Raw genomic sequence first — 57,671 nt, forward strand, 5'->3', positions numbered from 1 at the left:
CAGCTCTGGTCAATCCTAAAAGTTCCTTTTCTGTCATTGAGAAATACACATACATATTCTTGATTTCTGAGACAGTTGTCAACGGTTCAGCAACAGAAGGACTAACCAAACTACCTACACGGTAAGGGAAAGTACCGATAACGCCATCAGAAGGACTAGTTACAGTACAAAAATCCAGATTCTGCTTAGCACTTGTCAAAGCGGCCTTTGCCTGAGCCAAGTTTGCTTCTGCAGATAATAAGTTATTCACTGCTGTCTGATATTCAAAATCACTAATGATTTTCTTCTCATGCAGCATTTTCTTGTTCTGCTCTGTCAAACTTAACGTATTTACATTAGCTTCTGCTGTCTTAACAGAGGCTTTTGCCTGACGATAAGCTGCAGCATACTGCGTTTCGTCAATCTTAAACAAAGCTTGACCTTTACGAACTGTAGCACCCTCATCTACACACAACTTCACAATAAAACCTGAAACCTGAGGACGGATTTCAATATCCTGCGTACCTTTTATTGTTGCCGGATAAGAAGTCGTTTGATTACTTGATGTTGATAAAACCGGCATAACCGCAAATTCATCATCACCTAACTTCATTCCACTTTGTCCACCTCCACATGCGGTTAGTAATGATACACTCACTGCACATAAGGCTCCTCGCCTCAATTGGGCAATCGCAAATTTCAATATTTGTTTATCCATATATAAAAAATTAATATATTCAACCTTTGTCTTTTTTCTTTATGCCTATTTCAAAAACGCTTGTCTGTTTTCCTGCGACAAACGAAAACATATATTATATTACCTATTTCTAATCACTAGTTAAATTAAATCTCTGCTGCAAAGCAAAACATATGTTTAACGCCTGATTGGGTATAAATACTAAAATGTTATGCAAAATTACAACATTAAGCATTGATGTATCTTTATTTCAATTTATTTTTAACCTTAATTGAGAAGATTCATTTAAATACACCCTTTTTATAATCAAATCATAACAGAACATTAGTCAAAATCTCTAATATTTTCGACGATTTTAAACCTGAAAAAAACTATTAAAAACTGTGTAATCAAGCATATCATTTATATTTTTCCTAACTTTGCATATCATGAATTCTAAAATAACAAAAACAGCAAGCATTTATATTTTCATTTCGGCAAGCTTGGCTTTAATGTTACAAGCTTGTATGCCTTCTCATATCAAAAATGATAACGAGAATCAAAAATTCGTCACTCCTAATGCCGAATTTCCGAAATCAAATATTCCTCTGCCCAGCATTTCTGATTTGACTACTTTTATTCCTGAAAGTTTACTGGACACTATACAATCTCCAAGAAAAAGCATAAGTGAATCTTTTTCTGCACGCGACATTAACCATGTTTCTGTTAAAGACCCACAAAGATTTGCGGATGGCAATACTGAAATAATTGATCTTTCAGCCATTCAACCTGGAGATTATGCATTTCCTCTCCCAGGAGCAAAAACGATATCACCATACGGAGGAAGAAGAAGACATCACTCAGGTTATGACATTAAAACAAAAGCTAACGACACAATTGTTGCGGCTTTCGACGGAATTGTCAGAATGTCCAAGCCTTATTCTGCTTATGGAAATGTTATCGTCATCAGACATTATAACGGATTGGAAACTGTTTATAGTCATAACTCGAAAAATATGGTTAAACCTGGAGACAAAGTAAAAGCTGGCGAGCCAATAGCTTTGACAGGAAGAACAGGAAGAGCAACCACAGAACACCTACATTTTGAGGTAAGATTCAATGGAATTCATTTTAATCCTAATTATGTATTCAATTTCAGGACACATAAACTAAGACATAATTATCTAATATGTAAACAAAAAGGAAGCCACATTTCAGTAAGTCCTATAAAAGTAAAAAATGCCTTACTGTCTCCTGATGTAGCAAAGGAAGTTTCAAATAAGCACAAATAACATTACTATTACAAAAAGAATTCACCAATAAAATAGTCAATATCCACAATATTATAAATTATATTTTCTGTCTATATACATTATTATATATACAAAAAAATAAGATGGCATGTTTAAATTGATAACTCAATCATTTATACATGCCATCTTATTTTTTAAGAAACTTTCTTTTAACAGAATGTTTCCAGTTTTATTTTATAAGTAAATCTTTCGATTAAAACTGATTCGAATAAATTATTCAGCTTTAGGAGTTTCTTCAGTTGTTGTTGCAGGAGCAGCTTCAGAATTTTCAGCTGGTGCTGCAGACTGCTGAGCTGTACCAAAATCAGGAGCAACAGCGTTAGGATCAATAGTAACAGCTTCATTTACCTGTTTTCTGATTTCAGATTGATTTCCATTTTCTTCGCGAGGAATAAATGCAGTAATTACAATACTTAATACAATAACTGAACCAGCCAAAGTCCATGTTGCTTTTTCCAAAAAGTCTGTAGTTTTACGCACACCCATAATCTGGTTTGAAGAAGAAAAACCGGAAGCCAATCCTCCTCCTTTTGAATTCTGAATCAACACGATCAATATCAAAAGAATTGATGCAATCAGAATTAAGATAGAAATAAATACGTACATTTTTGCTTTATTTTTTAGTGTTAATAATCAATTTTTCCAAAAACCTAATTTGGTCTGCAAAGTAAACATTTTTTTCCGGATATTTCAAGCTTAAGTTTTTAATAATTTGCAAAGCTTTATCATATCTTTTCTGTTTAACATAAATTCTTGCCAATGTTTCTGTAAAATATGAGTTCTCCGGCTGTTTTGGCAAAGGTAATTCTGTATTATCTGTTTTTTCCTCAGATTTGTTATTCTTGAGCGATTTAGGAGCAATCAGTCTGCGCTCTCCTCCTTCAATAAAGGAATCAATAAGATTCTGATGCTTTAACTGCACATTCTGTTCCGGCTGTACAGAATCTGATTCTTCTGGTTTCTCTGTTTCTGAAGAAGAAGACGATGACCAGTTAAAATAATCACTTGACGCAACAGAAGAGCCTATCAAAGTATTAACCAAAGAACTTTCACTTTCTTCCTGAATACCGGAATTCTGAAGAAAAGCATCTATCAATGTAAAAGAGTTGTTATCATCAGCAGTAGTTTCATCTCCTTCAGATATTGATAATTCACTGACTAAATCCTCAATCAGGACAAACAGCTTTTTCCTGTCAGGCAACACGGAAGATAATTGCTGTAGTTTACTCAGGAAATCCGGAGATTTATCTATCGACAACTTTTTCAGAAGCAGAATATTTGCCGCATGAAAATACGGATATTTATCCACCACGTCAGATATTTCCTCTAATGAAGCATCTGCAAGACGTGAAGGCTCCTGTATATATCGGTAGAAATCATCACTCAACATAATTACCAATTTGCTACTGTTGCATTATAAATCTGATCCGCAATTTCCTTAATCATCTCAGCACATAGAGCATCCTGCACATCCTGCAACATCTGTGTGTTAGAAAATTCACGATATGCCGAAAATGTCTGCTCAAAATCTTCATCCGGATTAGTTCTGTTGGAATATCTTACCTTAACAGTGATTGTTAGTTTTGACTGCGAAGCAAAAGCGTTCTCCTTGACTGCGAGCTGAGTCAAGTCATAACCTGTGATTTCTCCTTCCAAATCCAAATCTCCGTTATCACGGACCATATTCAACCTCGTCTGTCTGATATAAATATCTTTCAGTCCTTCAGTGAATTGCTGTGACAATGGAGGATAAACAAGAGGAGCCTGATTTGGAAAATCCTTTATAGATATAGTCTTTACCTTGGTATAGTCAATAGATGCACCATTAAATTTATAAGATATGGTACAAGCAGACAGAATAAATGCAATAAGCAAATATGGATATATTCTTTTCAAACTCATTCTTATTCCAAATTGTATTCTTTAATTTTACGATATAAAGTCCTTTCGGAAATCTTCAAGTCAGCAGCTGCATTCTTTCTGCGTCCATTATGACGTTCAAGAGCTTTTTTTATCATATCCTTTTCTACATCCTCAAGAGACATTGTATCATTTTCTTCGACAGTCTCAGCTTCCTGTATCTGAGTTTCTGCAACAGCAGACATTGGAGAAACATTTGTTACTGTCTGTATAGGATGAGCAGGATACGGATGAGAATCTGTATTAACCGGTTGCATCTGAATATTTCCACTCATTATATCATGAACCAGCTTCTTCAAATCATTGACATCCTTTTTCATGTCAAACAAAACCTGATATAATATTTCACGCTCGGAATTGAACACTTTCTGCTCATTGTCCTTATTGCTGACAACAACAGGGAATTTGTCAATTCCTGCACCAGGAATATATTGCTCCAAAATAGCAGCTGTTATATTACGGCTTTCTTCAATCACAGAAAGTCGCTCTGTAATATTTTTCAATTCACGCACATTTCCAGGCCAACGATAAGACAACAACATCTGTCGAGCGTCATCTTCCAGATGAATTGCCGGCATATGATATTTTTCTGCGCAATCAGCCGCAAATTTTCTGAATAGCAGGATAATATCTTCGTTTCTGTCTCGCAATGGAGGAACTTTCACTGGAACAGTATTCAATCTGTAATAAAGGTCCTCTCTGAATTTACCTTCAGAAACAGCCTTTTCCAAATTTACATTTGTAGCAGCGACAATTCTTACATTTGTTTTCTGAACTTTTGAAGAACCTACTTTTATAAACTCACCTGTTTCAAGAACACGCAAAAGACGAGCCTGGGTTGGCAGAGGCAACTCTCCTGCTTCGTCCAAGAATATTGTTCCGCCGTCGGCAACTTCAAAATAGCCTTTTCTATCAGCAAGCGCACCGGTAAAAGAACCCTTTTCGTGTCCGAACAGTTCTGAATCTATTGTTCCTTCAGGAATAGCACCACAGTTCACAGCAATATATTGACCATGCTTTCTGGCACTGTTCTGATGTATTATCTGAGGAAATATTTCTTTACCCACTCCGCTCTCACCGGTAATCAAGACTGACAAATCAGTCGAAGCAACCTGCAGAGCAATATCAATTGCCCTGTTCAAGGCGGGGCAATTGCCAATCACGCCAAAGCGTTGTTTAACCTGTTGTATATCAGTTCTCATTGGATAATATCAAATTAATAAGTTACTTAAACTTGAAATGTTTTAAATAAAACCACATACATCACTTGTTTGATGAATATGTTCTATTATACAAGAAGTCAGCCAATTTCTCATCATCTGGAATATTCTTTATATCTTCAGGCGAAACCGGCTTACCAATATATACATCCACTGTTCGGCCTCTTTTGTTAAAAGCCTCAGCAGGAACCCTCAATGTTCTTATTTTCCAACTTAAGACACCCAGAATGTAAAAGAAATTTGAATTGCGAAAATCAAAATAAACCGGATAGACCGGAACATTAGCTTTCCTTATCAATCTAATCACACTGCGCGCCCAAGTCAAATCACGAATTTTCTTCGCTTTAAAGTTGTAAAAGGACATGGCTCCGGCAGGGAAAAATCCCATCGGATGTCCTTCTTTCAAGCGCTGCAACGACAAACGGACACCATTGATATTAGCCGGATTACCATTTGCACCATCCCTTTTGGTATCTGGTCTTACAGCAATGAAATTATCCTCCATTGCTCCAATCTTATTCAAGATTCCATTAACCATAACCTTGAAATCAGGACGGCGCGAAGCCATAATATCTATTAATATTATTCCGTCCAACGAACCGATAGGATGATTCGACACAGTGATAAAAGCTCCTTCAGGAAGACTATTAAGTACTTCCTCGTTATGAATCTTATATTTCACATCAATCAATTCATCCTTCAGCAATGCAGTCGTAAAGTCTGCCCCTCGTAAATGACAACTATTCTTATGAGCTTTATTTACTTTATCTATAGACAGCCATTTAATCAGATATTTACCCAAAAATGTTCCTATTTTACTTCTGAAAAAAGGAAGCATTTCCTGCAAATCTTGAATATCTATAACTGTTTCTTTCATATATATTTATTGCTTAATAAATGAAGCACAAATCTGTTCGTGTTTTTTCATACAGAAAAACAGAACTGCATTCAACACCAATATCTCATACAAATAATACAGGTAAACTTCTCCGCTCAGGACAATTACAAACATTATTATAGTACGACCGTTGAATGTCATCAAATCAATATACTTCATCAAAGCCTTGCTTTTCTTTCTAAATTCTATCCTGATATTTTCAGGTATGTCATCACCATACAATGAATGCATCTGTTTCAACATATTCTGTAATGTAGGTGTTACTTTTACCTGCAACAAAGAATACCAGCGATACAAAAAGTAGAAGAATTTAGCCACCCCATATTTAAGCTGCTTATGCTGGGCCTCAATTTGCTCTATTGACTGAAACTCTGCGCCTTTGTCCTTGCTAATGAAATAAAGGTGTAATGTTTTGTAATAATCTGTAATATTTGCCTGAAACAAATGAGACATTCCCGACATAACAGCCAAAGCAAAGAACCAATAACAGCCAGTCTGTTCTGAAAGTCGCAAAGCAAAACCTATGTAAATGCTGGCAAACCAAATATCACCAGCAAAACCATCGAGTATTCTTCCTATCTTTGATTTTATACCTGTCAAACGAGCCAACTGACCATCTACACAGTCCAGAATATTAGCCATAATCAGGAATAAAATACCTATTATATTATATACAATATCAGTCTTGTAAAAGAAAAATCCGGCCGCCGCTCCTACAAAAATAGAAATAACAGTAATCATATTCGGAGTAACTCCGGTATTTCGCAAAGCCTTCGCTATACGGAAACCTATTGGACGATAAAAAATTCTATCAACAAAATTTTCAGTTTCTATGGACTTCAGCGAAGCCTCATATTCTTTATTCAGCTCTCCCATTTTTATTATTTATAAGAATACCCTCCATCTATTACAACAATTTCCCCGTTGAAATAGTTGTTTTCAATCAACATTTTATACACTTCTGCTACTTCCGCCGGTTCACAGAATCTTTCCAGCGAAACTTTTCGCTCAATATTACGGCGAATTTCTGCCGGTTTTGTCTTTTGCCATTCAGTATCAACAAATCCCGGAGCAACAGCGTTTACTCTCAAACTATATGGAGCAAGGAACTTAACCAAGTTTTTCACAAGAGAATGCACAGCACTCTTTGTCACTCCATAAGCCAATGAAACAGAATGCGGTTCTATTCCCATCAACGAACCAGTGAAAACAACAGAACCACCTTTAGAAATTCTGTTAACTATGCGCTGAAGCAAAAATACAGGGAAATGCACATTTGCATAGAACACTTTGTTCCACGACTCAAAAGATATAGATTCAAAAGAGTCACGGCAAGTCAACCCTGCATTAAACACTATTGAATCCAGGATAATAGATTCTTTTTCCAGATATCCGTCTATGAGGTCGATAGTTTTATCGTCTGTGATATCAGCTTGCAATAATCTGACATTAGAATCAGAACCAGCTTCAATTTCCTTTTTACTGGACTCTGCAGCAGAATAATCCGAAGCATAAGTCAGGATAAGGTCATAACCAGCCTTTGCCAAACATAAAGCAACAGCCTTGCCTATACCCTTTGTACCTCCGGTAATTAACACCAACTTTTTCATCTCTATTTTTTATCTTTCGCCAAAGCCCTTCACTGAATCCGGCTTTGATTGTCTTTGAGACTGTAAATTCTTTTCATATGAATCATGTATGGTTTTCTTCAGATTTGAAGAAGAGACTCCGGTTCCATAAGGGAAATAGAAAACCTGAACTCCCAAATCCTTAAGATAATCGTATTTTCCATACCAGTCATCACCTACGACAAATGCATCAATATTTAGTTTCTTGACTATTTCTGAATGGTCCAATGTGTGCTGAGGGATAACGATATCCGGTGTCTTCAATGCCTCAATAATTTGCAAACGTTCGTTGAAAGGTATTATTGGTTTAGGCTTATATGAAGATACCAATTCATCTGTACTTACACCCACAATAAGTATATCAGCCAAACTTCTGGCATAGTTTATCATTCGTAAATGATTGTAATGGAACATATCAAATGTTCCTGACGTATAAACGATTGTTTTATTCTTAAACATAGCTTTATTTGTCTGTTTTCAAAAATGCAAACTTACACAAACTTTTCCGTACTAAAAAATTTCACTTCCATAATTCATTTGAGATATAACTTTTAGCACAATTATTCATAAATTCTGACCATTCAATCTAACAATAATGTGGCGCCGGTTTTATACTAGATATAACCTCAAAGGCAACGAAGCAAATTCAAAAATATCTGATATAAGTTCAAAACTAAGCCTTAGTTTTTATAATCTCAGTCTTAGTTTTTACAAACTGAAGCTTAGTTTCTGAAAACTAAGTCTTAGTTGCAAGAAAATATGTTTCCCTATCAGAATAAAATTCTTTTTATTTGAAAAAGGCAAAACCTGTTTAGAGAATCAACAATAGCTAAAAAACAACTAACATGTTTATGTTTGGAGCATACATATTATATATAAAACAGACGTAGTTTTTAGATGGAATTTCTTAAATTTGCCATCACAAAAATTGAAAAAACAGAGATGCTGATAAAAAAATCGAAAAAGAAGATTTGCCTGTTTGCACTTATAGGCACAGTTTCCATGTGTTTACTACTGCCATCGTGCAAGGAAAAACGTGGAGAATTGAAGAAAATATGGTATAACGGAAGTTACAACAGAGACTTCAATGACTTGAACGATGTGCAGCTTAAGGCAGCAAAAGAACTGGGAATTGAGCCAGTGTCCAACAGAGAAGAAGCACTACATGCTTCAAAAGATATGGTTGAAATCAAGACAAACGACTACTATGAAGTTGAAGAACTGACACATTCCATACCTTTTCTTGTTCCGGAAGCTGCGGATTTGCTGGAAGATATAGGAAAGAATTTCCAAGATACTTTAATTAACAGAAACGCTTCACTTTACAAAATCAAAGTTACAAGCGTAACACGCACTGTTGATGATGTCAAGAAACTAAGGAAAAGAAATTCAAACTCGTCCAAAAACTCCACACACCAATATGGAACTACGTTAGACATCTCGTGGGTAAGATATACAAAAGTGGATGAAAAAGACACATTGAACATAGATAAAGACAGGCTGAAGATGGTGTTGGCAATGGTTTTGCGAGATTTGAAGCGTGATGAGCGCTGCTATGTAAAACACGAACGACGACAAGGCTGCTTCCATATCACTGTAAGAAAATAAATTACAGACTCAAATTCCAAAGTCACGGATTTCAGCAGGAAATAAAAACTTACTCTTATAAAGTCAAGTTGGATGTTTTAAAATAAATCTGTGTAACTTTGCAGTTAACGAGTTAACAAGAAAACAGGTTGACAAGAATCCTCAGATAATCAAATGCTACTTGACAGGTATTCAACCTTGTCAACTTGTCTCTGAAGCCTCGTCAACTTTTAATACGAGCAACTTTCGGAACTTAACTAAATTAAATTATGGCGAAGAAATCAGTAAGCGCTAAGCGCGATGAAAATAAGGTTAGTAAAATAGGATTGTTGAAATCTTTTTTCACCGGGGAAAGAACGAATTTTATTGTAGGACTGCTCTTGTGCATATTTTCGTTGTATGTGGGGCTTAGCCTTATATCTTTTCTTTTTACGGGAGGAGCCGACCAGAGTAAGATAGAGAATGTTCCGTTCTGGCCAGATTTGGCTCTCAACAAAGGTGCTGTTGAGAACTGGACAGGTTCGCTCGGAGCGTATATTTCAGATATTCTGATGAACCGTTGGTTTGGAATATCAACTTTATTTATGGTATATTTTGTCGCGTCGGTCGGTGCTAGACTGATGAGACTGCGCCGTATACCTTTGCTGAAGCGTTTCCTTTTCTGTGCTTCTTCAATGATTTGCGGTTCTATTCTTCTTGCCTTTCTATTCGTAAAAGGATATGAAGATACATTCCTTTATTTGGGAGGACGACATGGTTATGTGATTTCCGAATTTATGATTACAAATCTTGGAGTTCCAGGAACATTACTGATATTATTAGGTATTGTTGCTATCATAGCTGTTTGCTCAAGCAAAAGAGTTATACCTGCTTTGCAGAATCTTTTGTCATTCGGATGGTTGCCTAAATTCAGAAAGAAAAAAGCAGAGTCAGTTCCTGCTGCAGAAAATAATGACGAATCACAGAATATTTTTGACACTCAGAAAGAAATAGAAGAAGCTGAAGAAATAAGCAAGAAGAAAACAGAAACTGAAGAGTTGCAGAATGATTCTAAACCTGTCATCCAAACAGTTTCTGAGGAACCTGTATCAGAAGACATTATCCCTGAAGAAACATATAACAAAGAGGATACAGAAGAGAATATTCCTGAAGAGAATATAGAAAGTGTTGAAGCTGATACAGAACAAAAGGAAGAAAATACAGAAAAACAGGCATCAATTATTGATGACCCGACTTTCAATGTCGAGATAATGAAGGAAGAAGAAACAGACTACGAAGGAAAAGAATTGGGTGATTATGACCCACGTCTGGACTTATCAAGATATGTATTTCCGACAATCGATTTATTGCGAGACTACGATACTTCAAACTGCCAGGTCAGCCAGGAGGATTTGTATGCAAACCAGCAACTTATCAAGCAGGCTTTGGAAGATTTCAGTATCAGTATTGCTTCTATCAAGACTAGCGTAGGACCAACTATAACACTTTATGAAATTGTTCCCGCAGCAGGTGTTCGTATCTCAAAAATCAAGACATTGGAAGATGACATTGCCTTGAGTTTGTCTGCTCTTCAAATTCGAATCATTGCCCCTATGCCGGGTAAAGGAACAATCGGTATTGAAGTGCCTAACAGAAATCCTCAGACGGTTTCCATGCAGTCTGTAATTGCTTCACGCAAATTCCAGGAATGCAAATACGACCTTCCTGTTGCAATTGGTAAAACTATTACTAATGAGGTGTTTATGTTTGACCTTTGCAAGACTCCTCACCTGCTTGTTGCCGGTGCTACCGGTCAGGGTAAATCTGTTGGTTTGAATGCGATAATCACTTCGTTGTTATACAAGAAGCATCCTGCAGAACTTAAGTTCGTGATGGTGGATCCTAAGATGGTTGAGTTCAGCATTTATTCTAAGATTGAGCGCCATTATCTTGCCAAACTTCCTAATTCGGACAATCCGATTGTTACGGAGCCGGCAGATGCTGTCGCAACTTTGAACTCTCTTGTTGTCGAGATGGAAAACCGTTACAAACTTCTTGTAAGTGCCAACTCAAGAAATATCAAGGAATATAACGCTAAATTCATTAGCCGTAATCTGAATCCGGAAAAGGGACACCGTTTCTTGCCTTACATAGTTGCTATCGTGGACGAGTTCGCCGACTTGATTGTTACGGCAGGACGAGAAATAGAAATTCCTATTTCGAGAATTGCGGCAAAAGCCAGAGCCGTCGGTATTCACATGATTCTTGCCACTCAACGCCCTGATGCAAAAGTTATTACTGGTACGATTAAGAGTAACTTCCCGAGCCGAATAGCCTTCAAGGTTGCGTCAATGATCGACTCTCGAACAATTCTTGATGCTCCTGGTGCAAACAGACTTATCGGACGCGGTGATATGCTTATTGTCGTTGCCGGAAGTGACACAGTACGTGTTCAGTGTGCGTTTGTTGATACTCCTGAAGTTGAGACTTTGGTTGATTATATCGGTGGTCAGGTTGGTTTCCCAACTGCATATCTTCTACCGGAATATGTTGCAGAAAATGACGGAGCGAAAGCTGTTGGAGGAGCAGTTGATTTATCAGACCGCGACGTGTTGTTTGACGATGCTGCCCGTTTGATTGTTATTCAGCAGCAAGGTTCAACATCTCTTATCCAGCGTAAATTCTCCATTGGATACAGCCGTGCCGGCAGACTTATGGACCAGCTTGAGGCAGCAGGTATTGTAGGTCCTTTTGAAGGAAGCAAGGCTCGTCAGGTGCTTGTACCGGATGAATATACGTTAGATCAGATATTGGAAGGTCTGAAGAGAAACTAAGGGAGATTTCCCCTAAATATTTATTTGTAGAATAAAAAACAAGAACAAATGAATTTATTCAAATTGTCATCACAGTTGCGTCTGGCATTTTCAGTGCTTTTATGCTTTGTCAGTATTCAAGCATTTTCACAAGATGCAACTTCAATTCTGAAAAAGTCCGCCGAAGCATATGAGGCTTCAAATGGAGTGAAAATAAATTTTACGCTGAGAGCATATTCAGAAAAATCTAAATCCGGCGAAAGTTTTGATGGTGTAATAGATATGAAGAACGAAAAATTCAAATCTCAAACACCTGACATGATAACTTGGTATGACGGAAAGACTCAGTGGACTTATATGGACAGAACGGAAGAAGTGAACGTAACTGAACCGGACGGAGCAGAACTTCAGTTCACTAATCCTATTGTTTTCATAAATTCATACGAAAAAGGATTCAAGGCTAGTCTGAAGGGAACTAGCACAACAAGACAAGGAAAAAGCGCTTACGATATTGAGCTTACACCGAAGAAAAAAGGTGATATAACTAAGGTAACAATTCAGATTGAAAAGAATACCGGTAATCTTGCCTCAATTGATATTGAAGCAAAAAACGGACTACGCAATACAATTGTTATTTCTAAATGGCAAACAAACATGAACCAGCCGGATAATTTCTTTGTTTTTAATGAAGAAGATTATCCTGACGCTGAAGTTGTGGATTTAAGATAATTTCGAAAAGTAATTTCTTTGAACAAAATAAAATACGATAACATTTTTAATCAGTCAAATAATATGAGCGAAACAGCAAACGAAAAGGTAAGATGCCTGATTATAGGTTCAGGACCTGCAGGCTTTACAGCAGCAATATATGCGTCAAGAGCAAACTTGTCTCCGGTTTTATATGAAGGTATTCAACCAGGCGGACAGCTTACAACAACTACTGAAGTAGAGAATTTCCCTGGCTATCCGGAAGGAGTTACAGGTGTTGAGCTGATGGAAGACTTGAAGAAACAAGCACAGAGATTTGGAGCAGATATACGTTCAGGTATAGCAACTGCAACTGATTTGTCTGCTGCTCCATATAAAGTTACAATTGATGGCGAAAAAGTTATTGAAGCTGATTCAATCATCATTTCAACAGGTGCAACTGCAAAATATCTTGGTTTGGAGGATGAAGTGAAATATGCAGGTATGGGAGTTTCAGCTTGTGCTACTTGCGACGGATTCTTCTATCGTAAAAAGACAGTTGCTGTTGTCGGTGGCGGCGACACAGCTTGTGAAGAGGCTTTATATTTGTCAGGATTGGCAAAGCAGGTTTATCTGATTGTCCGCAAGAATTATTTAAGAGCATCAAAAGTTATGCAGGAAAGAGTGTTCAACACTCCAAATATCACAGTTTTGTTTGAACATAACACTGTTGGTTTGTTTGGTGAAAACGGTGTTGAAGGCGCTCACCTTGTGAAACGCAAAGGCGAAGCTGACGAAGAAATGGTTGATATTGCAATTGACGGTTTCTTCCTTGCAATCGGACACAAGCCAAACTCTGACATTTTCAAACCATGGATTGAAACTGATGAAGTTGGATATATCAAAACAATTGACGGAACTCCAAAGACTAAAGTTCCGGGAGTTTTTGCGGCAGGTGATGTTGCTGATCCACATTATCGTCAGGCTATCACAGCTGCAGCAAGCGGATGTAAAGCTGCAATTGAAGCTGAAAGATATTTATCCAATTTATAAACAACTGATTTTTACCAATTGCTCAACTTTTAAGTTGACAAGGTTTCAGAGACAAGTTGACAAGATAAATAAAACTCCTTGTCAACTTGTTTTCTGAATAAATAACCATATTTTCTCCGTATTATTATGAATAAGAATAATTTATTAAAAGTGAACAAATGTCTGATGGCATTTGTCCTTATATTATTCAGTCTGGCAACAGTCAAGGCACAGAATAAAACAGAAGTTATCGCACACAGAGGATATTGGCAGACAGAAGGTTCATCACAAAACTCTCTGACCTCATTCAGGAAAGCAGCTGAAGCAGGCGTTTATGGTTCAGAATTTGATGTACATCTTACTGCAGACAATGTTCTTGTTGTTTATCACGACAACAAAATTGATGGACGAGAAATTCAGAAATGTAACTATAAGGATTTAACTAAGATACGATTATTCAACGGAGAGAAACTTCCAACTTTGGAAAAATATCTGAAGAAAGCAAAAAAACAGGATAATATAGAACTGATATTCGAATTAAAATCACACGAATCAGCAAAACGTGATGATGAAGCTGCAAAACTCTCAGTCGAAATGGTTGAGAAAATGGGACTTGCAGACAGAACAACATATATTGCTTTCAGCAAATATGCAGCAGAATCTTTAAGAAAATATGCCCCGAATGCAGAAGTATATTATCTTAACGGAGACTTGAACCCAGAACAACTTAAAGAAATGAAAATGTCCGGATTTGACTATCACTATAAAGTTGTCCAAAAAAATCCAGAATGGATTAAGGAAGCACATAATTTAGGAATGAAAGTCAATGTATGGACTGTCAATGACTCTGACACTATGAAAGAAATGGTGAATCTTGGTGTTGATTATATCACAACAGATCATCCTGAAACAGCTGTCAAAGTTATTAATTCATATTCCAAATGATTTATAACATATTAAATGAAAAGATTTTATTGGCTGTTAACAGCTCTATTGTTTTTGTCTAATTCATTTTTATATTCAGCAAAAATTCCAAAACATGAAATAAGGGCAGTTTGGCTAACTACGGTTTATGGGCTGGACTGGCCTCATTTCTATGCGACTAATGATAAATCAATAAAGGCTCAGAAAGATTCTTTATGCAGAATATTGGATAAATTACAGGATGCCAACTTCAATACTGTGTTCTTTCAAACCAGATTGAGAGGAGATGTAATTTACCGTTCGGCAATAGAGCCTTCGGCGAAAATACTTACAGGAAAATATGGCCGTTCGCTACCTTATGATCCGCTTTCATTTGCAATAGAAGAATGTCATAAACGTGGTATGGAATGTCATGCATGGTTTGTAACATTTCCTGTAGGAACAGACAAAACTGTTGCTGAACAAGGAAAACAGTCTGTAGTGAAACGCCATCCAAAACTTTGCAAAAAACATAAAGGAGAATGGTATCTTGACCCTGGTGTTCCGGGAACATCAGACTATATTTTGTCTCTAGTAAGAGAAATCGTAGATAATTATGATATCGATGGTATTCATTTCGACTATATAAGATATCCTGAAGAAGCTAAGAAATTTCCGGACCAGACATTGTATAAAAAGAATGGTAAAAAACAAACTCTTGCTGATTGGCGAAGAAATAATATCAACAAAATAATGGAACGGATTTATTGTTATGTTAAATCCGTAAAACCATGGGTGCAAGTTAGCAGTGCTCCCTTGGGAAAATATAGCCGCATTCCTAAAGTACCAAATGCTGTATGGACTGCTTATGAAAGCGTTTATCAGGATCCAAAATACTGGATGGGGAAAGGCATACATGATATGGTTGTCCCAATGATGTATTATAAATTTGACAATTTCTTTCCTTTCCTGGATAATTGGGTAGAGAATTCAAACGGCAGATTGATAGTTCCAGGACTGGGTGCATACAGAACAGAAGTTTCTGAAGGTAATTGGGAATTGAATGATATAACTGACCAAATAGATTATTCAAGATATTATGGAGGTGCCGGTTGTGCATTCTTCAGATGCGAAAATATACTGGACAATAAAAAAGGTATATATGACATATTGAAGAACGAATATTTCCGCTATCCTGCAATGTTGCCACCTTTGAACTGGCTGGACAGTGTAAAGCCCAATGCTCCTGAAAATTTATTAGTTGAACGCATTGGTAATGAGCTAAAGCTATCATGGTCAAAACCTAAAGAAGGAAAACAGGACTTAAGTTATACAATATACTGTTCCACTTCTGATTCGATTGATTATGAATCTCCCGCATCAATCATATCAACAGGATTGAGAGATACTGTTGTTTATTTACCTGTTGACACGGCAAAAGAAAGAATTTTCAACTTTTCTGTTTCAGCTTCGAGCAGATATCATCAGGAAAGTATACATTCGGAAGAGGCTTTTTATTATCTATCTAAATATTTGAAATAATAAATGATGCAAGGTGTTATGTAAAGCAGAATCAAAAACAGGTTTTTATTTTGCTCTGCGCTTGCCTTTTTATATATTTGTGCGTTTTTTTTAATAATCGGTGCAGCATTTTTATGAAATATTTCATCATATATATGTAGTAAATATGTGTAGATGATCATAAGAGTGTAGCTAAGTAATACGCTGATGGAGGAACAACAGCTAATAAATGAGTGTAAAAAAGGAAATCGTCTTGCTCAAAAAGAACTTTATGACAAATACTCCCGTAAAATGATGGGTGTTTGCCTTCGTTATATCAACGAAAAGGAAACTGCCCGCGATATATTACAGGATGGCTTTGTAAAAGTTTTTACAAGCTTAGATTCATTTTCCGGAATCGGCTCATTCGAAGGCTGGTTGCGAAGAATATTCGTAAATTGTGCATTGGAATTCCTAAGAAAATCAGATGTATTGCGTGAAGCTACTGATTGGGATAACATAACGGAACCTATGCCATCCGAAAGTTCAGTCATATCAGAGCTTTCTGCTTCTGATTTAATGAAACTGGTTCAGGAATTGCCAACAGGTTTCAGAATGGTCTTCAACTTATTTGCTATTGAAGGTTATTCGCATAAAGAGATTGGAGATATGCTTAATATAACAGAAAGCACATCCCGTTCTCAATATACACGAGCCCGACAATTATTACAAAAAAGAGTAAAAGAATTATTTGGATAGACCATGAACGATAAGGAAAGAGACCAAATAGATGATTTGTTTCGTGACAGTTTATACAACTTTGAAGCTGAAACTGATCCGGCAGACTGGATGGCTATTGAAAGCCGTTTGCCGGAACAGGGAAAGGTTGTGTCTTTCCATAATATGATAAAATATTGGAGTGCAGCCGCAGCAATTCTGCTTATTGCTGTTTCAACAGGTGTATTTTTGTTAAGAAATGATGTACCTGACAAAGAAATCCAAGTTCAAACTATAATAAATACAACAGAAACTCAATCTCCATCAGAAAGTAATATTCCAAATCAGAACAATATTGCTTCAGTTTCTGAAGTTAGTTCAAATAATGCTGTTGTAAAAAAGGAAAGTCAAAAGCCAAAACTTGCACTTATGGCTTATTTGGTTGATATTCCTGAGGATGAAGATTATAGTTCAGACCTTTCTCCTGTCGAATATTCTGTTTCTGACAATAAAGCAAACGATAAAAAGACTGTAGCAAGAAGTGCTATGGTTATGAATAATACCGAAGAGAATCAAAATAACAATACTAGAGAGACAGCAACTATTGAACAGAACCAGAAAACCAAATCTCGCAAATGGGGATTCGGTATGGGCGGTGGAAGTATTACTGCCGGTTCAAACAACACATTGCAATCATCCGTTCTGAAAAATACTCTGGTTGACGATACTGATTTCGACAGATTGAATGCAGCATCAAATAATTCTCTTTCAACCAATGTTCCGAGCACAAATGTAAGTCATAAGATGCCAATATCTTTTGGATTAGGTGTCAGCTATTACTTGAACGACAGATGGGCTCTTCAAAGTGGTCTGAATTATTCAATGCTTATTTCTGACTGGGCTAGCTCCGGTATTTATCATGGAGAAACACGCCAGAAATTACATTTCATAGGTTTGCCTCTATCCGTGTCTTATAAAATTGCCGAATGGAATAAATTCCGTTGGTATGCATCTGCCGGAGGCATGGCTGAGATAAATGTGGCGGGAAAAACTAAAACAACTCTTTATTCTGGTACAGAAAAAATGGGAACGCTTACTGAACGTACCAGAATGAAAGAAGTATATTGGTCGCTTAATGCAAACACAGGTATAAGTTATCCTATAATAAAATTTGTAAGTGCTTTTGCTGAAGTCGGAGCAAGTTATTATTTTGATAACGGAACTGAAATAGAGACAATACATTCAGACAAACCTTTTAATGTTAATTTGAGTATTGGCCTCAGACTTGGTTTTTAAAGAAATATAATTAATAACAAATACTTAATTTAGAATGAAAAAAAGAGGAATTTTGGCAACAGCTATTTGTTCTGCATTAGTGCTGTTGACTTCTTGTTTGGGTGAGACAACAAACTCACAGCGTTTATCAGGCATGCCTGGAGTTGTTTACACAGGTGATGCCCTGAGTGGTTATAAGACATTAGTAGATATAGGTAGTTTTCCTATTTATTCAGCAACACTTGACAAAGGTGATTTATTACCAGGAGATTGTGTTGTTACAAGTTTCGAAGTAGATTACAGTTCTCCAGAAAATGCAACAGCTAATACTCAAGGATATTACAATGTAAGCTTCTCTGCATGCGAAAAGATTGACAAAGATAATTTCCGCTCATTATCTTTACCAACAGATACAACAATGATGTTGACAGGCGAGCTTCCAATTAACAACTCTGTTGAAGGAAAGTATATGCATTCATATGTAAGAGGTCATCAGTTCTTGTGGCCTAGCATCAACTTACAGAAAAACCAAACAGCCCAGATGCAATTGTATGTTGACATGAGTAAAATCGAAGCATGCGATGAAGAAGAAGGTTTGAATTGCTATTCAATGTTCCTTCGTGCAGTTGAAGTTAACGCACCAACAGATGATGACAAAACTCTGACTCTTATGCCATGTGCATTTAATGTTCAGGCATATATTGACAGAATTAATTATCTTGAAAAGGCTGAAGACAATGATTATTATCTGATTAGAGTATATTTTGTTAAAGAATTCAAGGATAATAAACCAGTTTGGGATTACAAAACTCTTCAGATGGCTACTGTAAAAGATTAATAAACTGTAGTTATATACATTTATAAAAACATCGGTAAATAGTTTCCTAATATTGTTATGGAATTATTTACCGATGTTTTTTACAAAAGATGCCGATGTTTCAAATAAAACATCGGCATCTTTTTTTTCGATATATATGGATTAAATGAGATTTGGTTCAAAGAAAAAATATACATCCGAACCTAAGCTAAGTCAGACTCGGATGTATTTCTGTCAATATTTATTTAATATTTGGATTAAGCTTATTCCATTCGCTAATAGCTGGAAGAACACCCATTTCTATAACCTCATCACGAAGTTTGCACAAATGTTCATAGCTCTTCTGAAGTTCAGCTTTTTCAGCTTCTGTTCCCTTAACGTCTGCATAGCTTACTCCATTAGCATCGATTGTTGTTTCCATTGCCATCATAATATGGTCGAAACCATTAGAATGTACATATGTTCCAGCTGGCCAACGGAATGCTTCACCACCCATTGCTGCACGAATCATTTCAATAGAAATGTATGCCGGGCTCTGGAATGAAGAACGTCCACGCAAATCGATGATTTTCTTACCTCCCTGAACAACATCATGACGGATAGATTCCCACTGTTCGTTTGTCAACTTATCTGTTCCAATCAAATCAAGCAATGGAGTTCCTGCTACAGTTGCAGTTGAAGCAAATACAGCCATCTGTTCGCCATGGCCACCAAATGTACGGCAATTCTTAACTTCACACTGTGGAATACCAAAATGTTTAGCCAAAGCACTTTGCAAGCGTGTGCTATCCAAAGCAGCCAAAGTTGTTACCTGTGAAGGTTTCAATCCTGAATATAGAAGAGTGATCAAACCTGTAATATCTGCCGGATTGAAAATAACAACTACATGTTTTACATCCGGACAATAAGATTTAATATCACGGCCAAACTGCTCAGCAATCAAAGCATTTCCCTTAAGCAAGTCCTCACGAGTCATGCCAGCCTTACGTGCAGCACCACCAGAAGAAACAACATATTTAGCACCAGTCAACGCTTCTTTTATATCAGAAGTAAATGTAATATGAGTTGTGTCAAATCCACAATGGAACATTTCTTCAGCTACACCTTCCAATGCCGGAGCAAATGGATCATACAAACAAAGTTCAGAAGTCAAATTCATCATCAATGCTGTCTGTGCCATGTTTGAACCGATCATACCTGCTGCGCCAACAATAGTTAACTTTTCATTTGTCAATGCTTTCATAATATCACAATTTTAATTTATGTCTATTTATAGAACAATATGAAATAAAATATGTTCAGGAATAATCGTTATATTTTATTCCTTTACACCAGCAAATATATGCAAGAATATAATATACTGTATATCAGATTTTGGAATAAGACATAACATTAAGTTATAGCAAAAAAACTATATATGCAATTATCTAAGATTCAATTCAAATTAGCTTCTTTTGGAAATCTGATCCATCCATTATAATTATTTCCCAGCTCTGTCACAGAATTTTTCCAGAAATCCTCACCTTCTGCAAAAAATATATTCTTAGGCTCCTTCATATAATTAACAACCCATGAATCGTCTTTTATTTCCTGCATCAGCTGACCTTTTTCCCATCCGGAATATCCTAGGAAAAAACGTACGCATCCTTCTACTGAATTCCCGGACATTATAAATTTCTTCAATACCTCAAAATCTCCATCAAAATACAAATTATCTGTTATTTTTACCGAATCAGGTATTATCAAATCACCCAGTGTATGAATAAAAAACAATCGGTTGGAAGAAACCGGACCTCCAATATATATAGGAAGTTCTTCTTTATTCTCTAACTCAGGAAAAAATTCATTTACAGTAAGATCTAATTTCTTATTTACAACAAATCCCATACTTCCTGATTGAGAATGATCAACCAGTAAAACAACGGAACGTTGAAAATAAGGATTACTGAGCAAAGGCTCAGAAATTAATATTCTGCCTTGCTTTGGCAAAATACCTTTATGTTTTATTGCATGTACGTCTTTATCTATTGCCATCTTTACATTCTTAATAAAGGTTTGTCTTATCGGATGAAAAATATACAGAAAAAACTATATAAGCAAATTTTACAATAAAAATAGTACAAAAAGAAACAGTTTTGGTATTTTCCTAAAAAAGATAACACCAAAACTGTCTTATTATTAAATATTTGAGCCAAATGGCAAAACTCTACATCTATTTCTATTCAGGCTATCGGATGATTCATTTCAAATGCAGCAAGACGTTCGTCAAGCAAATCATACTGATGATCCTTAATAAAGGAAGTACAAATACGTAAACCTTCCTGATGACTACCTGTGGTTTTCAGAGAAATTGCGCTTATTCCATAATATATCAGCTCTTTCATCAGCGTACTGCTGTCCATTCCCGGATAAGTTATAGTAAAATAGAATCCGTCGGCAACCGGTTCCGACAAATCATGATCATAAACAAGCTTGAATCCGTGGTTTATGAATATAGATTTCATTTTGTTGGCACGTCTTCCATATTCCTTTATTTCTGAAATAAAATCATATGTTCCGTCAGACGCAGCCTTAAACATTGCTGCCAAAGCATACTGCGCTGAATGTGAAGTTCCGGAAGAAAGAGCATACAATACACGATGAATATAAACTGTACCGAAAGTTCCTCCGCCATATCGCTTCGTCAATCCAGGATAAGCACGATGATACAACTTATTTGAAATTGCAGTTACTGCTATACGCTGTCCGGCATAACTGAATGCTTTAGAGCCTGAAATCTGCATAATATAATTATCAGTATATCTTGCTACCGACACCTGGAATGGAGCAACAAACGGTTTACTCAAATCCTTGCGGAAATCCATAGCAAAATATGCCAAATCTTCAATTACAATAACATCATATTTATTTGCCATTTCTCCTATTATCTTCAGTTCGTCTTCTGTCAGACAGAACCATGCAGGATTATTCGGATTTGAATATGTCATTGCCGCAATATTACCTTTTGAAAGATATTCTTCCAGTTTCTCGCGTAGCTTCTCTCCTCTATATTCGTAAACATCAAAGGATTCATATTTATATCCCATGACAACCAATTGCTGTTTCTGAACCGGGAAACCTGGGTCGATAAACAGAACTGTGTCTTTTTTCTCATCACATTGTCCGCAAGTAAGGAAAGAAGCAAATGTTCCCTGCATTGAGCCCGTAACCGGAACGCAACATTCCTCATCAATATCTATGTCAATAAATGCTTTAATAAAACGAGAAGCTTCTTTCTTCAACTCCGGAATACCATTAATATTAGGATATATTGAAGCAACGCCACTTTGCAATGCTTTTATTTCAGCATCAACACCAACTTGAGATGCTTTCAATCCCGGTATTCCCATTTCCATATGAATAAATTCAACACCAGTCTCTTGTTCCAATTGAGACGAAATAGCGACAACCTCACGAATAGTTGCTTTTCCAAAATCAGCAAGATTATATGATGAAATGACCTTGCTGGCGGTATTATAATCAATAGGTGTATTTCTCATAATATTATTTTTTGTTTTTGTTTAAACAAATATACTGAATTTATTGTTTATACATATAAAATGGTTAAGTTTGTGAAAAATAAGGAAGGTGTAGAACTAAAACGTGGAAATATTCCACAATACAATACACACATTCCACAACAATCCACAACATTTTGGGAAATACCAAAATAGCTGGAATAACATAAATAATTACAAAACAACCTTTTATACAAACGCAATGAAAATAACAAATGTTTTGGCACGGATTTAGCACATACATATGTGAGAATGATTAAAAATGTGTTTCTACATTTATCCGTAGATGAAACTTAAAGATTTAGGTTGTTTTTTAAAGAGATAAAAAAGTAAGTTTAAAGAGGTTTTTTTTGATTAAGTCTGCACACACACAATGGGAAGTAGCTTTCGTGAGAAAGCTACTTTTGTTTTATATAAGTAATACGTCTAAAATCCTTTTATAAATCCCATTGACACAACTATCAACTCAAGTGAAAAGGTTTTTCATTTTTATTGTTGTATATTTGTCCTTATAATTTATGGATATACAGAATTAAGATTTGTATTTTCCCCATTCATAGATATAAACTCATTGTATTTTATTTTAATGAGTTTGTCAACTAAACAACAATTTATGTATTTCAAGGATATCATAGGACAGGACGAACTGAAAGCCAGACTTATAAGATCTGCAAATATAGGATTTGTCCCTCATTCACAAATATTCACCGAAAAAGGAGGAACTGGAGCTTTTCCTTTGGCTTTGGCTTATGCAAGATATTTGAATTGCCTGGACAGGAAAGATAATGATTCGTGCGGACATTGCTCTTCCTGTATAAAATTTGACCAGCTTGCACATCCTGATTTGCATTTTGTATTTCCTATTGTCCAGAAAAAAGACAAAAAAAAGGAAATATGCGATGATTATCTACCGGAATGGAGATGTTTCCTGAAAGAAAATATTTATTTCGGACTAAATGAATGGATGGAATATATCGACGCAGGAAATTCCCAGCCAATAATATATGCCCGCGAAAGCGATGAAATAATGCATAAGGTCAGTCTGAGAATTTCTGAAGCCAAATACAGAATACTGATGATATGGCTTCCTGAAAAACTTCATCCCTCATGTGCCAACAAATTGCTGAAGCTAATTGAGGAACCGCCGGCAAACACTATCATTCTGATGGTTTCGGAAATCCCGGATTTGGTGTTGGGAACTATTATTTCACGCTCACAAATGATAAATGTTTCTCCTCTAAAAGAAGAAAGTCTGAAAGGCACTTTGATGAGCAAATATATGCTCTCGGAAAACGATGCCGAATATATTGCACATTTATCACAAGGCAGTTATCTGAAAGCTACCGAACTTATCAGCACCAACGAAGAGAATATGTTCTACCTCGAACAATTCAAAACCATAATGAGAAATTCATGGGCAAGAAACGTAAAAGGAATGAAAGAACAGGCTGAAATGCTTGCAACCATAGGACGAGAAAAACAAAAGAATTTCCTCGCCTATTGCCAGCATCTTATCAGAGAAAACTTTATCTATCGTTTCCAGGCACCGGAAATGAATTATCTGAATATGGAAGAGGCTTCTTTTTCCGTCAAGTTCTCTCCTTTCGTCAACGAAAGAAATGTCTTTGGATTGATGGAAGAACTGGAAAAAGCCGAAATGCATATCACTCAAAATGTCAACGCTAAAATAGTGCTGTTCGACCTTGCACTTAAAATAACTGTTCTAATCAGAAAATAATATGTCAAGAAAAGAAGAATATAAATTGAAGAACGAGGAATTCCTCGCTGAACTGGCCGCAAATGAAGATATAAAAAGTCTGCCATGCGGCGTATTGTATAAAGTAATAAACGAAGGAAACGGAACAAAATCACCGACCTTGAGCAGTGTTTTTTCGGTGCACTATCGCGGAACATTAATCAACGGCAGAGAATTCGACAACTCATACAAAAGAAATTGCCCTGAGGCTTTCCGCCTGAACCAGGTTATTGAAGGTTGGCAACAAGCCTTGCAACAAATGCACATTGGTGACAAATGGATTATTTATATTCCTTACACTCTGGGATATGGCACAAGGACTTCCGGTCCTATTCCCGGTTTCTCAACTCTTATTTTCGAAGTGGAACTTTTAGGCATTGCCTAAATATACATAACTCAAGTTTCGCAAGCTCAACTTCCACAGATAACAAGTTGACAAAATGATAAGTTAATTGACCTTGTTAACTTGTCTCTGAAACCTTGTTAACTTTTAAGTTGAGTAGCTTGCGAAACTTAAATATTTAATAATATGAAATTCCTGATTTCTCCGGCAAAGACAATGAGTTCTGTTCCTTCGGCTACGACTCCGACGGTGACAATTCCACAATTCAAGAACGAAGCGGATATGATTATCCGCGAATTGCTGAAATTTCCGGCAGAAGAGCTGAAGTCTGTTTTGAAATTAAGTCCGAAGCTCGCTCTTGAAAGTATGGAAAGGCTGCGTTCTTTCTTTTCGCCAGACGTTGCAGATATTCCTGCCATACTTGCTTACACTGGAGTTGTTTTCAAGAATATGTCTCCAAAAGACCTTACGGCTGAAGATTTCCTGTTCGCGCAGGATAATCTGAGAATCGTATCCGTAGCATACGGACTTCTCCGTGCATTAGATGGAATCAGACCTTATCGCCTGGAATATGACGTTAAACTTCCGGAACTTGAAGATGATTCTCTTTATAATTTCTGGAAAAACAGACAGACAGATTGTTTTATCGACGAGATAAAGAATGACGATGGTATTCTTGTGAATCTTGCCAGCAAAGATGTTCAGCCTTCGTTCGACTGGAAAAAAGTTTGTAAAGAAGTGAGAGTTATCACTCCTGAGTTTCTAGTAAACAAAAACGGGAAGCCTAAAACTGTGGTGATTTATGCCAAAATGCTTCGCGGACAAATGAGCCGCTTCATTATAAAAAACAAAATATCCGATCCGGAATTGCTCAAGGCCTTCGAATGGGAAGGTTTCTATTTCCGCCCGGAAATGTCAGACGCAGACAGATGGATTTTCATGGCATAAATCCATCTGCCTGCCTTTTTTATCTTAATTTGATGTTATATTTCCTGAATCTCTCCTCCATCATATACGAAGGTATGATTTTGGATATCACTTCGCGCACGGCATTCAGAACACGCTCACGTACAAAATCTTCCTTTATCAGTATCGAAACGCACCGTTGCGCCGGTTGTTTCAGATTGCTTAGAACTTTGGTATTCTTTTTCTGCTGTTCCGTAAGAAATGCCAAATGCAACTCAGGAATAATCGTGTAGCCTCCGTTTCTGTCCACAATTCTCACCAATGTGTCAATACTTCCTGCTTCATATATGTGATTTCCTTCCTCCTTATTTTTGCAAAAACTGAAGCTGTCACCTTGTATGCAATGACCTTCTTTCAGAATCCACATGTGTTCAGTCGGAATATTTCCGTCGTCAAACAAATTTCTGCCGGAATTGCATTTCTCTGAAAAATAAGCAACAAAATGTTCTATATAAATAGGTATTTCCAGGAACTCGGAACCGCTTCCCGGCGATGTTGTTATTGCCATGTCTATATTTCCGAATTTCAGCTCATTCAAGAGCGTGTTATTGGCTCTTTCATCAACCACAAGTTTCATTTCCGGATAATCATTACGGAAATGATAGATAAAATCCGGAACGATATATGGGGCAATTGTCGGAATTATCCCGATATGCAGCGAACCACTCATTGTGCCCACCTCATCGGCAACAACTTCCTTTATTCTGTTTGATTCATTGAGGGCAATCCTTGCCTGGCGGATTATTTTCTCTCCTACCGAAGTTGGCGTTATGCCTTTCTTGTCACGGTTGAATATCTTTACGTCCAGTTCCTCCTCCAGTTTCTGTATCATAGCGCTCAGAGTTGGCTGAGTCACTCCGCAAGATTCGGCAGCAAGTACAAAATGGCGGTATTTGTCCAACGCCAATATATATTCCATCTGTTGAAGCGTCATAAGCAATATAGATTTTATCTATACAAAGATAGAAAAAAGCTGTTGTTGACAATTAAGTGGTTATATAATTTTGCAGTGTAACAAAATCAAAACAAGATATGGAAAGCTTATTGAAAAACTGGGATTCAGTCCGCATAATTCGTATGGCATTGGGAATAGCAATCAGCGCCTATGCCTTTTGGAGCAAAGAATATATACTGGCTCTTCCGGGCGCTTTGCTGATGCTTCAGGCAATTCTTAATCTGTCATGTTGCGCATGTGGAAACTGTGATACCGGAAAGGAAAACAAGCAACTATATAAAGATGTAATAAAAGAATATAAAGCAAACGGTAAATAAAGAAATCCGGGAAAAATAAAAATAAGAATAATAATAAAAATAGGAGAATATAATATGAAAACAATCCAATTGACAAAATCAGAGTTCTTGAATAAAGTGGCTAATTATGAAGCTAATCCATCGGAATGGAAATTCCTGGGAGACAAACCTGCTTTGATTGATTTCTATGCGACATGGTGCGGACCTTGTAAAATGCTGGCTCCTGTCCTTGACGAGCTTGCTGAAGAGTATGACGGAAAAGTTGATATCTACAAGGTAAATGTTGACCAGGAAGAAGAATTGGCATCAGTTTTCGGCATCAGAAGCGTACCAAGCCTGTTGTTCGTTCCAATGAGCGGAACTCCTCAGATGGCGCAGGGCGCAATGCCAAAACATAGTCTGAAAGAAGCAATAAATAATGTATTATTATCAGGAAAGTAACTATTTATTCTTAAAACTAAAGCTTGATTTATAAAAACTAAGGCTCAGTTTTAAATTAAGGAAGTATATTTTTGAATATTAATTAATATCCGCTTGCAACAAGCAAGTTGTATCCGGCAGTCCTTCAGAACTTGCAGTCAGACGAATATTACCACTCTTTCCATTATTCTGAATAACAACAAGGCATTTTCCGTAGAAAGCTTTACGCTTATTGTCCTTGAATCGTTCCATTGACGTCTGGCATCCATTGTCAACACCGGCTATGAAAGCTGGTCCTTCAACATTGAAGTGAACAAGATTATCTGCCCAAGGGCATAAGTTTCCGTCTTTATCGACAATCTCAACTGTCACGAAACTCAAATCATATCCATCAGCACTGATATTCTTGCGGTCAGCCACAAGACGTATTTTTGCAGGTTCGCCGGCAGTGTTGATTTGTTTCTTACGGACAATTTTACCGGATTTGCGAGCCACCACTTCAACCGTTCCAGGCTGATATTTCACACGCCATGCTGCATGATATTTGTCACCGCCTTTTTTGCGTACGCCCTGAGATTTACCGTTAACAAATAACTCAACCTCATCAGCATTATTATAGTATGCCCACATATCTATGCTCTGCCCTTCTTTCCAATTCCAGTGCGGGAACAGATGGAGAACGTCCTTGTCTGTCCATTCGGACTGATACATATAATATACATCCTTAGGAAATCCGGCAAGGTCAATAACTCCGAAATATGAGCTTCGTGCCGGCCATCCGTAAGGTGTAGGTTCGCCGATATAATCAAACCCAGTCCATATGTACTGACCACTGATAAACGGATTGTTTTTTACAAGATGCCATGTACCTTCGTGATGATTTCCCCATGGAACATGACAATTGTCGTATGACGAGCATGAAAGTGATTCATCATAGAAAGGCTTGTCCCAACGGTCTGGCCAGATATACATCTTGTCGGACGGCATGCGATAGTAGCCGCGCGTCATAAGTCCGGAAACACTTTCCGTTACCAGGAATGGTTTGCCTGGGAATTTTTCCGGCACATCCTTAAACCAAGAATCATGATAGTTATATCCAATAATATCAAGAGCTCCTGAGCGGAAAAGATGATTATTCGGATTCGGCTCATTGCATCCGGATGTAACAGGGCGTGTAGGGTCAAGTTTCTTGACCATTCCAGCAAGCTTAGCACACAGCAGAGAATTCACGCTCATCTTTCCTTCTTCACTTGCAAGCTGCTTGGCGTCATGACCAAAGTTCAGGATAAGATTAGCTTCTTCAAGTGAAAGAGTGTCAGCATCTGCATGCGACCATTGTTCGAGGACTTCATTTCCTATGCTCCACATAAAAATGGACGGATGATTACGGTCGCGCTTTATCAAATCTGTAAGGTCACGCTCATGCCATTCGTCGAAATAGCGGGAATAGTCATGCGAAGTCTTTTTCTTTCTCCACATATCAAATGCCTCGTCCATAACAATGAATCCCATTTTGTCGCACAAGTCTAGCAATTCAGGCGCAGGTGGATTATGAGAGCATCTTATACCGTTGCATCCCATTTCTTTCAATATCTCGAGCTGACGCTCCAGAGCTCTAGTGTTTACTGCAGCTCCGAGACATCCCAAATCGTGGTGCATGCAAACTCCATTGATTTTCATATGTTCGCCGTTAAGATAGAATCCGTTGGATACATCAAAACGGAATGTTCTTATGCCAAATGGAGTGTGATAAACGTCAACAGTGTCGTTGCCCGCCAATATACGGGATTCTATATCATACAAATAAGGATAGTCGATTGACCACAATGTAGGATTTTCAACTACAAGTTTCTGTTGCCATGTGGAATCTGACTCTGAAAGAATATTTACTGAAGATTCTGCAGAAGCTACTTCTTTTCCATCTTTCGATAATACGCGGGTAAGAAGACGGAAATCTTTTGACTTTCCGAAATCATTGCGTATTGTTGTAGATACGGATATGGTTGCCTTCGAAGAAGAAACATCTTCAGCAACAGCATATGTTCCCCACAAATCGAAATGAAGAGGATTTACTTTAGTAAGCCATACGTGGCGATAAATTCCACATCCGGAATACCATCTGGAGTTTGGCTGTTCGCTGTTGTCAACTCTTACGGCAATTACATTCTTCTCGCCCCAAAGGATATAAGGAGTAAGGTCATAACGGAAAGAAATATAGCCATATGGACGTTTACCGAGAGGTTTTCCGTTGATAAATACTTCAGAATTCATATAAACTCCATCGAAGTCGATATAGAGTTTACGATTCTGGTCCTGTTTGTGAATTTCAAACACCTTTCTGTACCAACCAATTCCTCCGGGTAGCGCTCCACCGCCTGTACCTGAAGGATTGTCTTTACTGAAATCTCCCTCAATTGCCCAGTCGTGAGGCAGGGAGAGTTTTCTCCAATCGGAATCATCAAACGAAGGAGATGCCGCATCCGTAACATCACCGAGATGGAATGTCCAGTCCCGGTCGAAATTTATCCGCTCGCGTCCTTCTTCTTTCCCGCATCCGGAAAGAAGAAGAATCATAAGCAGACAGACGGAAATTCTAAGAAGTGATTTCGTCATAACATTTATAAATTTATTACTTGTTCGTTTCCGTCATAGTGAACGGTCACGCCTTTTGCCTCCAGGTTGAAAGGTTGAGGTTTGTCCTTGCTCACTGTGACAACCGTAAAGGTACGGTTTTCAAGCATTCCGTCAAATTTTCCGGTGCGTTTTCCTATTTTCAGAGTCTTAGATTCGTCATTATATTCAAACGGTATCTGTGCATATTTTCCTTTTTCGTAATTATAGTTCACACCTTCGTCTTCATAAAGAGTAAACGAACCGTCAGCGCCCTGATATACATAAAGAATTATGTTTTCAGGTTGTTTTTCGTCGGAATACTGCAAATCCGGACCAAACGGAATGATTGCTCCTTCCGGAACGAACAGAGGTATCTTTTCATACGGCGCATCAACAGTCTGTTTTCCTGAAGGAACAGCCTTGCCAGTGTAGAAATCAAACCATCCTGTTGTTTCCGGAAGATAAACTTCTCTTTCACGTGCCTGATATTCATATACAGGGCAAACCATGATTGAAGGGCCGAACATGAACTGGTCTCCGACATTGTTCACATTCGTATCTTTGCCATAGTCCATTACAAGAGGACGCATAATCGTATAATCGTTGAAATGAGTCATTCCCGCCATTGTATAAACGTATGGCATAAGGTTATATCTCAGCTTGTTGTAATATACGATTGATTTATATGCCGGATGGTTTTCTGGTGCAATATTCCATACTTCTCTCAACGGGAACTGACCGTGAGCTCTGAACAATGGAGCGAAAGCACCGAACTGATACCAGCGTGTGTTGAGCTCGCGCCATTCTTTATAGTCGGCTGTTTCAACCTTATTTTTATCCCATTGATTCTGACCATCAACATATCTGTTTTCCACACAGAATCCGCCAATATCCATTGTCCAATATGGAATTCCACTGACGGCAAAGTTCAATCCGGCTGAAATCTGGGCTTTCATATCTTCCCATCTTGTTCCGATATCGCCACTCCATGTTGCTGTTGAATATCTCTGCAAACCGGCAAAACCTGAACGTGTAAGCAGGAACACACGCTTGTTGTCATCAACGCTGCGCTGTCCGTCATAAATAGCCTCAGCATTCATAAGAGCATATGCATTGAAATATTCTGTTGACGAGCCAAGTGCTGTCGGGCCGCAAAGTGCTTTTCTGTAATCCATATCCGTACAGTCACGCACATTAGGTTCGCTGGCATCCATCCACCATGCATCTATTCCAAGAGGATAAAGATGTTCGTACATCTGATTCCAGAACAATTTACGGGCATCAGCACTGTATGCATCATAGAAAGAACCCACATAACCAGGACCAACCCAGTCGCGAATGCTGTCTTTGATTGCCTGCTGATACATCCATCCGTTCTTGTCGAATTCCTTGTAATGCTCTGTATTCATATAGAACTTAGGCCATACAGAAATCATATAATGAGCATTCATAGCATGGATTGAGTCTATCATAGCTTTAGGGTCCGGGAAACGAGTAGGGTCAAACTCATGACTTCCCCACTGGTCTTCTTTCCAATAGAACCAGTCCTGTACGATATTGTCAATTGGAATGCGACGTTCACGGAATTCATTCATAACATCCAGAATCTGCTCCTGAGACTGATATTTCTCACGGCTTTGCCAGAAACCCATCGCCCATTTTGGCATTACCTGAGCTTTTCCTGTAAGAGTTCTGTAACCACTGATTACCTCATCCATATTTTCACCGGCAACGAAGTAATAGTCAAGCTGCTTGCTCATTTCGCTCCACCATGACTGCTGTCCCTGTTCTTCAGCAGAAACCGGAGCCAAAGCACGCAAACCGCAATAGGAAACGCCGCCATCCGGTTTCCAGTCAATTTTGAGAGGAACTCTTTTACCTGCTTCCAGGTTTACAGAGAATTTATAGCTGTTCGGGTTCCATGCCGTGCGCCAGCGTTCAGGAACAACTAGTTTTCCATCAATATAAACTTTTGTATAACCTGCATAGTAAAGGATGAATTTGTATTCACCGCTTTCCGATGGTTCTATTTCACCTTCGTATGTGACATGCGAACCCATCAAAGGGAAATTTTCCGGGAAATTCTTTATGGTTTTAAGATTTTCGAAATATATGGAATCTTCGCTTCTTACCAGAGGATTACCGCTTGCCGGCACATATGTTCCTGTCAGACTTCCTTCTTTTCCTTCTTTGTCATATAATTTGAACAGTCTGTTCAGCTGGGAATAGTCATTAGGATTACCGAAGCGGCACAATGAATAGCTGTCGAGCAAAATTCCGTAATTCTTATTGGAAACAATGAAAGGAACAGAAACTTTGGTATTATACTGAAACAACTCTTCATTTTTTCCTTTGTAGTTGAATTCGTCTGCCTGATGCTGTCCAAGGCCATAGAAAGCCTCATCATCCGGAGATTCAAATACCTGACGGATTGAATATCCTTTTGTTCCTTCAACTTCAATTGGGGTGAAAGTTCTTCCTCCGCCATGTTCTTCCTCAAGAATTACGTTTCCATTCTTATCAAAGAATTTTATTTCACCTGTGTTTTTTGAGAGAGTTGCTATGAGTTCAGAGGTTTTTAAAGATACACTCTTGTCTGTCTCTTCTATTGTATATTCAACTTTTCTGTCCTGAGGAATTACAACCAGACTTTTTTCTGTAGAAAATTGCTTATCCGGAGTTGCAGAAACATGAATAAGCTTTTCGCCCAAAACTTCAAGGCGTACTTTCTGAGCTGAAGTAGAATCGGTAGCAGGAACATTAACAACTATACCATTTCCGATGTTTTCGATGTTCGATGACGAACATGAGGCTAACAATAAACTTGCCAACAAATAAAAATGTGAGTTCTTCATTCTTTTATATTATATGATTAAAATTATCGCATTGGAAACAGTGCAAAATTATTATGCAATAATTCAAAACTTCATATAAAATGTTAAAGAACAAACGCTTATTTGTTCCAAAGCATAGTATATTTTGATAAATAAATAGGTATGATTTGTTAACCTACATGTTACTACAAATAAAAATACGGAGATAGGAATAGTCTATAAATAAAAGACTTAACCTTCTATCTCCGTATAATATAATTTTCTTATTTTGTAAGAAGTCTGAAACGGTGCCACAGCAAAAGTCCCAGAGTTGTCAAACTCACAGGAAAACCGCACCACACACCCACAGAGCCCCAGTTCAGCACAAAACCACAAATATATCCGATAGGTAATGCTAGACATATATGACAGAAGAAAGCTGCTCGAGCCATATATTTAACATCAGTCAAACCTCTAAGAGCATTTGCAAAAACTATCTGAAGTCCGTCGCCAAACTGATAAAGAATAACGAACCAGCAATATAGGGCAACAAGGTCCACTACTGCTTTTTCACTAGTGAACAAATAGCCAATTTGTGTTCTGAAAATAAGTAAGAATATAATAAATACTATAGCACTGCTCATTATTATATTCAATCCGGCTTTTGCAGCCTCACGGATGTCGCTCTTACTTCCCTTCCCGTTGAATCCGCTTACACGGATAGTAACGGCAGCTCCAACACCATAATAAAGCATAAATCCTAAAGTAGTTATTACTCCTGCAATCTGATAAGCAGCAAGAGCATTACTTCCAATCCAACCTATCATTATCACACTAAGGCTGAAAGAACCTGTTTCAACTCCCATCTGGAATCCAACCGGCAGCCCGAGTCTGCAAAGATGAGAAATAGAATTTCTGTTGATTTTGGACTGTTTGAAACCTTCCCAGTAATTACGATATTTTGCTTTGCGGGTAAATAGCCATATAAAAGCCAGCAATGTTATTATTCGGCTCGCCAGTGTTGATATACCGGCACCGGTCAATCCCATTTCCGGAGCTCCGAAATTTCCATATATCAATATGTAATTTCCAATAATGTTCAGCACATTAGCGCTCAGCATTATGCACATTGGTGTGACGGTATCGGTTGTTCCGTCGCTGAACTGCTTGAAAGAGTTGAACAACATTGTGAAAATCACAGAAACCAACTGAAGGCAGTAATAAGGAATTATATACGGATACAATTCCTTAGGCTGATTGAGATAGTCGATGTTCAGAAGAAGCAAAAACATGAACATACTCAACAAAATGCCCACAATCAAATTTATAAAAAGGCTGTTTTTCAACACTCCTCCTATCTCAGAGAACTTCTTCTGTGTGAAAAGTCCACCTATTATCGGAGTAAGTCCATAGGAAAAACCCATTCCGAAAATAAAAGCCAAATTGAAGAAATTGTTCACAAACGAGGCTGCTGCCAGCTCCTGTGTGCTGTGGTGACCCACCATTATATTGTCGGCAAAACCAACAATAATTATTCCAAGCTGACCAAGCATGATTGGCACTCCAAGACGAATAGTTTCTTTGTAGTGACTCATGTATGTATTATATTATTCAAGTTTCGCAAGTTGCTCAACATAAAGGCCAGCAAGGCTTCAGAGACAAGTTGACAAGGTCAAAACAACTGTAACTTTACAATTTATCATCTGAAAACCTTGTTAACTTGTCTCCTTGTTAACTTGTTATCTGTAAGTTGAGCCTGCGAAACTTAAGTTATTTATTCCTGTGCCAACACTTCAACTGATATAATTGAAATGTTTTCTGTCGGACGATCTTGTCTGTTAGTTTTTGATTTCTCTATTTTCTCAACAACTTCCATTCCATCAACAACCTCACCATACACAGTGTATTGATTGTCTAGGAAAGGAACGCCACCTACTGTTTTGTAGATTTCTTTCTGTTCCTCTGTAAGTTTTGCTTCATCCTTACGTTTTTCAGCTTCAAGTTCTGTCTTGCCAATCAAGGTGTCACGCAAAATTGCCAATTCAGCTTTGTCTCCGGAACGATACAATTCCATAATCTTAGACTTATTTTCTGCCTGCAAACGAGCAAATATGGATTGTTTCAGACGATTCTCCAATTGTTTTTCCATCTGCTTCAATTCACTGTCACTATATTTCTTTCCTGTCACGATATAGAACTGTGAAGCTGAAGATGCCTTTTCAGGATTCACCTCATCACCTGTACGTGCAGCACACAAAGCTCCTTTCTTATGGAAATATTTAGGATAAACAAACTCAGCCGGCACAGTGTAACCAAGATCTCCGGCTCCAAGTTGTTTGTTCATAGGTGCATCTTTTGATGTCACATCACCACCCTGAACCATAAATTCCTTTATCACTCTATGAAATAAAAGTCCGTTATAAGTTCCGTCATTAACTAATTTAAGAAAATTGTCACGATGTTTTGGAGTTTCATTATATAACTTCAATGTTATATCTCCAAGAGTTGTATGCATAACAACTTTTGTTTCAGATAAATTTGTCATGATAGTTTTTTTAGATTAATATATTAGGAGACAAGTTGACAAGTCTATGAGGGAAAAATACTTGCCAACTCATCTCTGAAGCTTTGTCAACAGAATCACTTCTTGACTATCTTCATCGATTTAATTTTAATATTCTTAAGCGGACGGTCATCCTCATTAGTCTCAACCAACTGAATTTTCATGACAGTTTTCATTCCACTTATCACTTCGCCAAAAATAGTATACTTACCGTCAAGGTGAGGAGCACCGCCTTCAAGCATATAAGCCTGTTTCTGTTCCGGAGTGAGGGTTATATTCTTCTCCTTTTCCATCTTTTCCAATTCCATTTCGGTAAAAAATTTACCTGTAACAATATAGAACTGTGTTGCAGATGATGCTCGTTCAGGGTTCACGTCATCGCCAGTACGTGCAGCACAAAGCATTCCCGCTTTATGAAAATATTTAGGATAAACTATTTCCGCTGGTATAGTATAATCCAAATCACCATCTCCCAGATGTTTATCCATTGGGGCATCCTTTGAATTAACATCGCCAGCCTGAATCATAAACTGTTTTATAACGCGATGAAAGAGCAAACCGTCATAAAGTTTTTCGTTAACATTCTTAATGAAATTATCACGATGTTTGGGCGTATCATTAAACAATTTAACTTTAACTTTACCCATATCGGTATCAATCAAAACAATAGTTTCTGCTTCCTGTGCTCTCAAATCAGACGCCAAAGCAAAAATCATCACAAAAGAGATGAGCAATGAGGAAAAAATATATTTCATATTACAGATAATTAATTTGTTTTTCATTCGACAAAAATACATAAAACTCTTCGATTTATAAGCAGGTAAAATAAAAAAGTGAAGCATTCTGCTTTATAAATGAATACAATATAAAACAAGGCCGCATATATCCGGAAGTAAATCCAAATATATACGGCCCCAATACAATTTAGGTCCGACCCTAAATTACAATATATACGAATCTATTTTTGTGATTCTCTCTTTCAGATTTTACCCTAGCAAATCTTTCAATTTACCTTCAGACTGCAAACGGATAATCAATTCTCCGAACAATGTATTTGCCCAGGCAAACCATGAACGTGTAAACTTCTTAGGATCATCCTTATGGAATGATTCATGCATAAATCCAGTATCAGCGTCTGTATCGCGAAGCATCTCAATACATGTTCTGATTTCTTTTTCATCCTGTGAAGTATGCGCACGCATAACAATACTCATAGGCCATACAAAGTCAAAACCGATATGAGGACCGCCAATTCCCTCTCCTGCTTTTCCTTTGAAGAAATATGGATTAGAAGTACTCAACACGAAATTACGTGTATTTTGATAAATCGGATCATTAACATCAATACAACCAAGGAACGGCAAAGCAAGAAGGCTAGGCACGTTAGCATCATCCATCAAGTTTACGCTACCGAAACCATCTACTTCGAATGCATAAATCTTACCGAATTTTGGATGATCTACGATTGCATATTTCTTAATTGCAGCCTCAACTTCTTTTGCCAAAGCTTCACATTTCTCAGCCAATGCAGAATTATTCTTTATTGTTATCAACATTTCAGAAGCCTGACGAAGAGATGTCACAGCAAAGAAGTTTGAAGGAATAAGGAATCCGAACAATGAAGCATCATCAGACGGACGGAATGAAGAAACAATCAATCCAACAGGATTAACAGGACTTCCATATCCGTCGTTGAGCAATGTATCTCCCTGACGGTTGGTTGTACGTGTAAATTTATAAGGACCAAGACCGTCTTTACGCTGCTGCTCGATAAAAGTAGAATATATTGTTTCAATTGCTTTCACCCATTTATCGTCAAACGGAGTTGTATCTCCTGTTTCTTTCCAATAATGATAAGCCAGACGGATAGGATAACAAAGTGAATCAATTTCCCATTTACGTTCATGAAGTTCTTTTTTCATGTCAGTATGGTCGCTTTCCCACTCACTGCCAGTCGGACCTTCATTAAAGCCGTTTGCATATGGGTCGATAAGAATACAGTCTGTCTGACGGCGGATAACACCTTCAAGCATTGTCTGCAATTTCTTATCTTCTTTAGCCAAAACTACATATGGATAAACCTGAGCAGAAGAATCGCGCAGCCACATTGCGTGGATATCACCTGTAATAACAAATGTATCAGGTTTTCCGTCTTTCATCTTATGCTCACATGTTGTATCCAATGTGTTAGGATAACAGTTTTCAAACATCCAGGCAAGTTTCTGGTCTTTGATACGTGATTTCACTGCAGCTATTTTCTTTTCTACTGCTTCAGAAGTGAATTTACGTGCAGAAAGAGCCGGACGTTTACATTTAAAATTGGTTGCACTTTGTGTTTCAGCAAAGAAATTTGCGGTAGTAGTCTTGTCGATTGAAGTTACTGTTGCATACAAATCTTTTCCGGCAAGCAAACCTGCAACAGAAGCTGCTCCCGTTCTTAAGAAATTACGTCGTGTTGTCATGGAATAATTTTTAAATAATCTATATTTCGATGCAAATATACTATTTTCCTATAAACCTTATAAAAAAGTTAGGCTTTCAACTCACAATAACAGAGAAGAAAGCCTAATAATTCTTTCAAAAAACACTCTTTTTCACAAAGAGTTAACCTAAATAAGATTTCAAAAGCTTGCTACGAGTACCTTGTCTTAATCTTCTGATTGCTTTTTCCTTGATCTGGCGGACGCGCTCACGTGTGAGTCCGAATTTGTCGCCAATCTCTTCCAATGTCATCTCCTGACAGCCAATACCGAAAAACATTTTGATAATTTCGCATTCTCTTTCGGTCAGTGTAGCAAGTGCTCTATCAATTTCCTTCGCCAATGATTCGTTCATTAACGATCGGTCAGCAATTGGAGCATCATCGTTCACAAGCACATCCAGCAAACTGTTGTCTTCGCCTTCAACAAAAGGAGCATCAACTGAGATATGACGTCCTGAAACTTTCAAAGTATCGGAAATCTTATCTACAGGGATTTCCAATTCATCTGCCAATTCCTCTGGAGACGGACGACGTTCGTTTTCCTGCTCAAATTTAGAGAACGCCTTACTGATTTTGTTAAGCGAACCTACCTGATTCAAAGGCAAGCGAACAATACGAGACTGCTCTGCCAAAGCTTGCAGGATTGACTGACGAATCCACCATACAGCATAGGAAATAAACTTAAAACCACGAGTTTCATCAAACTTCTCAGCAGCTTTAATCAGACCTAAGTTTCCTTCGTTAATCAAGTCTGGCAAACTTAATCCCTGATTCTGATACTGTTTAGCCACAGATACTACGAAACGCAAGTTGGCTCTTGTCAACTTCTCTAACGCTCTACGGTCACCTCTTTTGATGGCCTGTGCCAATTCAACTTCCTCTTCTACAGTAATAAGATCTTCACGACCGATTTCCTGAAGATACTTATCCAAAGAAGCGCTTTCGCGATTGGTAATGGACTTAGTTATCTTTAATTGTCTCATCCAACGATTTTATTGAAAAATACAGGTTGCAAAATTAACTATTTTCTGATAAAGAGAACAAGCTGAACAGAATATATGTTCAGCTTGTTCTAATCTTTTAACAAAAATTTAGTCTAAATCTACAAATGATATAGCTACAACTTAAAAACCATCACAATATTAAGTCGAATTATAACAGTTTAAAATATTTCATAAGTTTCGCAAGTTGCTCAACTTGCAAGTTAACACTTGGAAAAACTCTTGTCAACTTGTTTTATCTTCTCAACAGAAAGTTAAGATTGCGAAACTTGAATAATATTTATTCTGCCAAATCAATTGCATAATATTTAGTTCGTCCGTTAGGGTAAAAACCTTTGATAAATAAGCCCTGATCTTCAGAACGTCCTTGCAAAGCATTTTCAACTATCTTTTCGAAATCTTCAGGAGTCTTTATTCTCTGATTATTTACAACCATAATTATAAAGCCTTTCTTGATTCCTGCATCTTTCAATTTTCCGCTTGTAAGTCCTGTAACCTCAATACCATAGCTTACACCTAGTTCACGTTTTTCCTTATCTGACAATGCTTTGAAAGCTGCACCCATCATTTCTGTACCATCTGTCTTTTCTACAACTTTAGTACTTCCCTGTGCATTTTTCAACTCAACAGTGAAAACTTTTTCTGTTCCTTTTCTGTTGACTTTAACCTGAACTTTATCACCAGGACGATATTTACTAATCTGTTCCTGAAGGGCATTTGCATTTTTAACTTTGACATCATTTATCGCGATAATAACATCGCCTCTTTCCAAACCAGCTTCCTTAGCAGAACTGCGTTCAGCAAAATCACTTACACATGCACCTTCTGAGACTTTAACCATTTCCTTAAGCTCTTTTATATCTTTTTCCAAGTCTTCAGGAAGGTTCGGATAACTTAGCATATCATCCAAATCACCAACGCTACGCATCATAACCCCCAGTACAGCTCTCTGAACTGTTCCATACTGCTTCAAGTCGTTTGCTACTTTTCCTGCGATACTGATTGGAACTGCAAATGAATATCCTGCAAAGTTTCCTGTTTCAGAATAAATAGCAGTATTGATACCAACCAGTTCACCTTTAGTATTCACCAATGCTCCACCACTGTTCCCCGGATTCACAGCAGCATCTGTCTGAATAAATGATTCAATTTTAGTTTTATCACCACCAACAGAAATACCACGACCTTTAGCACTAACAATACCTGCAGTTACTGTTGAAGTAAGATTAAACGGGTTACCTACAGCTAAAACCCACTCCCCAACTTTCAGTTTTTCAGAATTTCCGAAAGGTATTGTCGGAAGATTTTCTGCTTCAATCTTAATCAAAGCTATATCTGTTGAAGGGTCTGTTCCTATAAGTTTAGCAGCAAATTTACGGTTATCATTCAATGTTACTTCAAGTTCATCTGCTCCTTCAACCACATGATTATTTGTTATAATGTATCCATCTGTTGAAATTATAACACCGGAACCAGAACCAACTTTTGGCTGAGGTGTAGGACGCTGGAAATTTCCACGACCGCCGAAACCAAAGAAATATTCAAAAGGATCAAAATAACCTTCACCACCAGATGATGAACGAGCATTTGTTGTTGCCTTAATATGAACTACACCATGAACAGCACTCTCTGCTGCCATAGTAAAGTCTGTATTTTCTGCTGCAACAGCTGAATAACCAACCGTACGAACCGGTTGCTTAAATGTATTTTCAAACTCACCTGTACTTACGACCTCAGTATTTTTCTGTTGCATCAAATAAGAACTAGTTCCTATTGCTGCACCTGAACTGATTGCAGCCACGACTACAACCATTGCTACATTTTTCCAAATTCGTTTCATACTTTATTTGTTTTTAAAATGTTTTCTATCAAAAATTCTTGTTTTATCTTTTCACACCGGCAAATTAATATCAAAATCTACTGATTTAACTATTTTCCAACTCATTTTTTATCACTTTTAACGGCACTATAAATATGCTTAACCGCACTTAACAGTACTTGGCTATACAAAGTACCTTTTTTAACAGTCTGCTAAACCAGATATGATGAATAAGGAATAACAATAAAAAATAGCTTTACAGATAATATATAAGATAAAAAACTCTTTACTTTGCACTGTCTAAACGCAAAACAAAAATACATTATGCTCACTTTCCTAAAAAATTGGACACTGCCTATAGCCATGTTATTTGGTACGTTTGTATATCTAATATTTGCAAACACTGTATGTCTTAATCCTATAAAACCTGCAGTCTATAAAGTAATAGAATATGCAACACCTTTTCTTATTTTTGCACAATTGCTACTTACATTCTGTAAAGTAAACCCCAAAGGATTAATACCTACAAAATGGCATTTATGGCTGCTGATATTCCAGCTACTGACATGTTTGATTGTTGCTGCTGCAATAATTGTACTGCCAGTCAGTCAATCTTTGAGATATATTCTTGAAGGTGCAATGGTTTGTCTGATTTGCCCAACAGCTACAGCTGCTGCTGTAATTACAGGTAAATTAGGAGGAAATGTATCAGGACTTACCACATATACTCTACTATCAAATATTTTAGCTGCTATTATTGTCCCATTGGTATTTCCTTTGATGGAAACACACAACGATATGGAATTCATTACAGCATTCCTACGTATATTAAGTAAAGTATTCCCATTATTACTTCTTCCTTTTATAATGGCAATATTATTACGAATACTTGTCCCTAAAGCCCATAAATGGTTATTTGAACATTCTGGAATAGCATTCTATCTTTGGGGAATAGCATTGGCAATCGTCAGTGGTCAGACTGTGCGTTCTCTGTTAAATGCTGATGCATCTATTTCTGCAGAAATAGGTTTATGCCTTGCAGGATTAATAACATGCTGCATCCAGTTTTATATAGGTAAAAGAATCGGTACTGCATATGGAGACCGCATCAGTGCCGGACAAGCACTTGGACAGAAGAACACAGTCCTTGCCATATGGATGGCATATACATATCTTAATCCACTCTCTTCTGTTGCTCCGGGAAGCTATGTATTATGGCAAAACACCTTCAACAGTTGGCAGCTTTGGAAAAAAAGGAAGGCAGAAAAAAGCCAATCATAATTGTAACAGATTTGTAAAACAATCGTATTATAAGCGTAATTCAGACACCATACTTTTGCAGGCGAAAAATGAATTACAGCTTATATATGAAATCATTATTATTTCCGTTTATTATTACAACATTATATGCCGGAGCTATAAATGCAGCGACATTTAAAGGAAAAGTTAAAGACGCAAAAACAGGAGAAGAATTAATAGGAGCTACAATTTTTGTCAAAGAAGATCCAACTATTGGCTCTGTAACAGGATTAGATGGTTCTTTCATTTTAAATAAAATTCCAAACAACAAAAAAGTGACTCTTGTTTGCAGTTACTTGAGTTATCATACAATTGAAAAAGTAGTAAATACACAAACAACAGAAGATATTCTTTTTAATCTGGAATCTGAGTCACAAAATATTGGTGAAGTAACAATTATTGCACATAACCCAGGAAAAACAGAAGCCGGTGCGCGTGGCATTGAAAAACAATCAATGAATGTTGTAAACGTAATGAGTGCCAAAGCCATTGAACTTTCACCAGATATAACAGTTGCAAATGTTATACAACGAATGTCAGGTGTTACTATTGAGAGAAATAGTAGTGGCGAAGGACAATATGCAATACTTCGCGGTATGGATAAACGTTACAACTATACATTAATAAACGGAGTAAAAATACCTAGCCCAGACAATAAAAACAGATTTGTGCCATTGGATATTTTCCCTTCAGAAATGCTGGACAGACTTGAGGTTTCAAAATCTCTTACAGCAAATATGGAAGGAGACGGTATCGGTGGTGCTGTGAATCTTATAATGAAAGATGCTCCATCCGAAAGACAAATCACTGCAAACCTTTCAACTGGATACAACTCAATGTATTTCGGCAGAGATTTCCAGTCTTTCAATAAAAGAGGCATTACCAAGCAATCACCTTATGAAGCTCAAGGCAAACCGGAAGACTACAAGGTAAGTTCCAATGATTTCAGTAATTCAAATATGAAAATGAAATGGAACGCTCCTCTTCCAGATTTGACAGCCGGAGTTTCATATGGTGACAGATTCTTTGACGACAAACTTGGTGTGATGATAGCAGGAAGCTACATGAATACTTACAGAGGTAAAGAAAGTATGCTCTACTATCAGCCGGGAACTTCACACAACGGTATCGAATACCGTAACTATTCTTCACAACAGACAAGAAGCGGTGCACACTTAAAGCTGGATTACCATTTAAACGAAAAGAATAAATTCACATGGTATAACGGATATATGGATATGCAGGAAGCAGAAGTCAGAGACGGAGAAGATGACAAAGAGCGTTCTGTCAGAATGAAATGGAATCATCAGTATATCATTAACTCCACATTAAAAGGCGAGCATCACTTTTTGAGCAACAACGCCTTGAAATTAAACTGGTCTGCTGTTATATCTAAAGCATACAACGAAACTCCGGACAATACCGAAATTTTCATGCAGGGTTCACACATACAAACATCAAACGCTGCAACCAGAAGATGGGAACATAACTCCGACAAAGACAAAGCCGCTTACGTTGATTTATCTTACAAGCACAATATCGACAGCCAGTCTTTTTGGGATTTCTCCGTCGGTGGTATGTTCAGAGATAAGAAAAGAGACAGCTTTTTCAACGAATATACTTTTGATTCTGCAACAGGCACAAAAGACCCACAATATTTAGGTGAAGACTGGAACAACTTTGACGAAATTCTTCTGGAACCTCGTCCATACGGAAATATTGGCGACCCGTTGAATTATGACGCAACCGAGCAGATTGGAGCTGGTTATGGTATGGTTAAATATACTTCCGGCAAATGGGAATTGACTGCCGGTGTTCGTGTGGAACATACAAACCAAGGATATGTACTGAAATTTGCCCGCGATGTTGACCCTGAAGGCAAACAGATATATACAGACATTCTCCCAAGTTTCCATGCAAAAAGAGAAATTCATAAGAATGCCAACGTAAGATTCTCTTATGCTCGTTCAATAAACAGACCTAGCTTTTTCGAAATTGTTCCTTACAGCATAATCAATGAAGACTACAAGGAAAAAGGTAATCCTGATCTAAAGCATACAGTAGCCGACAATATTGATTTGAGATATGAATTTTTCCCTAAAACATCTGAACAAATCATGGTTGGTCTGTTCTATAAAAGATTGATTAACCCTATTGAATACGGATTGCTGAACGAAGGCCAGGACACTTATTATAAACCTATGAACTTCGGTAACGCAAACAACCTTGGTGTTGAAGTTGACGTTCTTAAATATTTCAACTGGTTTGGTATAAAAGCCAATTATACTTATACACATTCCAGAATTACAACTGACAAGAGACTTATGGATGGCTCAGAAGTAACATCATGCAAACAAAGCAGACCTTTGTTCGGTCAGGCAGCTCACGTTGCAAATCTGTCTCTCTTGTTCAAGGAAAGCAAATATAAATGGGAAGGTCAGATTGCAATGAGTTACACAGGCAAACGCTTAAGCGACATTTCCAACTGGTTTGATGATGATATTTGGGAAGCTGGATATGCGCAGCTTGATGCTTCGCTTGAAAAGAGTTTCAAAAACGGCATAAGCATTTATGCAAAAGCATCCAACCTTCTTGACACTCCCCTATTACGTTTTATACAAAAAGGTCCGCATACTGAAAATGTAAATTACGACAGATACAACGGAAACGTAATTGAAAGAAAAGAATGGCACGGACAGTCCATTATGTTAGGTATAAGATATAAATTGTAATTGACAAGGTTTCAGAGACAAGTTGACAAGGCAAAACAGATTGGATTTGAATTCTATTTTGAAATAAAATATTGAATAAACTATAAAACTATTTTTCATCATGAAATTTAATTATTATCTAATCAGCGCAGCTATTGCTTCAATGACATTGGCTGCTTGCAGTAACGACGATTTATTGGATGACAACAATCAAAACAATCAGGAACCGGATGAACAGCCATCAGTTGAATCTGTAGAAGGCGAAGTTTCTGGTACTTGGGAAGCTAATTCTGTTATTAATGTATCAGGACACATTGTTGTTCCGGAAGGTGAATCTCTGACAATTGAAGAAGGTGTTCAGATTATTTTTGACGATAAAGGAGTTGGAACAAACCATACACCAATTGAATTTACTGTTGACGGAAATCTTTACTGCGAAGGTACAGCAGAAAATCCTGTATTATTCTCAGTAGCAGAAGAAGACAGAACAAGCGATAACATTTTCAAAGGTCTTTGGGGCGGTATTGTAGCATCTGAGAAATGTGCTGAAATGGTTATCGACCATGCAATTATCGAATATACTGGCGGACAGGTTATCGAAGGTTCACCTGCTGCAACTAACGGAATCTACACTGCTGGTGATGATGCTTATCCTCAGATTACAACAAACAACATCAATGGTAAATACGTTATTACAAACTCTATTATCAGAAATGGATGGTCTGACGGTATATATATGATGGGCGGCCAGGCTATCATCGCAAACAATACTTTTGCAGCAAACGGATATGACGGCGCAGAAGCTGTCAATGTTAAAGCCGGATGCCAGGTTGATATTGCCGGAAACATCATGTTCAGCCCTAACACTAACGGATTGAAATTGTCAAGTTCAGGTCAAAGCGAAAACAGAAAACAGGCTAAAATACAAGCTTACAACAACACAATCATCAATTCAGGATGGAGAAGAGACGGAGAAAAAGGTGGTTGCGTTTATGTTGAAAAGAATGCATTGGCAAACGTATTCAACAACCTTATTGTAAATGCAAAATTCCGTGCCATGACTCCAAGCTTCGACATACCTAACGACCCGGAAGAAGGTTACGACAATAAATCTGTTATCGACTACAACTTCTATGCTTCAGGTAGCCAGAAGAGTGATATTATCTTTACAGAAGAAAGTGGTGTTGCTTATGCTTGGGAAGGATACAATTTCGAACACGAAGATTACAACCAGGGTGTAGTTGACGCAAACAGTGTAATAGCTACAGAAAAAGATTTGAAAGACCCTATGTTTGTAAATTACGATGTAAACGGAGTTGGACTTACTGAATATGTATATGATTCAAGCTGGGATTTCCACTTAAAATCAGGTTCACTTGCATTGAATGGAGCATATAATGGAACTGAAGCTTTCGCTACTCCTCTATTCGTTAACGGACTGACAGTAAACGGTAAGACTTATAATTTTCCTGCAGTTCAGAACTACTACGGAGCTTACGGCGAATAATATACAACAATTTTACTTGATTGAAACACAATGAACCGACGCACATATCTACAAGCAATATCTGCTTTGTTTGCAACTGCCACACTTGGCAGTTGCACCACAAGCAGCAACAAAGAAGAAAAGGCTATTAATAGAGCAGAAAAAGCTGATACACTTTACAATAATAGCACAAACATCAGCAAGCTACCTCAGATTCCGGAGGACAATCTTAATTTTTATCTTGTAAGTGACCTTGGAAGAAACGGCTACTACAAACAGAAAAACGTAGCTGAAACAATGGGTAACATTGCAGAAAAAATAGATATCGAATTCATCATTGCCGCTGGCGATACACATCATTTCAACGGCGTGGCTAGCACTCAAGATCCATTATGGATGACAAACTATGAGTTAGTTTACAGTCATCCGGAACTAATGCTCGACTGGTTTGCCATAAATGGTAACCATGAATATAGAGGTAATACTCAAGCTGTTCAGGATTATAGTAAAATAAGCAGAAGATGGATTGCCCCGGCAAGATATTACAGCAAATTGTTTGAAGCCGGAGAAAATGAATCTCTCGAAATTTTCTTCATCGACACAACTCCGCTAATCAGCAAATACAGAGAAAAAACAGAAAAATATGCTGATGCTGCAAAACAAAGCAAAGAGCAGCAAATTCAATGGCTTGAAAAATCACTAAGTGCATCAAAAGCTAAATGGAAACTAGTGGTTGGTCACCATCCTTTGTATGCATTCACTCAGAAATCAGATACTGAACGCCAGGATATGAGAGATGCAATAGAAAGCATTCTTGAAAAGTATAATGTCGACATGTATCTATGCGGACATATACACAACTTCCAGCATATAAAACCGGCAGGAAGCAAGGTTGAATATCTTGTTAACTCTTCCGGATCTCTTGCCAGAAAAGTTGAATCTATCGATGGAACTCAGTATTGCAGTGACAAAGAAGGCTTCACTCTGTTTTCTGTCAACGACAACGAATTGTCATTCTATTTGATGGATAGCGAAGGTAACAGCATATATCAATATGCTATAAAAAAATAAACCTTGGGAGTTATAGGGAGTTATTGTAATTAAAAGCCAATATTGTTGACAAGACCTATGGGCTTTTAATATATTTGCTATGCATAGTGCATAACATTAACTCCATATAACTCCTTTTTTATATTATAAGAGTTGACAAGAGAACAAGTTTAAAATGTTCCAGCCCAATATTTATTAATGAAAAACTTTTACCATATATTATGAAAATATTTTTTCATCTATGTGAAATTTTTGTTCCATATATTATGAAAAAAGTTTTCCAGCCCACAAAAATTTCTTGAAAATATAATACACTAATTAATAATACTTTAACCAAATACAAAATCTTTAGTAAGTATTCGATATTAATTTTATATTTAAAGGTTGACAGAAGGTTTGTTTTTACAAAATATCTACAATGTAATCTTCACACAATTGTAACCCCATATAAATACTTTTATAATATCAACCCATTAGTTTTGCAGTGTACAAAAGAAAAGACGTTATTTCATAACAAAAATACACGAGGAAGTGAGGCTGTTTACATTAACCTTGAAGCGCTACAAGATTAGCCTAAACGGCCCTTCCTCTCTAGGAAATTGAAAAGGAATTGTGCAAATTTCGACACAGGACAGATAGAAAAAGAATCATATTCTCTCTATTTGTCCTGTTTTTTTTATTATCAATCAACCCTTTACAAGATGTAACAAATATGTAATAATTTATAAACACTTTTATAATATTAAGAATATTACTTTGCACCAGCTAAGGCAAAAAACTATAATAAACAAAAATTAATTAGTCGAACAAATGGAATTATCTAGTAAACTTCTCCGTATGACCGGAGTTCTCTGTGTTGCAGGAACACTACAAGGCGTACCTTCTATTTTGGCCTCTGTTCCTAACACGATTCCTAGCATTGCACAACAAAATGACACTTACACACTAACCGGTACAGTGCTTGATCAAAATGGAATACCAGTAATTGGTGCAAACGTTATTGAAAAAGGAACTACTAACGGAACTGTTACAGACTTTGACGGAAACTTCTCAATACAAGTCAATAAAAACTCTGTACTTACAGTATCTTTCATCGGTTATGTTTCACAAGAAGTAGCTGTAAAAGGTGGAAACAAACTGAATATTACTCTTAAAGAAGATTCACAGGCTTTGGACGAAGTCGTTGTTGTAGGTTATGGTACTCAGAAGAAAGTAAACTTGACTGGTGCTGTTGAACAGGTAACAAGCGAAGTGTTCGACAACCGTTCTGTCCCAAACGTGACACAGGCTCTTCAAGGTTCTATTCCTAACTTGAACATCAACATTACTGATGGTAAGCCGACACGTACAGCTAGCTTCAACGTCCGCGGTACAACTTCTATCGGTCAGGGTGGTGATGCTTTGGTTTTGATTGACGGTGTTGAAGGCGACCCTTCAATGCTTAACCCAAATGATATTGCCAGCGTATCAGTGTTGAAGGATGCAGCTTCAGCAGCTATCTACGGTGCTCGTGGTACATTTGGTGTAGTGTTGATTACTACTAAAGAACCTAACAAAGACAAAACTTCTATTACATATTCCGGAAACTTCTCATTGCAGCGTCCGGCAACAACTCCAAACTTCGTGACAGATGGTTATGAATATGCAAGTCACTTCTATGAAGCATACAATGCATGGAACAACTATTCAGCCGATCCTAAGAATATCAACAAAACTCAGGAGTTCTCACTTGGCTGGTTGGATGAATTCAAGAGAAGAAAAGAAGCTGGAATTACTGATGAATGGGCTATCGACCCGGCAACTGGTAAGTATATTTACTATGGTAATACAGACTACTATGGCGAATTGTATAAGAAGAACACATTCGCTCAGGATCATAATCTTTCAGTAAGTGGTAACAATGGTAAATTGAATTACTACGTTTCAGGTCGTTTCTATGGTTATGATGGTTTGTTCAAATACAATACTGATGACTATAAGACAATGAACCTTCGTGCTAAAGGTTCAATCCAGGTATTCGACTGGTTGAAGATTGAAAACAATATGGAATTCTCAAATATGGATTACCATAACCCGATGAACGTTGGTGAAGGTGGTTCTATTTGGAGAAATATTGCTGATGAAGGACACCCAAGTTCACCAATTTATAACCCTGATGGAACTTTCACACATTCTGCAGCTTATACAATAGGAGATTTCATTTATGGTAAAAATGGAATTGATTCTAAAAACCGTATATTGAGAAATACTACTAGTTTTACAACTTCTTTTTTAGAAAACAAGTTGCATGTTCGTGGTGATTTTACTTTCCGAAATTTAGATAGGTCTCAAACACAACGCCGTGTAGCTGTCCCTTATAGTACTACAGAAGGAGTGATTAGTTATTTGAGTACTAAATATAATGATTTGCAGGAATATAAAAGGGAAACTAATTATATAGCTACTAATATATATGCAGATTATGAGGATACATTTAATGATGCACACTATTTTAAAGGAATGGTTGGTTATAATTATGAACAATCAACTAGTAATGGTTTAAAGGTCCTTCGTAATGGTTTGCTTTTCGAAGATTCTGAAAATATCAATATGGCACTTGGAGATGCTATCACAACTTCAGGAGAATATAACAGATGGAGAGTTGCCGGTGGTTTCTTCCGTTTCAACTATGCTTTCAAAGACAGATATTTGGTTGAAGTAAACGGACGTTATGACGGTTCTTCTAAGTTCCCGGTTGACCAGCAGTGGGCATTCTTCCCTTCAATTTCCGGAGGTTGGCGTCTTTCTGAAGAAGCATTCTGGAATGTAAAACCTGAAGTTCTTTCTGATATCAAGATTCGTGCTTCTTATGGTTCGCTTGGTAATGGTAATGTCTCTCCATATAGTTATATGGAACTTTTAGGAATTTCTACATCTGGTAGAGTTTTAAATGGGTTGAAAAATAAGTATACTAGTGCTCCAGGAGTTATGCCTGACGGTTTGACTTGGGAAACTGCAACAACAACAGACATAGGTGCTGATTTCGGCACTCTTAATGGACGCCTTCGTTTCTCAGGAGACTATTACATCCGTAAAACAACCGACATGTACACTGTAGGTGAAACTTTGCCTGATATCTTCGGTGCTACATCTCCTAAAGGTAACTATGCAGACATGACAACTCGTGGTTGGGAAATAACATTGACTTGGCGCGACCAGTTCCAGTTGGCAGACAAACCTTTCAACTACGAAATCCGCGGTACTTTGTCTGACTATATTTCAACAATCGACCGCTACAACAATAAAGACGGTAAATTGTCTGACTACTATGCAGGACAGCGTGTAGGTGAAATCTGGGGTTATGTAACAGAAGGTTTGTTCCAGAGCCAGGAAGAAATCGACAATCATGCTGACCAGACATTGATTCAGTCTTCTTCTCAGCGTGTAACTTATCCAGGTGACGTTAAAATCAAGGATTTGAACGGTGACGGTGTTATCGATTATGGACAGAATACAGTTGATGACCATGGTGACAAAACAATTATAGGTAACAGTTTGCCAAGATTTGCATATAGCGTTAATTTAAGTGCAAATTGGAATAATTTCTTCTTCTCTGCATTCTTCCAGGGTGTAGGTCGCCAACATTGGTATCCAAGTAACGAATGTATTTTCTGGGGACAGTATAACCGCCCATATAACAACTTGCCGGAATGGCACCTTGACAACTACTGGACAGAAGATAATCGTGATGCTTATCTTCCAAGATATGCTGGTTATAATTCTTCAATAAAATCAACACCTCAGACTCGTTATTTACAGAATGCTGCATATATAAGATTGAAGAACCTTCAGTTGGGATACAACTTGCCACAAACTGTAACTTCTAAACTTCGCATGCAGAATGCACGTGTTTATATTTCAGCGGAAAACTTGTGGTGTTGGTCTCCTCTTTACAAACTTACAAGAGATTTAGATGTAACAAATATAAGTGGTTCAGACCCAGATTTGACAAATGGAAAAAGTGGTGATGGCCACAGTTATCCACAGATGACGAGTGTCAGTTTAGGCGTTTCATTAACATTTTAATTGATTAAAAACAATGAAAAAGATAATAATTCCTTTTATAACAGCATGTGTTCTCCTTTCTTCTTGCTCAATGGATGAAACTCCACAAGCTTCAGTTGATAAAGAGACAGTTTTCAATACAGAAAGTGGTTTGACAACTTATTCATACTCTTTCTATAATATGCTCCCTTCTGTAACAAGCGGATATAATATGGATGCAATGTGTGACTATGGCGCAGTTACTAACTATAATGATTTTATCCGTAAAGGTGCTTATTCTGCAGAATTAAGTTCAGGATGGAGTTGGGGTGATTTAAGAAATATAAATTATTTTATCGAGAACTGTACAAGTGAAGCTATCGACGAAGAGGTAAGAAACAACTACATTGGTTTGGCTCGTTTCTTTCGTGCATACTTTTACTTTAATAAGGTGGTTCGTTTCGGTGATGTACCTTGGGTTGACAGAACTCTGACTGTTGATGATGAATTGCTTTATGCTCCACGTGACCCACGTACAGTTGTAATGGACCATATTTTGGAAGATTTGAATTTTGCATGTGAAAATATAACGCGTAAGGAAGATAAAACAGGTTCACTTGTTACAAAATGGGTTGCTTACGCATTGAAATCAAGAATCTGTTTGTTTGAAGGAACTTTCCGTAAATATCACACAGAACTAGGTCTTGTTGATTCGGCCAACAAATGGTTACAGGAAGCTGCATCTGCTGCAGAGACAGTAATGAAAGAAAGCGGTCATTCAATTTATACAGGAGGAGGTGTGGATTTGTCTATGCGAGAGCTGTTTATTAGTACAACACCTATCACATCTGAAGTTATGCTAGCAAGCGTTGCTGACGAAGGCCTTGGTGTTCTTGGTTCTGCAAATTGGTGGTGGACTTCGGGCACATATGGCCCAAGATTCAGTATGATTCGTTCTTTTGTAAATCTGTTCCTGATGAAAGACGGTACACCGTTTACAGATAAGCCAAATCACGAAAAGATTGAATTCTATGAAGAATGTCAGAACCGTGATGCACGTCTTGCTCAGACAATCAGAACTCCGGGTTATATGCGTGACGGACGACCTGCTGCTCCAAATTTCAATGGATATTCTTATACAGGTTACCAGCCTATAAAATACACATTGGATGATTCTAAATATGATGCAGGACAACTTAATATAAATTCAATACCTTTATTCCGCTATGCAGAAGTATTATTGAATTATGCTGAAGCAAAAGCAGAAATGGGAATTTTGACTGACAGCGACTGGGCTGCTACTGTAGGAGTTCTGCGTTCACGTGCAGGTATTACAGGCGGTTTGACTTCAAAACCGACAAAAGTCGATAAGTATATTCAGGAAACATATTTCCCGGAAATATCAGACCCAACAATCCTTGAAGTTCGCCGCGAACGTTCAATAGAGCTTGCACTTGAAGGATTCCGTTTCAATGACCTTCTTCGCTGGAAGCGTGGAGAATTGATGATGATGCGTTGGACGGGTATTTATATTCCTGAATTGAATAAAGAAATGGACTTGGATCATGACGGAACAACAGATGTTATCTTCTATAAAGGTGAAAAACCGGCAAACATCTCAACTAGCTGTACTCCGATTGCTGTTGACGGTGGAGATGTAACACGTCAGGGTATTACTGGCAGTACTTCCGGTAACCTTACATGGTATGATAATGACCCATCACGTGTTTGGTATGAAGATGGCAGACAGTATTATTATCCTGTACCTCAGTCTGCAATCAATCTTAACACTAATCTGAGCCAGAATCCGGGTTGGTAATAAACTATTATACTAAATATTTCGTCATTTAATAAAAGGTTCGGACTCGACTATATTTGAGTTCGGACCTTTTTATTTATATAAAAACACAAAAATGACATTCTGTCATCTTAACTTTACAAGAATCTAATATTTCCATACTAATAAAAGAAAACACAAACAGATGACACTCTCAGAGAGTTAAGGTTTGACAATTAGTAAGTCAATACAAGCAATTTGCTACGACAGAAAATATCCATCACATTCATTTCTTATTATCAAGTAAAAATGTAAGCATAATAAATTTACTGCAAACAAAACGCCATTTTATTTTTGATCAGTAAAATCATCATTCCTGATCAAAAAAACATGTTTTTACGGGCTAAACTCTCTGAAAAAACATGATTTTCGGAGTAAAATATCATGTGTTAAAAAAATGATTGTAATGTCTTCAACCAATCATTGCAATCTTTACAGTAAATCATTTAGAAGACTCCATGAAGTCATTGTAATCTTTTCCCCAAATCATTGCAATGATTTTTTTAAACAATGTAAATCAACGGACAAATTAGTAGAATTTAACATTTTAAGCAATGGTTTTCGTATAAAAAATCACTGGTCAATATGTCATTTTGACATGATGATTAAGCTTATTTATTTCAAATATTTTCCCTATCAACAATACTGAATATTCAATTCCAATGTATGTTTATTTCGTATGATTGTCCCCTTTTCAGAAAGAAATTTTACCTTTGTAATAAAGATAAAGAGTTATTTTAAAGCATTAGAAATATGGTGATACAGAACAGTCTGACTTTTCATATTCATTGCCAGTTTTTATGCATATTTTATCGAATATGTTGATAATCAACCTGCCTGATTACAACAATTATAATCTTAGATATGGTACAAATTTTAATAATAGATGACGAAGAGCCTATCCGTAAATTATTAGCTCGAATCATAGAATTAGAAGGTTATAAAGTATCTACAGCAAGTTGTTGTAGTAATGCTGTGCAACAACTACGGAAACAACAATTTGATGTTATTCTGTGCGATGTATTTTTACCTGATGGAAATGGAGTTGATTTTATTTTCGATATAAAAAAATACAATAATGATGCAGCAATAATACTGCTAACTGCACATGGCAATATACAAGATGGAGTACAAGCTATCAAAAATGGAGCTTTTGACTATATTACCAAGGGAGATGATAACCGTAAAATTATTCCTACAATAAGTCGTGCAGTCGATGAAACAGAAAAAAAGAAAGGTAAAAAATCTTCCTATGTAATATATTCTTTTGATTCCATTATCGGAAAATCAAAAGAGCTTAAACAAGCAATAACACTAGCTCAGAAAGTTTCAAAAACAGATGCCGCAGTATTACTTACCGGAGAAACGGGTACTGGAAAAGAAGTTTTTGCTCATGCCATACATCAGGCCAGTGAAAGAGCCGAGCAGCCTATTGTTGATATAAATTGTTCAGCTTTTAGTAAAGACTTGTTGGAAAGTGAATTGTTTGGTTATAAGGCTGGAGCTTTTACTGGTGCATTAAAGGATAAAAAAGGATTATTTGAAGTAGCCAACCATGGAACCGTATTCTTAGATGAAATAGGAGAAATGGCTTTTGACCTTCAGGCAAGACTTTTACGTGTTTTGGAAACAGGAGAATATATAAAAATAGGTGATACAAAACCTACAAAGGTAGATGTCAGAATTATATCAGCAACAAATAGGGATTTAAAGAAAGAAATAGAAATTGGTAATTTCCGTGAAGATTTATATTTCCGTTTATCCGTTTTTCAGATAAACTTACCTCCGTTGCGAGATAGAAAAGATGATATTGAAAGTCTGTCATATATGTTCTTGGATAAGTTTGCCAATAAACTTAAAAAGAAAATTACCGGTATAACACCGGAAGTACTCAATATATTAAAAAATGCCGAATGGAAAGGCAATGTTAGAGAACTCAGAAATGTTATAGAAAGATGTTCTATTGTATGCGAAGAACAAATAACCTTTGAAGATTTACCTTTGGATTTACAAAGATGTAAATCAGAAATTTCACCCATGAAAGATAATTTTGAACTGGCAGAAATCGAACGAATGCATATTATCAAAGTATTACAATATACCAATGGTAATAAAACAGAAACAGCTCGTCTATTAAAAATAGGACTGGCAACTCTTTATCGTAAGATTGAAGCATATAAAATAAATGTATAAGAACAAAAATAACCGTTTATAAGCAATTCTCAGATATGCTTATAAACGGTTTTATACTGTGATAATAATTAACAAAACCGATTATGATTTTAAACGTAATGTAAAACAACTTCCTTTTCCAACTTCACTTTCTACGGTCAAAGTACCACCATGAGCCTCTACGAAATCTTTTGAAATTGATAATCCTAGTCCACTACCCTGAACTTTTGTACCAGGAACACGGAAATAATGATCAAAAATACTCTGATGATAACGTGGATCTATACCTTTACCAAAATCACGAACATACATTTCTATATAATTATCATCCGTTTGACGGACACCAATAATAATACGGCCATTTTCAGGAGAATAACGAATTGCATTCGAAAGTAAATTTGTCAATACCCAAGCTATTTTTTCACTGTCAACAAATAATTTACCTATTTTATTTTCCGGGTACTGTACTTCAATTTGTATATTGAACTTTTCAGCTTGTACCCGATTGGCTTTTATAGCATATTCTATCAATTCTATTGGTTTTGTAATACGTGGCTTAAGCTGCAACTTTCCAGATTCAACTTGCGTCATATTAAGTAGTTCACCAGTAATATTCAGTAAACGTTCACTATTATCCTGAATACTTTGCGCTAATTCTTTTTGTTCATCATTCAAATCACCAATTCGACTGTCTTCAAGCAGTTGCAAACTCATCATAATTGCAGAAATAGGAGTTTTCAACTCATGTGATATTGTAGAGATAAAGGTAGTCTTGGCTGAATCTAGTTCCTTAAACTCTGTAATATTTTTAAGCATAATAACATATCCCTCATTTATAGGGCCTGAACTATTATTACCAGATTTATTAATTTGCATATATTTCATTTGGAAATAACTTTCCTTATTGTCGGCATATATTTTTAAAGGTTCTGTTTTACTAACTTTATCTTCTTTTTGAGAGTCCATAAGTTCACGTATGAGTCTTCTTAACAAATCATTTCTCAAAGAAATATCCTGAGCTGGTTTTTGTAATACATCCTCACGTTTTAAATTAAGTACGTTCAAAGCCTCATCATTTATAAATAAAATTATCAACTCATTATTCAAGCCTATAATAGGTTCTTTTACACTATTAATAATTGTTTCCATATAGTTTTTTGCTGCCTTTATTTGAGCCAGTGTACTTGAGTGATAATCTGATAATCGTTTTGCCATTCTATTAAAGTTTTCTGAAACTTCTATAAATTCATGACTTTCCAGATTTAATCTACAATCATAATTGTGGTTAGCTATATCTTTAATTCCATCTATAATTTTTTTGATTGGTTTATTAAAATAAGAAGGAAGTACAGCCAACATGAAAATACCTATTACAATACAAAAACCTCCAATCGTTGATATCCAAAGCAAAGCTCGTTGTAGCCCAGGACCCGCAGCAGGGCTATTGGGTTCTGTAGCAGTCAAAATTTGCAAGTTTACAATAGATAGTGAAACCAAAAGTACTATCATAGCAACAAGTACTCCTATGACCAGTGTCAATTTTGTTTTAATATTCATAAGCACAATTTTTATTGTGGAAAGATAATCAATTTTATATCCATTTCTGATAGACTTTTAAGAAAATATCTGTAACGATGTATTTTAAAAATCTTACATAAGTTTAATGCAGGCTGCCCTATACAAACTGTTGTAATATGACGTTCGTGACAAACATCAATAATAGTCTGTACAACATCTGACGAAGCAACTTGTACCAATTCACCGCCCAATTCCGTTACAAGCTTAAAATGATTTAACAAATGTCTCTGAGCAGACAAACTTATCTTATCAGGACTTTCTGAAGGTGTTTGAACATATAAAGCCAGGAAATCATTATTATATCGAGACGCAAGTCGTGCGGTACGACGTATGATATGTCTAGGAGTCTTTTCATTACTGCTTATACATGCAAGAAATAACTCTCTATGAATAATTTTTTCTTCTGATATTACTTCTGTTTCAACTTTTTTTTCGACTCTAAATGCAACCTCTTTAAGAGCTAATTCTCGTAACTGAAGAATATTTTCCGTTTTGAAAAAATTACTAAGAGCTGTTTGTATTTTCTCTGTTTTATATATTTTTCCAGCTTTTAAGCGATTAATAAGTTCCTCGGCAGTCAAATCTATATTTACAACCTCATCTGCTTCCTCTAAAACTTTATCAGGAATACGTTCTTTTACTTCAATTCCAGCAATACCTTTAATATCCTCATTTAAACTTTCAATATGTTGAATATTAACAGCCGATATGACATTAATTCCAGCCTCTAAAAGATCCATTACGTCCTGCCAACGTTTTTCATTTCGGCAACCATCAACATTGGTATGTGCAAGTTCATCAACGATTACCAACTCTGGATGTAACAGAAGGATAGCATCTAAATCCATTTCTTCAAGCTCTTTTCCTTTGTAAAATATTTTCTTACGAGGAATAACTGGTAATCCTTTTAGCTGTACTTCTGTTCCTGCACGTCCATGAGTCTCAACATAACCAATCTGTACATCAATTCCGTTATCCAACATTTCA

45 protein-coding genes (2 of these 45 only partly in view) are annotated in these 57,671 nt (G+C 37.0%); 22 read left to right on the plus strand and 23 right to left on the minus strand.

Annotated elements, in window-relative coordinates:
* Nucleotides 1-697: the 5' portion of an efflux RND transporter periplasmic adaptor subunit gene (locus ACYIAR_RS04480; RefSeq protein WP_480332332.1), read on the minus strand. It extends 515 nt beyond the left edge of the window; the window shows 697 of its 1,212 coding nt (coding positions 1-697); it begins with the start codon at nucleotides 695-697; its stop codon lies beyond the left edge, outside the window.
* A 407-nt stretch (nucleotides 698-1,104) separates the two neighbouring features.
* On the opposite strand from ACYIAR_RS04480, the gene ACYIAR_RS04485 reads away from it, so the two are divergent.
* On the plus strand, nucleotides 1,105-1,947 hold the full coding sequence (locus ACYIAR_RS04485; protein ID WP_480332334.1) for a M23 family metallopeptidase: 843 nt from the start codon (nucleotides 1,105-1,107) through the stop codon (nucleotides 1,945-1,947).
* Between the two features lie 234 nt (nucleotides 1,948-2,181).
* Here the strand turns inward: ACYIAR_RS04485 and secG are convergent, their stop codons facing one another.
* The 8 genes from secG to ACYIAR_RS04525 form a co-directional block, all read right to left on the minus strand.
* Entirely contained in the window at nucleotides 2,182-2,574 is a 393-nt protein-coding gene (secG, locus tag ACYIAR_RS04490; protein WP_480332336.1) for a preprotein translocase subunit SecG, read from the minus strand.
* A gap of 7 nt (nucleotides 2,575-2,581) precedes the next feature.
* Entirely contained in the window at nucleotides 2,582-3,358 is a 777-nt protein-coding gene (locus ACYIAR_RS04495) for a hypothetical protein (protein WP_480332338.1), read from the minus strand.
* A 2-nt stretch (nucleotides 3,359-3,360) separates the two neighbouring features.
* Nucleotides 3,361-3,870 (minus strand): LptE family protein, encoded by a 510-nt coding sequence (locus ACYIAR_RS04500; RefSeq protein ID WP_480332340.1) that lies wholly within the window; start codon nucleotides 3,868-3,870, stop codon nucleotides 3,361-3,363.
* A gap of 2 nt (nucleotides 3,871-3,872) precedes the next feature.
* On the minus strand, nucleotides 3,873-5,090 hold the full coding sequence (locus ACYIAR_RS04505; RefSeq protein ID WP_480332342.1) for a sigma-54 interaction domain-containing protein: 1,218 nt from the start codon (nucleotides 5,088-5,090) through the stop codon (nucleotides 3,873-3,875).
* Nucleotides 5,091-5,151: 61 nt separating this feature from the next.
* Nucleotides 5,152-5,985: a lysophospholipid acyltransferase family protein gene (locus ACYIAR_RS04510; RefSeq protein ID WP_480332344.1), complete on the minus strand. Its 834-nt coding sequence runs from the start codon at nucleotides 5,983-5,985 to the stop codon at nucleotides 5,152-5,154.
* A gap of 6 nt (nucleotides 5,986-5,991) precedes the next feature.
* Nucleotides 5,992-6,882 (minus strand): CDP-alcohol phosphatidyltransferase family protein, encoded by an 891-nt coding sequence (locus ACYIAR_RS04515; protein ID WP_480332346.1) that lies wholly within the window; start codon nucleotides 6,880-6,882, stop codon nucleotides 5,992-5,994.
* 5 nt (nucleotides 6,883-6,887) lie between these two features.
* A complete protein-coding gene (locus ACYIAR_RS04520; RefSeq protein WP_480332348.1) occupies nucleotides 6,888-7,616 on the minus strand; it encodes an SDR family NAD(P)-dependent oxidoreductase in 729 nt (242 codons plus the stop codon).
* A gap of 9 nt (nucleotides 7,617-7,625) precedes the next feature.
* Nucleotides 7,626-8,093 carry an FAD synthase family protein gene (locus ACYIAR_RS04525; protein ID WP_480332349.1) on the minus strand — a complete coding sequence of 156 codons (468 nt, stop codon included), beginning with the start codon at nucleotides 8,091-8,093 and terminating at the stop codon, nucleotides 7,626-7,628.
* Nucleotides 8,094-8,636: 543 nt separating this feature from the next.
* Between ACYIAR_RS04525 and ACYIAR_RS04530 the strand changes: the two genes are divergently transcribed.
* The 9 genes from ACYIAR_RS04530 to ACYIAR_RS04570 all read left to right on the plus strand — a co-directional run bounded on the left by ACYIAR_RS04530 (nucleotide 8,637) and on the right by ACYIAR_RS04570 (nucleotide 18,965).
* Nucleotides 8,637-9,242, plus strand: coding sequence for a DUF5715 family protein (locus ACYIAR_RS04530; protein WP_480332351.1), 606 nt, complete (start codon nucleotides 8,637-8,639; stop codon nucleotides 9,240-9,242).
* Nucleotides 9,243-9,490: 248 nt separating this feature from the next.
* Nucleotides 9,491-12,034, plus strand: coding sequence for a DNA translocase FtsK (locus ACYIAR_RS04535; RefSeq protein ID WP_480332353.1), 2,544 nt, complete (start codon nucleotides 9,491-9,493; stop codon nucleotides 12,032-12,034).
* Between the two features lie 48 nt (nucleotides 12,035-12,082).
* Nucleotides 12,083-12,742 (plus strand): outer membrane lipoprotein periplasmic chaperone LolA1, encoded by a 660-nt coding sequence (lolA1, locus tag ACYIAR_RS04540; protein ID WP_480332355.1) that lies wholly within the window; start codon nucleotides 12,083-12,085, stop codon nucleotides 12,740-12,742.
* Nucleotides 12,743-12,805: 63 nt separating this feature from the next.
* Nucleotides 12,806-13,753: a thioredoxin-disulfide reductase gene (trxB, locus tag ACYIAR_RS04545; RefSeq protein ID WP_480332357.1), complete on the plus strand. Its 948-nt coding sequence runs from the start codon at nucleotides 12,806-12,808 to the stop codon at nucleotides 13,751-13,753.
* Between the two features lie 126 nt (nucleotides 13,754-13,879).
* Nucleotides 13,880-14,677 carry a glycerophosphodiester phosphodiesterase gene (locus tag ACYIAR_RS04550; protein WP_480332359.1) on the plus strand — a complete coding sequence of 266 codons (798 nt, stop codon included), beginning with the start codon at nucleotides 13,880-13,882 and terminating at the stop codon, nucleotides 14,675-14,677.
* 15 nt (nucleotides 14,678-14,692) lie between these two features.
* Nucleotides 14,693-16,177, plus strand: coding sequence for a glycoside hydrolase family 10-like protein (locus ACYIAR_RS04555; protein ID WP_480332361.1), 1,485 nt, complete (start codon nucleotides 14,693-14,695; stop codon nucleotides 16,175-16,177).
* 186 nt (nucleotides 16,178-16,363) lie between these two features.
* Entirely contained in the window at nucleotides 16,364-16,894 is a 531-nt protein-coding gene (locus ACYIAR_RS04560; RefSeq protein ID WP_480332363.1) for an RNA polymerase sigma factor, read from the plus strand.
* Nucleotides 16,895-16,897: 3 nt separating this feature from the next.
* A complete protein-coding gene (locus tag ACYIAR_RS04565; RefSeq protein WP_480332365.1) occupies nucleotides 16,898-18,148 on the plus strand; it encodes a porin family protein in 1,251 nt (416 codons plus the stop codon).
* A 34-nt stretch (nucleotides 18,149-18,182) separates the two neighbouring features.
* Nucleotides 18,183-18,965: a BFO_2992 family lipoprotein gene (locus ACYIAR_RS04570; RefSeq protein WP_480332367.1), complete on the plus strand. Its 783-nt coding sequence runs from the start codon at nucleotides 18,183-18,185 to the stop codon at nucleotides 18,963-18,965.
* Between the two features lie 220 nt (nucleotides 18,966-19,185).
* Here the strand turns inward: ACYIAR_RS04570 and ACYIAR_RS04575 are convergent, their stop codons facing one another.
* The 3 genes from ACYIAR_RS04575 to ACYIAR_RS04585 form a co-directional block, all read right to left on the minus strand.
* The gene (locus ACYIAR_RS04575) at nucleotides 19,186-20,187 is read right to left on the minus strand and encodes a malate dehydrogenase (protein ID WP_480332369.1); all 1,002 of its coding nucleotides are present in this window, start codon (nucleotides 20,185-20,187) and stop codon (nucleotides 19,186-19,188) included.
* Between the two features lie 191 nt (nucleotides 20,188-20,378).
* A complete protein-coding gene (locus ACYIAR_RS04580; protein WP_480332371.1) occupies nucleotides 20,379-20,978 on the minus strand; it encodes a YqgE/AlgH family protein in 600 nt (199 codons plus the stop codon).
* 188 nt (nucleotides 20,979-21,166) lie between these two features.
* On the minus strand, nucleotides 21,167-22,483 hold the full coding sequence (locus tag ACYIAR_RS04585) for an aminotransferase class I/II-fold pyridoxal phosphate-dependent enzyme (protein WP_480332373.1): 1,317 nt from the start codon (nucleotides 22,481-22,483) through the stop codon (nucleotides 21,167-21,169).
* A 631-nt stretch (nucleotides 22,484-23,114) separates the two neighbouring features.
* On the opposite strand from ACYIAR_RS04585, the gene ACYIAR_RS04590 reads away from it, so the two are divergent.
* From ACYIAR_RS04590 to ACYIAR_RS04600, 3 genes are all read left to right on the plus strand, one after another.
* Entirely contained in the window at nucleotides 23,115-24,239 is a 1,125-nt protein-coding gene (locus tag ACYIAR_RS04590) for a DNA polymerase III subunit (protein WP_480332375.1), read from the plus strand.
* Nucleotide 24,240: 1 nt separating this feature from the next.
* Nucleotides 24,241-24,642, plus strand: coding sequence for a BamJ family beta-barrel-assembly machinery protein (bamJ, locus tag ACYIAR_RS04595; RefSeq protein ID WP_480332377.1), 402 nt, complete (start codon nucleotides 24,241-24,243; stop codon nucleotides 24,640-24,642).
* 144 nt (nucleotides 24,643-24,786) lie between these two features.
* Nucleotides 24,787-25,548, plus strand: a complete 762-nt coding sequence (locus ACYIAR_RS04600) for a YaaA family protein (RefSeq protein WP_480332379.1) — start codon at nucleotides 24,787-24,789, stop codon at nucleotides 25,546-25,548.
* Between the two features lie 19 nt (nucleotides 25,549-25,567).
* Here ACYIAR_RS04600 and ACYIAR_RS04605 read toward each other — a convergent pair whose 3' ends face one another.
* Nucleotides 25,568-26,500: a LysR substrate-binding domain-containing protein gene (locus tag ACYIAR_RS04605; RefSeq protein ID WP_480332381.1), complete on the minus strand. Its 933-nt coding sequence runs from the start codon at nucleotides 26,498-26,500 to the stop codon at nucleotides 25,568-25,570.
* A gap of 98 nt (nucleotides 26,501-26,598) precedes the next feature.
* Here ACYIAR_RS04605 and ACYIAR_RS04610 point away from each other — a divergent pair, with 98 nt between their 5' ends.
* Nucleotides 26,599-26,838, plus strand: coding sequence for a hypothetical protein (locus tag ACYIAR_RS04610; RefSeq protein ID WP_480332383.1), 240 nt, complete (start codon nucleotides 26,599-26,601; stop codon nucleotides 26,836-26,838).
* A 54-nt stretch (nucleotides 26,839-26,892) separates the two neighbouring features.
* On the plus strand, nucleotides 26,893-27,258 hold the full coding sequence (gene trxA, locus ACYIAR_RS04615) for a thioredoxin (RefSeq protein WP_480332385.1): 366 nt from the start codon (nucleotides 26,893-26,895) through the stop codon (nucleotides 27,256-27,258).
* Nucleotides 27,259-27,336: 78 nt separating this feature from the next.
* Here the strand turns inward: trxA and ACYIAR_RS04620 are convergent, their stop codons facing one another.
* From ACYIAR_RS04620 to ACYIAR_RS04655, 8 genes are all read right to left on the minus strand, one after another.
* A complete protein-coding gene (locus ACYIAR_RS04620; RefSeq protein WP_480332387.1) occupies nucleotides 27,337-29,850 on the minus strand; it encodes a glycoside hydrolase family 2 TIM barrel-domain containing protein in 2,514 nt (837 codons plus the stop codon).
* Nucleotides 29,851-29,855: 5 nt separating this feature from the next.
* Nucleotides 29,856-32,705 carry a TIM-barrel domain-containing protein gene (locus ACYIAR_RS04625; protein WP_480332389.1) on the minus strand — a complete coding sequence of 950 codons (2,850 nt, stop codon included), beginning with the start codon at nucleotides 32,703-32,705 and terminating at the stop codon, nucleotides 29,856-29,858.
* A gap of 242 nt (nucleotides 32,706-32,947) precedes the next feature.
* Nucleotides 32,948-34,258: an MATE family efflux transporter gene (locus ACYIAR_RS04630; protein ID WP_480332391.1), complete on the minus strand. Its 1,311-nt coding sequence runs from the start codon at nucleotides 34,256-34,258 to the stop codon at nucleotides 32,948-32,950.
* A 179-nt stretch (nucleotides 34,259-34,437) separates the two neighbouring features.
* On the minus strand, nucleotides 34,438-35,208 hold the full coding sequence (locus ACYIAR_RS04635) for a peptidylprolyl isomerase (protein ID WP_480332393.1): 771 nt from the start codon (nucleotides 35,206-35,208) through the stop codon (nucleotides 34,438-34,440).
* A 95-nt stretch (nucleotides 35,209-35,303) separates the two neighbouring features.
* On the minus strand, nucleotides 35,304-35,942 hold the full coding sequence (locus tag ACYIAR_RS04640; protein WP_480333554.1) for a peptidylprolyl isomerase: 639 nt from the start codon (nucleotides 35,940-35,942) through the stop codon (nucleotides 35,304-35,306).
* A gap of 270 nt (nucleotides 35,943-36,212) precedes the next feature.
* On the minus strand, nucleotides 36,213-37,688 hold the full coding sequence (locus ACYIAR_RS04645) for a glycoside hydrolase family 125 protein (RefSeq protein WP_480332395.1): 1,476 nt from the start codon (nucleotides 37,686-37,688) through the stop codon (nucleotides 36,213-36,215).
* A 142-nt stretch (nucleotides 37,689-37,830) separates the two neighbouring features.
* Complete coding sequence (locus ACYIAR_RS04650; RefSeq protein ID WP_480332397.1) at nucleotides 37,831-38,691, minus strand: sigma-70 family RNA polymerase sigma factor; 861 nt, start codon at nucleotides 38,689-38,691, stop codon at nucleotides 37,831-37,833.
* Between the two features lie 298 nt (nucleotides 38,692-38,989).
* A complete protein-coding gene (locus tag ACYIAR_RS04655; RefSeq protein WP_480332399.1) occupies nucleotides 38,990-40,549 on the minus strand; it encodes a Do family serine endopeptidase in 1,560 nt (519 codons plus the stop codon).
* Nucleotides 40,550-40,849: 300 nt separating this feature from the next.
* Between ACYIAR_RS04655 and ACYIAR_RS04660 the strand changes: the two genes are divergently transcribed.
* From ACYIAR_RS04660 to ACYIAR_RS04690, 7 genes are all read left to right on the plus strand, one after another.
* A complete protein-coding gene (locus tag ACYIAR_RS04660) occupies nucleotides 40,850-41,809 on the plus strand; it encodes a bile acid:sodium symporter (RefSeq protein WP_480333556.1) in 960 nt (319 codons plus the stop codon).
* An 86-nt stretch (nucleotides 41,810-41,895) separates the two neighbouring features.
* Nucleotides 41,896-44,559 (plus strand): TonB-dependent receptor, encoded by a 2,664-nt coding sequence (locus tag ACYIAR_RS04665; RefSeq protein WP_480332401.1) that lies wholly within the window; start codon nucleotides 41,896-41,898, stop codon nucleotides 44,557-44,559.
* Between the two features lie 100 nt (nucleotides 44,560-44,659).
* Nucleotides 44,660-46,045: a hypothetical protein gene (locus tag ACYIAR_RS04670; RefSeq protein WP_480332402.1), complete on the plus strand. Its 1,386-nt coding sequence runs from the start codon at nucleotides 44,660-44,662 to the stop codon at nucleotides 46,043-46,045.
* A 30-nt stretch (nucleotides 46,046-46,075) separates the two neighbouring features.
* Nucleotides 46,076-47,095 carry a metallophosphoesterase gene (locus ACYIAR_RS04675; protein WP_480332404.1) on the plus strand — a complete coding sequence of 340 codons (1,020 nt, stop codon included), beginning with the start codon at nucleotides 46,076-46,078 and terminating at the stop codon, nucleotides 47,093-47,095.
* Between the two features lie 789 nt (nucleotides 47,096-47,884).
* Nucleotides 47,885-51,139: a SusC/RagA family TonB-linked outer membrane protein gene (locus ACYIAR_RS04680; protein WP_480332406.1), complete on the plus strand. Its 3,255-nt coding sequence runs from the start codon at nucleotides 47,885-47,887 to the stop codon at nucleotides 51,137-51,139.
* Between the two features lie 13 nt (nucleotides 51,140-51,152).
* Nucleotides 51,153-52,916, plus strand: coding sequence for a RagB/SusD family nutrient uptake outer membrane protein (locus tag ACYIAR_RS04685; protein WP_480332408.1), 1,764 nt, complete (start codon nucleotides 51,153-51,155; stop codon nucleotides 52,914-52,916).
* An 882-nt stretch (nucleotides 52,917-53,798) separates the two neighbouring features.
* On the plus strand, nucleotides 53,799-55,127 hold the full coding sequence (locus ACYIAR_RS04690) for a sigma-54-dependent transcriptional regulator (RefSeq protein WP_480332410.1): 1,329 nt from the start codon (nucleotides 53,799-53,801) through the stop codon (nucleotides 55,125-55,127).
* An 81-nt stretch (nucleotides 55,128-55,208) separates the two neighbouring features.
* On the opposite strand, the gene ACYIAR_RS04695 is transcribed toward ACYIAR_RS04690, so the two are convergent.
* Both ACYIAR_RS04695 and ACYIAR_RS04700 read right to left on the minus strand, forming a co-directional pair.
* The gene (locus ACYIAR_RS04695) at nucleotides 55,209-56,663 is read right to left on the minus strand and encodes a HAMP domain-containing sensor histidine kinase (protein ID WP_480332412.1); all 1,455 of its coding nucleotides are present in this window, start codon (nucleotides 56,661-56,663) and stop codon (nucleotides 55,209-55,211) included.
* Between the two features lie 11 nt (nucleotides 56,664-56,674).
* Nucleotides 56,675-57,671: the 3' portion of a sensor protein KdpD gene (locus ACYIAR_RS04700; RefSeq protein ID WP_480332414.1), read on the minus strand. Its footprint extends 131 nt past the window's final position; the window shows 997 of its 1,128 coding nt (coding positions 132-1,128); its start codon lies off the right edge, out of view — the gene reads right to left on this strand; its stop codon occupies nucleotides 56,675-56,677.

The organism is Parabacteroides sp. KHUB-01 (genome assembly GCF_056640935.1).

What these genes read in the sequence shown, in the direction of transcription:
- ACYIAR_RS04585 (WP_480332373.1), bottom strand. Translation starts at nt 22,483, where the DNA reads ATGAGAAATACACCTATTGATTATAATACCGCCAGCAAGGTCATTTCA.
- ACYIAR_RS04500 (WP_480332340.1), bottom strand. Translation starts at nt 3,870, where the DNA reads ATGAGTTTGAAAAGAATATATCCATATTTGCTTATTGCATTTATTCTG.
- ACYIAR_RS04665 (WP_480332401.1), top strand. Translation starts at nt 41,896, where the DNA reads ATGAAATCATTATTATTTCCGTTTATTATTACAACATTATATGCCGGA.
- ACYIAR_RS04560 (WP_480332363.1), top strand. Translation starts at nt 16,364, where the DNA reads ATGGAGGAACAACAGCTAATAAATGAGTGTAAAAAAGGAAATCGTCTT.
- ACYIAR_RS04570 (WP_480332367.1), top strand. Translation starts at nt 18,183, where the DNA reads ATGAAAAAAAGAGGAATTTTGGCAACAGCTATTTGTTCTGCATTAGTG.
- ACYIAR_RS04655 (WP_480332399.1), bottom strand. Translation starts at nt 40,549, where the DNA reads ATGAAACGAATTTGGAAAAATGTAGCAATGGTTGTAGTCGTGGCTGCA.
- ACYIAR_RS04670 (WP_480332402.1), top strand. Translation starts at nt 44,660, where the DNA reads ATGAAATTTAATTATTATCTAATCAGCGCAGCTATTGCTTCAATGACA.
- secG (WP_480332336.1), bottom strand. Translation starts at nt 2,574, where the DNA reads ATGTACGTATTTATTTCTATCTTAATTCTGATTGCATCAATTCTTTTG.
- ACYIAR_RS04690 (WP_480332410.1), top strand. Translation starts at nt 53,799, where the DNA reads ATGGTACAAATTTTAATAATAGATGACGAAGAGCCTATCCGTAAATTA.
- ACYIAR_RS04530 (WP_480332351.1), top strand. Translation starts at nt 8,637, where the DNA reads ATGTGTTTACTACTGCCATCGTGCAAGGAAAAACGTGGAGAATTGAAG.
- bamJ (WP_480332377.1), top strand. Translation starts at nt 24,241, where the DNA reads ATGTCAAGAAAAGAAGAATATAAATTGAAGAACGAGGAATTCCTCGCT.
- ACYIAR_RS04505 (WP_480332342.1), bottom strand. Translation starts at nt 5,090, where the DNA reads ATGAGAACTGATATACAACAGGTTAAACAACGCTTTGGCGTGATTGGC.
- ACYIAR_RS04510 (WP_480332344.1), bottom strand. Translation starts at nt 5,985, where the DNA reads ATGAAAGAAACAGTTATAGATATTCAAGATTTGCAGGAAATGCTTCCT.
- ACYIAR_RS04520 (WP_480332348.1), bottom strand. Translation starts at nt 7,616, where the DNA reads ATGAAAAAGTTGGTGTTAATTACCGGAGGTACAAAGGGTATAGGCAAG.
- ACYIAR_RS04515 (WP_480332346.1), bottom strand. Translation starts at nt 6,882, where the DNA reads ATGGGAGAGCTGAATAAAGAATATGAGGCTTCGCTGAAGTCCATAGAA.
- ACYIAR_RS04640 (WP_480333554.1), bottom strand. Translation starts at nt 35,942, where the DNA reads ATGATTTTTGCTTTGGCGTCTGATTTGAGAGCACAGGAAGCAGAAACT.
- ACYIAR_RS04485 (WP_480332334.1), top strand. Translation starts at nt 1,105, where the DNA reads ATGAATTCTAAAATAACAAAAACAGCAAGCATTTATATTTTCATTTCG.
- ACYIAR_RS04685 (WP_480332408.1), top strand. Translation starts at nt 51,153, where the DNA reads ATGAAAAAGATAATAATTCCTTTTATAACAGCATGTGTTCTCCTTTCT.
- ACYIAR_RS04650 (WP_480332397.1), bottom strand. Translation starts at nt 38,691, where the DNA reads ATGAGACAATTAAAGATAACTAAGTCCATTACCAATCGCGAAAGCGCT.
- ACYIAR_RS04605 (WP_480332381.1), bottom strand. Translation starts at nt 26,500, where the DNA reads ATGACGCTTCAACAGATGGAATATATATTGGCGTTGGACAAATACCGC.
- ACYIAR_RS04555 (WP_480332361.1), top strand. Translation starts at nt 14,693, where the DNA reads ATGAAAAGATTTTATTGGCTGTTAACAGCTCTATTGTTTTTGTCTAAT.
- ACYIAR_RS04590 (WP_480332375.1), top strand. Translation starts at nt 23,115, where the DNA reads ATGTATTTCAAGGATATCATAGGACAGGACGAACTGAAAGCCAGACTT.
- ACYIAR_RS04495 (WP_480332338.1), bottom strand. Translation starts at nt 3,358, where the DNA reads ATGTTGAGTGATGATTTCTACCGATATATACAGGAGCCTTCACGTCTT.
- ACYIAR_RS04695 (WP_480332412.1), bottom strand. Translation starts at nt 56,663, where the DNA reads ATGAATATTAAAACAAAATTGACACTGGTCATAGGAGTACTTGTTGCT.
- ACYIAR_RS04550 (WP_480332359.1), top strand. Translation starts at nt 13,880, where the DNA reads ATGAATAAGAATAATTTATTAAAAGTGAACAAATGTCTGATGGCATTT.
- ACYIAR_RS04620 (WP_480332387.1), bottom strand. Translation starts at nt 29,850, where the DNA reads ATGACGAAATCACTTCTTAGAATTTCCGTCTGTCTGCTTATGATTCTT.
- ACYIAR_RS04600 (WP_480332379.1), top strand. Translation starts at nt 24,787, where the DNA reads ATGAAATTCCTGATTTCTCCGGCAAAGACAATGAGTTCTGTTCCTTCG.
- lolA1 (WP_480332355.1), top strand. Translation starts at nt 12,083, where the DNA reads ATGAATTTATTCAAATTGTCATCACAGTTGCGTCTGGCATTTTCAGTG.
- ACYIAR_RS04625 (WP_480332389.1), bottom strand. Translation starts at nt 32,705, where the DNA reads ATGAAGAACTCACATTTTTATTTGTTGGCAAGTTTATTGTTAGCCTCA.
- trxA (WP_480332385.1), top strand. Translation starts at nt 26,893, where the DNA reads ATGAAAACAATCCAATTGACAAAATCAGAGTTCTTGAATAAAGTGGCT.
- ACYIAR_RS04525 (WP_480332349.1), bottom strand. Translation starts at nt 8,093, where the DNA reads ATGTTTAAGAATAAAACAATCGTTTATACGTCAGGAACATTTGATATG.
- ACYIAR_RS04645 (WP_480332395.1), bottom strand. Translation starts at nt 37,688, where the DNA reads ATGACAACACGACGTAATTTCTTAAGAACGGGAGCAGCTTCTGTTGCA.
- ACYIAR_RS04680 (WP_480332406.1), top strand. Translation starts at nt 47,885, where the DNA reads ATGGAATTATCTAGTAAACTTCTCCGTATGACCGGAGTTCTCTGTGTT.
- ACYIAR_RS04565 (WP_480332365.1), top strand. Translation starts at nt 16,898, where the DNA reads ATGAACGATAAGGAAAGAGACCAAATAGATGATTTGTTTCGTGACAGT.
- ACYIAR_RS04535 (WP_480332353.1), top strand. Translation starts at nt 9,491, where the DNA reads ATGGCGAAGAAATCAGTAAGCGCTAAGCGCGATGAAAATAAGGTTAGT.
- ACYIAR_RS04675 (WP_480332404.1), top strand. Translation starts at nt 46,076, where the DNA reads ATGAACCGACGCACATATCTACAAGCAATATCTGCTTTGTTTGCAACT.
- ACYIAR_RS04630 (WP_480332391.1), bottom strand. Translation starts at nt 34,258, where the DNA reads ATGAGTCACTACAAAGAAACTATTCGTCTTGGAGTGCCAATCATGCTT.
- trxB (WP_480332357.1), top strand. Translation starts at nt 12,806, where the DNA reads ATGAGCGAAACAGCAAACGAAAAGGTAAGATGCCTGATTATAGGTTCA.
- ACYIAR_RS04610 (WP_480332383.1), top strand. Translation starts at nt 26,599, where the DNA reads ATGGAAAGCTTATTGAAAAACTGGGATTCAGTCCGCATAATTCGTATG.
- ACYIAR_RS04575 (WP_480332369.1), bottom strand. Translation starts at nt 20,187, where the DNA reads ATGAAAGCATTGACAAATGAAAAGTTAACTATTGTTGGCGCAGCAGGT.
- ACYIAR_RS04635 (WP_480332393.1), bottom strand. Translation starts at nt 35,208, where the DNA reads ATGACAAATTTATCTGAAACAAAAGTTGTTATGCATACAACTCTTGGA.
- ACYIAR_RS04580 (WP_480332371.1), bottom strand. Translation starts at nt 20,978, where the DNA reads ATGGCAATAGATAAAGACGTACATGCAATAAAACATAAAGGTATTTTG.